Here is a 55,910-nt window from a genome sequence, read left to right as displayed (position 1 = left end):
TAAAGTTTGAAACGTCAGCTAACGCTCTGGTTACGCTCCGCCAAAGTGAATTTTCAAGCCGGCCTTATAGACTCTGCCCGGACCGGGGCTCGAGAACAGCACGTCGTTCTGCGTGGTGCCGTCGGTCGAGCTGCCGGGGATCGCATAGGGCCGGTAGTACTGGTTCAAGAGATTGTCGATCGACGCCGAGAACACGATATCCTTTGTCGCATTCCAGGTCAGGTACAGATTGACCAGTTCATACGACGTCGACGGCAGGTAGCCGGCCGGAAGATCGTTGTTGGCACCGAACGACGCCCACTGCGCCGCCAGGATCAGCGTGCGGTCGAGCAAGCGGACGCCGGCCGTCGTCGTCACCTTGCGTGGCGTGATGGTGGAGAGCCCGACATTGGTCTGGGTGTTCTTGCCGCGGATCAGGTGGCCGGCAACGCCGAGATACCAGGTTCCGGCGTCATACAGCGCCTCGGCCTCAAAGCCCTCGATCCTGGCGCTGGCGATATTCTGGTATTGGAAGAATTGTGAGAACAGGCCGGGGACCGGAACCAGGATAGCGGTTCTCGGCGTCGATCCGACAAGGTCGATATAATCAGAGACGTCGTTGCGGAATACGTTGAACTTGCCCCGGAAGCTGTCATCGGCCGCGAAGATACCGTTGTACTTCAGGTTGACGCCGGCTTCCTTGTTCTTGCCGACTTCGGGGCGGAGGCCCGGATTGGGCAGGAAGCAGAACAGTCCGGCGGTGCCGCCCGGACAGGGGAACAGGGTGGGACCGCCGCCGGTCGCGTGCTCGCCGGCGATCAGCGTCTCCGTGATCGAGGGCGCGCGGTAACCTTCGGAATAGCTGACATAGGGCGTGAAGCCGGCCGCCGGCGTCACACCAAGGGTGATCTTGGGCGAGAATCGATCGCCGCCCGTCGATACCGTGGACGACTGAAGCTCGTAGCGGTCATAGCGGATCGCGCTGACCGCTTCGAACCAGGTCGAATAATTCTGCTTCAACTGGATGAAGGCACCGGAGACCTTGCGGTGGCCGCCCGGTGTGGTGATCTCGGAATTGCCCCGGCTGTCGGACGTGCTGACATCGTCCTTGAACGCGTCGAAGCCGTAGGTCACCGCGTTGCGCCAGTCGGCGACATTGAAACGCGTGGTGTTGTTGACGTCGATGCCGACGGTGTCGAGCAGATAGCCGCGCCTGTCGCCGACGCAGCCCGAGATGTTGTTGCCGGGATTGGCGAGCGTGCAGACGCCGCCGCCGGTGGTGATGCGGTTGTTGTAGGTCTTGACCTGGTCGTTCTCGACCCGGTTGCCATAGACCGTCGCATTCCAGTCGAACCAATTGTCGTCCGGCTTGGAGTATTTCCAGCTCAGGGTGCCGAGGTAGTTCTTGGCATCGGATGCATAGACCGACGAGCCTGCAATTGCCGCCAGCGGGGCTGCCGTGGTGGTCGGCCCACGGTTCGGCTGACCGATCGAGTATTTGTAGTCCTGGAACATGGTGCCGAACTTGACTTCATGGCCATCGGCAGGCCGCACCGTGAGCTTCAACAGCCCGGCGGCGATTTCATTGCCGGTATTGCCGATCTCGGTGCCGCTGCCGTCCTTGTAATTTCCCTGCGTGCGGTAAACCGCGCCGCCGAAAATATCGACATTGGGATCGGCGCGGACGCCGCCGAAGATCGAGCCGAGGCCGCGGCTGTTGTTGGTGCCGCCGGAGCCGGTCAGGTCGACGCCCCAGCGTTCGCCCGGGCGCACGACGTCATTGATATCCTTGGTGCGGAACGAGACCACGCCAGCGATCGCGCCGGAGCCGTAGATGTTCGCGGTCGGACCGCGCACAACATCGACGCCGCCGACCAGCTCGGGATCGAGGAAGAACGATCCGTTGGCATTGTGGCCGGTGCGCTGGTAATTCTGCCGGGCGCCATCGACGACCACAGCGACGCGGCCGAAATCCTGCAAGCCGCGGATGTTGATCGAGGTCGACGGATCGTCGCCGCGATCCTGGAACGATACGCCAGGCACGTTATAGAAGATGTCGGCGAGCCGCTTCGGCTGCAGTCCCTGAATCTGCTCGAGCGTCACGACGCTGACTGGCGCCAGCGCGTCGATCGCGCGCTCTTCGGTCTTCGATGCGGCAACGGTGATGGTGTCGAGCGACTGCACGGGTGCGCGGCCGATCTGCGCGTACGCGTTCAACACCGGCGCGGCTGCCTGCTGCTCCGCTTGCGGTTTGGCGGGCTTGCGCTTGGCCTGTTTCTTCCGTTCCGACGAACGACCGGTCTCCTGCGTGTCCGCGGTCTGCGCAACCGCGGCATCGCCCATCAGCAACGCAAATGACACTACCGACGCGCCCAAAAGAAGGGCGCGCGGATACCTAGCCCCGTCAGCCATAACAACCCCAACCTGTTAGCTATTTCCTGGGTTTGGCTGGCGGGCGCTACGCGACGTGCGAGCTGCTTGCTGGCTACCACTTTTCGAACGCAGGCCCCCCGGCCCGCATTCTGTCACAATTGGTTAAGCGGTGGCGTCGGGGCGGTCAATGACTGGGGGGCGCACTTTATATCTATTGTAAATTGCCGCGGTTGGATTGCGCTTCGGCCCAACTATACAAGGTTGGAACATAAGAACTTCTTTTGGGGCACAACAGAATTAGATGGCCGCACCTTCCGGAGACAAACTCGAAGACGCCGCGCAAAGCGCGGGGAATCCACCTGTTGCGGGACGATCGGTCGCCATGATCGGCAACCGGCTCGACAGCCGCGAGCTGTTTGCAACCGAACGCGAAATCGTCATTGCGCACGGCGAAGAGAATTACCGCTTGCGGCTGACGTCGCAAAACAAGCTGATCCTGACCAAGTGATGCATGCAAGTGATCCCTGCAAGTGATACCTAGATGACAATTTCCCGCACGCTCGCTTTGCTCGCCACGACCTGCGCCTTCGCCATCGGCGGCGCCGCGCTGGCGGCGGGCATTACGGTGCACGACGCGCGCAACCGCGACGTCACGATTTCGGATCCGGCGCGGATCGTTTCGATCGGCGGCGCCATCACCGAGATCCTCTACGCGCTGGGCTTCGAGGACCGGCTGGCCGGCGTCGACGCGACCAGCCTCTATCCGACGTCGGCGCTGCGCGACAAACCCAATGTCGGCTATATGCGCCAGCTCTCGGCCGAGGGCGTGCTCGGGCTCAACCCTTCGCTCGTGCTTGCCGTGCAGGGCTCGGGGCCGAAGGAAACCATTGATGTGCTGGAGGCGGCGAAGGTGCCGCTGGTGCTGGTGCCCGAAACCTTCTCCGAACAGGGTCTGCTCGACAAGATCAGGCTGGTCGGCCGCGCCATGGGCGCCGATGCGCGGGCGGAATGTCTGACCGCGGCAGTATCCGCCGATCTGGCACAACTGCGCGACCTGCGCGCCAAGGTGACAAAACCGGTGCGCGTGATGTTCGTGATGTCGATGCTCAACGGCCGCGCCATGGCGGCCGGCCAGAAGACCGCGGCGAATGAAATCATCGCGCTGGCCGGCGGCGTCAACGCGATCGACAGCTATGAGGGCTACAAGATCATCAATGACGAGGCGATCGTCGCGGCGAGGCCCGACGTGGTGCTCTCGATCGTGCGCAGCAAGGGCTCGCTGGAAGCTGACGCCGTCTTTGTCCATCCGGCCTTCGTGATGACGCCTGTGGTGGCGAACAAGGCCTTCATTGCAATGGAAGGCCTCTATCTGCTCGGCTTCGGTCCGCGCACCGCGGCCGCCGCGCGCGACCTCTCGGTCAAGCTCTATCCGTCGCTGGCGCCGCAGGCGGAAAAATTCACGCCGGCCGTGCTGACGGCGAACTGCCGGCAATGACCGCCGTGGCCGAGGCGGAGAGCGCGAAGCGCCGCAGCGGCATCACGCTGCGGCCCGCCGCCACGCTGACGCTGGTTGGATTGCTGCTGGCGCTCGCCTGTGCGGCCCTGATCGCGCTCACGATGGGCGCAGCGGGAATTCCGCTGTCGCGGCTTCCGGCAGCGCTCGGCCTGTGGAGCGATGCATCGCCGCATCCGCTGGCGGCGCGCGATCAGCTCGTGCTGTGGTCGATCCGGATTCCGCGGATCGCGGCGGCGGCGATGGTCGGCGGCCTGCTCGCCGCGTCCGGCACCATCATGCAGGGGCTGTTCCGGAATCCGCTGGCCGATCCCGCCCTCGTCGGCGTCTCCAGCGGCGGCGCATTTGCGGCGGCCAGCGCCATCGTGTTCACCAACAGCCATCTTGGCGAAAACCTGCATTTCATGCAGAACCAGTTGCTGCCGCTGGCGGCCTTCTTCGGCTCGCTGGCGACCACCACCGTGCTCTACGGCATCGCCAGCCGTTCGGGCCGGACCTCGATTGCGATCTTCCTGCTGGCGGGGCTGGCGATCGCCGCCATCGCCAATGCCGGCATCGGGCTCCTGGTGTTCATCGCCGACGACCGCCAGCTGCGCGACATCACCTTCTGGCTGCTGGGATCGCTGAGCGGCGCGACCTGGCCCAAGATCGCCACGCTGGCGCCGGTGCTGCTGTTCGCGCTGATCGCCTGCCTGTGGATCGGCCGCGGGCTCGACGTGCTCGTGCTCGGCGAGGCCGAGGCGTTTCACAGCGGCGTCGATGTCGAGCGGCTGAAGCGGATTTCGATCGTGTTGGTATCGGCGATGACCGGCGTTGCGGTGTCGATCTGCGGCGTCGTCGGATTTATCGGCATCGTGGTGCCGCATCTGCTGCGGCTGGTGATCGGACCCGCCCATCGGCTGCTGCTGCCCGCCTCTGTATTATCAGGCGCGATCCTGCTGGTCGGGGCCGATACGCTGGCGCGCACCATCGTTGCGCCTGCCGAATTGCCGATCGGCATCCTGACCGCGGCGGTCGGCGCGCCGTTCTTCCTCGTCATGCTGCTGCGCCAGCGCGGGCTGGTCGGCCTATGAACCCGATCCTCGAAGCGCGCTCGGTCTCGCTGCGGATCGGCGACGCGACCCTGGTCGACGCCATCGACCTGCGTGTGTCCGCCGGCGAGATGGTCGCGATCGTCGGGCCCAACGGCGCGGGTAAATCGACGCTGCTGCGGATGTTGTCCGGCGACCTCCGGCCGACCCGCGGCCATGTCGAGCTCAAGCAGCGCGGCATCGACGCCTACAGACCGCGCCAATTGGCCCAGCATCGCGCCATGCTGTCGCAGCACGTCAACGTCACTTTCCCGTTCACGGTCGAGGAGATCGTCGCGATGGGCGCGGGCGACAACAGCCGCGCCGCCGCGCAAAGGCTGGTCGATGCGGCGCTGCATGAGGTCGGGCTGGAACGCTTCAGCCACCGGCAATTGCCGACCTTGTCCGGCGGCGAACAGCAGCGCGCGCATTTTGCCCGCGTGCTGGTGCAGCTCGCCTGCGGCGAGGCGCAGCACGGACCGGGACTGCTGCTGCTGGATGAGCCGACATCGAGCCTCGACATGCGCCACCAGATCGATCTTGTGGAAACCGCCAAGCTGCGCGCGCGGGGCGGCACTGCCGTGATCGCGGTGCTGCACGATCTCAATCTCGCGATGCGTTTCGCCGACCGGATCGTGCTCTTGCACCGCGGCAGGCTGGCGATCGACGGCGGCCGCACCGACGCCATCACGGCCGAAACCATCCGCCGCATCTTCGAAGTGGACGTCACCGTCGAGTATACCGACCATGGCGTGCCGTTCCTGCTCCCGCAGACCATGCGGCCGGTCGCGACCCGGTAGCCGCCCAAGGATCCGCCCAAGTATCCTCGTTCGCGCGGGCGGCGTAAGGCCGCAACTTTATCCAACGGCATCACCGGTGTTTCATAAAACTGTCAGGTGGCTGTTACACGCTCCCCGGAGAACACGGCATCGCTTCTCACAGGAGATATTACCATGCGCATGTCACTGCTCTGTTCCGTCGCCTCGGTCTTTCTGGTTACAGGTGCCGCGTTTGCGCAAGGCGAAGGCGAGTTTCCGGCTACGCTGAAGGGCCACGCCGTGCTATCAGCGCAATCCTTTGTCGAGGCCCCCGCCGACGCGCCTGATGACCTCAAGAATGCCGGCAAATACACCACCGGCCGCCGGATCGATGCGCTGGGCAGCGTGATGGGAAAATCCTATGAGCGTCCGACCGGCGTCTCGCTGCCGTTCAAGGGCCAGCCGCTGCAGGGCCATTCCGGCATCAAGGTGATGGCTGACGGCTCGTTCTGGGTGCTCACCGACAACGGCATGGGCTCGCGCTACAACTCGCCGGATTCGATGCTGTACCTGAACCGGCACAAGATCGACTGGGCGACCGGCACGATCGAGCGCCAGGAAACCGTCTTCCTGCATGACCCCGACAAGAAGGTGCCGTTCCGCATCGTCCAAGAAGCCACCGCCAAGCGCTACCTCACCGGCGCCGACTTCGACACCGAAGGTTTCCAGATCATCGGCGACACTTTCTGGATCGGCGATGAATTCGGTCCCTACATCCTGAAGGCCGACAAGACCGGAAAAGTGCTCGCCGTGTTCGACACCAGTGCCGACGGCAAGCCGGTGCGTTCGCCGGACCATTGGTCGGTGCAGTCGCCGGGCGCGCCGGGCGCCAGCTACACCACCGTCAACCTGCGCCGCTCCAAGGGTTATGAAGGCTTTGGCGGATCGAAGGACGGCAAGTTCCTCTACGGCCTGCTGGAAGGCCCGCTGTGGGACGCCGAGAAAAAGGACGTTGAAAAGGTCGACGGCAAGGAAGCCGCGCGGATTCTCGAATTCGACGTCGCGGCGGAAAAATTCACCGGGCGCTACTGGCACTATGTGTTCGAGGCCAACGGCCACGCGATCGGCGACTTCAACATGATCGACGCCTCCTCCGGCCTGATCATCGAGCGCGACAATGGCGAAGGCACCGCGGACAAGGCCTGCCCGCAAGGCACCCGCGGCGAGAGTTGCTTCCCGGATCTGGCGAAGTTCAAGCGCGTCTACAAAGTCGAACTTAACGACGCCAATGCCGGCAAGCCGGTGCGCAAGATCGCCTATATCGACCTGATGAAGATCAAGGATCCCGACAAGAAGGCAAAGAAGCCGCTCAATGACGGCGTGCTGACGTTCCCGTTCTTCACCATCGAGAACGTCGACCGCGTCGACGATACCCACATCATCGTCGGCAACGACAACAATCTGCCGTTCTCCTCGAGCCGCGATCCGAACAAGGCCGACGACAACGAGTTCGTGCTGCTGGAAGTGGGTGAGTTTTTGAAGGCGAAGTGAGGGCCTCCATTCTATCGGCCGTCATTGCCTGCGACAAACGCGAAGCGTTTGCGCAAGGGAGCGTAGCGACGAAGCAATCCATCTATCCCCGCGTGGAGAGATGGATTGCTTCGCTGCGCTCGCAATGACGTGGATAGGCCGATCCAAGACCTACTCCTTCCGCGTCCGATAATCACCAAACGTCGTGTCGCGCTGGTCGAGCTGTGACTTTACGCTCGATCCGTCGCGGCGGAATGTCGACATGTAGTTGCGCGAAGCTTCCGTCGTGAACGCCAGCGCCTGGATTTCGGTGCCGGCGCGCATCGCGGCGCGGGCGCCCATGATCTCCATCGCGCGGTGCACCGAGCGCTTGTTGAGCTGCTGCAATTCAATCGGCACTTTGGCGGCGCGCTCGGCGAAATCCAGCGTGCGCGTATCTAACTCTTCGAGCGGAAACGACCGCGTCGCAAAGCCCCATTCGGCGGCCTCGCGGCCGGACATCGCGTCCCCGGTCAGCATCAGCTCCATGGCGCGGCGCATGCCGACCAGCCAGGGGTGATATTGCATGTCGGGCGGCGACATCAGCCGCACGGGCGGATAGCCGATTTGCGCATCGTCCGCGACATAGACGATATCGCAGGCGGTCGCGAGCTCCGTGCCGCCGGCAAGGCAATAGCCGTGCACCTGCGCCACCACGGGTTTTGCAAGATCCCAGATCCCGAACCAGCCCTCGACGACGTGCCGCGACCATTGGCCAGGGCCGGCAGCCGAGTGATAGGGCTGATCGACGCGGTTATCCGCCGACAAATCGTACCCTGCGGAAAAGCAGGGACCAGCGCCGCGAATAATCGAGGTCGAAATGTCAGGATCGCGGTCGGCCTGTTCCAGCACCTCGAACACTTCCGCCCGCAGGCGGTTGTTGAGCGCGTTGCGCTTTTCGGGACGATTGAGCGTGATGCGCCGGACCCGCGGCCGGGGATCGTCGACGAGAATGTGTTGGTATGGCATCGGTGGCTTCTCCCTGTTCGCGGGACCTGTTGGGCGGTCCTTAGCTTGATGCCGATATCAGAGAGGAAGTCGCAAGCTGCGGCAAGGCCGCGGGATGCAGACCAGCACCCCACGGCCTTTGCTCACCTTCCGTCATGCCCGGCCTTGTGCCGGGCATCCGCGTCTTGCTTGCCTCCATGACGAAGACGTGGATGGCCGGGACATAGGCGAGCGGAAGCGACGCCGTGCTTCAGACGGCTACGCCCGGCCATGACGAGCTAGCCCGCCGGGTTCATGACCACGCCCTTGTCCTTGGGCCAGCGCACGCGCCAGGCAAAGCCGATGTCGCGGACTTCGCCGGCCTTGGCCTCGAAGGCCCATTCCAGCACACCGCGCTTGTCGCGCAGGTTGGTCGTGGTCGGCGGCGTCGAGGATGACAGCATTTCGACCTGGATGTCTTCGTTCTCGCTGACCGGCAGCTGATCCTCGACCGCGACTTTGATCGGGAAGTCGTGGCCGTTGCGGATGGTGGTCTTGAACGAGCGCTCGTCGGTCTTCGACGTGGTCACGATCAGGCCGGCCGAACCCTCGTTGCGTTTGATTGTCGTGCGCTCGATCTTGATCTTGTCGTCGGCGCCGAAGCCGAGGCGGACGGTTTCGTCCTTGCCGGCGGCGGCCATCTGGCCGCGGCCGACGAACACGCCGTCGCGATAGATCGCGACACGGCCGGGCAGCAATGGCGCGTCTTCGGTCTGCTTGAAGCTGGCTTCCAGGAACGCGGTCGGATCCAGCACCGGCACCGCGCGGACCGCAAGATCGGGCGCGATGATCGCAGAGGAGACGCGCAGGCTCTTTGCGCCCTCGCTGGCGCCGAGGCTGACACGGCCCGGAATTTTGAACACCACCTGGAAGCCGCTGACTTCGGCGGCGGCCTGCTGCTCGTCGGCACGCTCGGACATTGCCTCTGGCGCCCGTTGCGCGGGCGCCGCGCGTACCAATGGCTTGGCGGCATCCATGCCGCCGCTGACGGATGCGGCAGCCCGCGGCGGCGGCGGATATTGCACGATCAGCGAATTCAGGTCCGGCGCCTTGCCGCCGCGCGCGGTGCGCACGGTGGAAACGGCAAGCGCGACATTCGACCAGTCCTCGCCGGTGTTCTGGGTGATTTCGGCGCGGCGCACCAGTTCGAGCGCGGGCTTGCGGTCTCTGGCGCCGGTGTCGAGACGGGCATCGTACAGCGGCGTCCAGCGCGCGTTGCGCACCGCGTAGGTCACCCGCAGCGTGGCCTTGGTCGCAGCCGCGGCGGCGAGCTCGATCCGGACCTCGAGCTTGCTCGGCGGCTTCTGCGCCCGGTCGGCTTCCAGCCGCGCGATTTCGCGGTCGAGCTCGCGCTGCTTGCGTTCGGCGTCGCGGATCGCGCTGTCGGCGGTAGCGACTTCCTCGGCCACGGCGGCAAAGGCCGCGCGCCATTCGGCAATGGGACGCGCCTCGCCCTTGTCACCGATCCCGGCCGGCGAGGCATCGGCAAACCGCTCGGCGAATTTGCGTCGCGCCGCGGCTGAATTGATCGCGCCCTGCAGATCGGCGCGCTGGTCTTTCAACGCCTCGATGCGCTTGTCGAGTTCGGGCAGATTGACCGGCGGCGCCGCGCGCGGCGGCTTGGCATCGATGGCGCCAATGGTGAGTTTTGCCCCCGCCTCGCCCTCGACCCGCAGCGAGGACGGATCCAGCGTCAGCGGAAAATCCTTCAGCACGGCCGAGTGGTCGCCGGCCGGAAGATCGACGGTGATGACCCGGGTGATGCTGGCGCCGTCGGGATAGACGGTGACGGCATCGACGGCCGAACTGGCTGATACATCGGCCGCCCGCACCGGTGCTGCGGCCAACGCCGCAACCACGACGAGGCTGGTCGTCACAAGGCACTTGGCTGAACACTTGGCTGAAAATCGCATTGGTTTCCCTCTCCTAAGGCCGCCTGCTGACCGGCGACGCAAAAAAACTCCCACCACCCCTGGTGATGAGACGTTGCGAGCGAGGAACTGGTTCGATTGGGGTTTCGGTGAGGCAGCGCCGCGGCGGGATCGCGGCTGATGGGGCTGACGATCGCCGCGAGCGGCCGGTTCAGGGCCCGCCGCGATCGTCCACTGCTGAAATCGGTGGCGGTGTCAGGCCGCCCGCACCGAGTTCAGGAATTTGCCGACTTCGAGCTTCAGGCGGTTGCTGTCGCCCGACAGCGATTGCGCCGCCGAGTGCACCTGCTCCGAGGCCGCCCCGGTCTCGCTGGCGCCCTGCCGGACGTCGGTGATGTGGGCGCTGACCTGGCTCGTTCCCAGTGCCGCCTGCTGCACGTTGCGCGAAATTTCCTGCGTCGCCGCACCCTGCTCTTCCACGGCGGAAGCGATCGTCGACGAAATCTCCGACAGCCGCTCGATCGTGCCGCTGATGTCCTTGATGGCGCTTACCGAATCCTCGGTCGCAGACTGGATGCCCGCGATCTGCCGGCCAATGTCGCCGGTTGCCTTCGCCGTCTGTTCGGCCAACGCCTTGACCTCGGACGCCACCACGGCAAACCCGCGCCCCGCGTCGCCCGCCCGCGCCGCCTCGATCGTCGCGTTCAGCGCCAGCAAATTGGTCTGTCCCGCGATGGTGTTGATCAGTTCGACGACATCGCCGATACGCGCGGCGGCCTTGGACAATTCGCCGACGCGATCATTGGTCTGGTGCGCCTGGCCGACGGCCTCATTGGCGATCCGCGCCGATTCCTGCACCTGGCGGCTGATCTCGTTGACCGAGGAGGTCAGTTCCTCGGTGGCGGAGGCCACCGACTGCACATTGGCGGAGGCTTCTTCGGAAGCGGCCTCGACCATGGTGGTCAATTCCTGCGAACGGATGGCAGTCGACGTTAACACGCCGGCGGAAGCTTCCAGCTCGGTCGATGCCGACGACACCGTCTCGACGATCTCGCCGACCGCGCCTTCGAACGCGTCCGCCATCTTGATCATGTCGGCCTTGCGCTCCTGGGCGGCGATCTGGTCCTGCCTGATCTTGGCATCCGCCTCGTCGCGTGCCTTCTGCTCGGCGTTGACCTTGAAGGTTTCCACGGCCTGGGCGATTTCCCCGATCTCGTCGGCGCGGCCAAGACCCGGCAGCACGATGGCGAAATTACCCTTGGCAAGCTCAATCATGGCCGCCCTCATCGCCGACAGCGGTTTTGAAACCGACCTGCCGATGAAGAAGCCCGCCGCCAGAACCGACACGGCGATCATCAGGATGGCAATCTCGATCATCCGCTGAATGCTGTCGCGTTCGGCGACGTTCAGGCGGTCGGCCTCGGCCTTGATGCCGTTGACCGATTTCGATACCTCATCGATGACCGGCTCGACCGCCGCAAAGGCCTCCGACATCGCCTTGAGTTCACCGGCAAGCATCAGGGCCTGCACCATCCAGGCCTCGAAATCGCGCTGATAGTCGGCAAGCTTCTGCTTCAGCTCGGCCTTCGCCGCTTGCGGAATATTCGTAGCCTCCAGCCCTGCGAGGAATTCCACGTTCCGCTTCTTCATGTCGTCGCCGTATTTACGGTCACGCCGCAGCATGAAATCCTTCTCGAGCCGGCGCATCCTCAACATGGTGATCAGCAGCGCGGACTCATTCAGCGGCTCAATCCGCGATTCGATATCGTGGACCGAGGCGCGCAGCCGGCCTTCAAGCCCGGATTTTTCGTCGAGGCCAAGCTGGCGCTTCTGCTCGACGACCGCGGTGAAATGCGTCTGGTATTTTTTCAGCGAGGCGCTCATCGCCTCGATCTGGCGGGCCAGTTCGGGCTTGCCGACGGCGACGATCTTGCCGTGCAACGCATCGATATCGGCAGCAACGGCTTTGGCAATCTCGATCTGGCTGTCCGCCTTCTTCGCGTCATTGCGCAGCAGGAAATCCTTTTCGGCGCGGCGGCCTTCCAGCAATTCGACTTCGATCTTGCTGTTCAACTCCGCGATGGTGCGCGCCTTGTCGGCGGCATCGCGGTATACCGCCATGGCCTTTTCGCCATACATATGGATGCCGCCGATCAGAACGACACCGAACACACCCACGACGCCGATCGCGGTAATCTTGTGAGTTAACCGCAGAGAGATAATCCGCATCCTGATCCCCTGATGGGCATGGTTACAAAAACGTAAACCCGCCCATCAGGGATAGCGCTCAGTTGTGCAACTTTCGGTAAATTTCCGGATACGTAAAATTACGCGCAATTTGGAAGCTATGCACGCTACAGTGCAAAAGCGTTGAACTTCCGAGGTCGCCCGGAAGAGCGAAACGAGCACCTCCGGGAATACCAACGCCTCTCGAAAGACCAGCGTCTCTTAAAAAACCAACGCCTTGGCCTGCTTGACCTGCGGCAACGCCTGCACCTTGGCGAGCACGTCGGCCGGAATTTCACCGTCGATTTCCACCAGCGCGATGGCGTCGCCGCCCTGCTTGACGCGGCCGAGATGGAAGGTCGCGATGTTGATCTTGGCGTCGCCGAGCAAACCGGCAAAGCTGCCGATGAAGCCGGGCTTGTCCTCATTGGTGACATAGATCATCGACTTGCCGAACTCGGCATCGACGCGGATGCCCTTGATATCGACCAGCCGCGGCTTGCCGTCGTGATAGACGGTGCCCGACACCGAGCGCTCCTGGCGTTCGGTGATGACGGTGACGGTGATCAGGCTTTCGTAATCGCTCTGCGCCGCGCGCACGATTTCGTCGACCACCATGCCGCGTTCCTTGGCGACAACCGGCGCCGAGACCACGTTGACGTCGCCCAGCATCGGCCGCAGCAGACCGGATAGCACCGCCGAGGTGATCGCCTTGATCTTCATTTCGGCGACATGGCCCTCATAGGTGATCTGCACCTTGAGGATGCCGCTCTCGGTGAGCTGGCCCGCGAACGAGCCGAGCTTCTCGGCCAGTTCAATGAACGGCTTCAGCTTCGGCGCCTCTTCGGCGGTGATCGAAGGGAAATTGACCGCGTTGGAGATCGCGCCGGTCAAAAGATAATCCGACATCTGTTCGGCGACCTGCAGTGCGACGTTCTCCTGCGCTTCGGTGGTGGAGGCGCCGAGATGCGGCGTGCAGATCACGTTGGGATGGCCGAACAGCACGTTCGAGGTAGCGGGTTCCTCGATGAAAACGTCGAAGGCGGCGCCCGCGACATGCTTGGAATTCAGGGCATCGACCAGTGCCTGCTCGTCGACCAGGCCGCCGCGGGCGCAGTTGATGATGCGCACGCCCTTCTTCATCCTGGCGAGGGCTCCCGCGTCGATGATGTTTTTTGTCTTCTCGGTCAGCGGCGTATGCAGCGTGATGAAATCGGCGCGCTTCAAGAGATCGTCGAGCTCGACCTTCTCGACGCCGATGTCCTTGGCGCGCTCCGGCGACAGGAACGGATCGAAGGCGATCACCTTCATGCGCAGGCCGAGCGCGCGGTCGGCGACGATCGCACCGATATTGCCGCAGCCGACCACGCCGAGCGTCTTGGCCGTGATCTCGACGCCCATGAAGCGGTTCTTCTCCCACTTGCCGGCCTGCGTCGAGGCGTCGGCCTGCGGAATCTCGCGTGCCAGCGCCAGCATCAGGGTAATCGCGTGTTCGGCGGTCGTGATCGAATTGCCGAACGGCGTGTTCATCACGATGATGCCCTTGGCGGTCGCGGCGGGAATCTCGACATTGTCGACGCCGATGCCGGCACGGCCGATCACTTTCAGCTTCTTGGCTTTCTCGATGATCTTGGCAGTCGCCTTGGTCGCGGAGCGGATCGCAAGCCCGTCATAATTACCGATGATCTCGGCGAGCTTGTCCTTGTCCTTGCCGAGATTGGGCTGGAAGTCGACATCGATGCCGCGGTCCTTGAAGATCTGCACGGCTGCCGGAGAGAGAGCGTCGGAGATGAGAACTTTGGGTTTGGACATTGGTGTGATCCTTGCCTTCCCTATAGGGAGGGTCGGCCTGCGGGGCCGGAATGGGTGAATGTCTCGGAGCGATTTCTTCTCCCTCTCCCCGTTCTTACGGGGAGAGGGCTGGGGTGAGGGGCAGCTACGGGCAAGGTGCCAGCGGAGAGAGCCCCTCACCCGGATCGCTCAGGCGCGCAATTGCGCTGCCGAGCGATCCGACCTCTGCCCGTAAGAACGGGGGAGAGGTTAAAAAGAAAACTCAAGCCGCCTTCGGCAACGCGGCCTTGGTCTCGGCGAACGCCCAGTCGATCCACTGCGTCAGCAGCGCGACGTCGGAGGCTTCCACGGTGGCGCCGCACCAGATCCGCAGGCCCGCCGGCGCATCGCGGTAATAGGCGAAGTCGTAGCCGGCGCCTTCCTTCTCCACCAGCGCGACCAGCTTCTTGGAGAAGTCGGCCTGCGCGTCCGCCGTCAGCGACGTGATCGCGGGATCGACGAACTTCAGGCACACCGAAGTGTTGGAGCGGATCGCCGGATCCTTGGCCAGGAAGTCGATCCACGGCGTGCTGGCTTTCCAGTCGGCCAGCGCCTTGGTGTTGGCATCGGCGCGCGCGATGAGGGCCTTGAGGCCGCCGATCGATTTCGCCCAATTCAGCGCATCGAGATAATCCTCGACGCACAGCATCGACGGCGTGTTGATGGTCTCGCCTTCGAAGATGCCTTCGTTGAGCTTGCCGCCCTTGGTCAGGCGGAAGATTTTTGGCAGCGGCCACGCCGGCTTGTAGGTCTCCAGCCGCTCCACCGCGCGCGGCGAGAGGATCAGCATGCCGTGCGCGGCCTCGCCGCCCAGCGCCTTCTGCCAGGAGAACGTCACCACATCGAGCTTTGCGAAATCGAGCGGCTGCGCGAAAGCGGCGGACGTTGCGTCGCAGATGGTGAGGCCTTCGCGGTCGGCCTTGATCCAGTCGGCATTGGGCACGCGCACGCCGGACGTGGTACCGTTCCAGGTGAAGACGATGTCTGAGGCGGGATCGGCCTTGGAAAGATCGGGGATATCACCATAGCCGGCGTGCAGCTTGGTGACGTCCTTGAGCTTCAGTTCCTTGACGATATCGCTGACCCAGCCTTCGCCGAAGGATTCCCAGGCGATGGTGGTGACCGGGCGCGCGCCGAGCAGCGACCACAGCGCCATTTCGACCGCGCCGGTATCTGACGCCGGCACGATGCCGATCTTGTAACCGGCCGGCACTTCAAGCACTTCGCGCGTCAATTCGATCGCGAGCTTGAGCTTGGCCTTGCCGACCTTCGCGCGATGCGAACGGCCGAGCGCGGCGTCCTTGAGATTTGCGGGGTTCCAGCCGGGGCGCTTGGCACAGGGGCCGGAGGAGAAATGCGGCACATTGGGCCGCGAAGCGGGCTTCGCTACGGTCATATTCTATCCTTCCAGATAGCAAGCCTCCCGTTGGGGGGAGGTGTCCCGCGGCGGTGATTAGGGGAATCGCGCCCGATCGTCAAGGAACTTCGGGCGCTTCCGATATGTCCCTGACATCACAGGTGATTGAAGCATCGACAGCTGTGGACGAGACCGGCTGCTGCTCCAGTAGTCCGGCCGCATCGTTGATCAGCCTGGCGGCCATTCGCCGGCTCGAAGTTTTCAAAACGCTTTTCTCGCCAGCCTGCACGACATATTCGTTGCCGATCCGCACGATCGAAAAATCCTTCATCGAAAATCCCCAGAGTTGCCCACGGCCCCATGGGAGACGCTGACATAGCGGAGACGTTCCTCTCCGTAAAATCACGGAGGCCGAGGTAGTTTATCGCCTGTTAATGGGATTGCAGAGTCACGACTACTCTAGGCAATTGCCTGCGCCGCGACTCAACTTTGCACAGGAATAAAGCTCAGAATCTCAAGGTCATGCCGACATGACTGCGCGCGAACCCAAGCCGTTCATAAAACCGTTGCGCATCGACGCGCGTATGATGCGTCAGCAGTTCGACCAGCTTGCAGCCGTTGGCGCGCGCTTCTGCAACCGCCCATTGCACCAGTTGCTCGCCAATGCCCCGGCTGCGGCAATGGCTGGCGACGCGGACATCCTCGAGCAAACCGCGCGAGGCGCCCTGCGAACTCAATCCAGGGAGGATGCACAGCTGCAGGCAGCCGACGACAGCGCCCTCGCCGTCCTCGGCGACCACCAGATGGATATTCCGGTCGCCCGCGACGCGTTCGAACGCGTCGAAATAGGCCTGCGGCAGCGGATCTTCGAGCCGCTCGCGCGGGCCACCGAGCGGATCGTCCGCCAGCATGGCGACGATGGGACCGACGTCGTCACGGCGCGCGCGACGGATGGTGACTTGCGAAACGGTGACCATGGGGTTTTTCCGGTGAATTCAGCGCGCCGGCGGCAGGCCGAGCGATTTTTCGGTCTCGCCGATCCAGCGGCGCACGGCGGCATAGCCGTCGAGATGGAAGCCGCCTTCATGCGCCAGCCTTGTATAGGCCAGCAGGGAGACGTCGGCGAGCGAGGCGGCGTCACCGACCAGGAACGGCGTGATGGCGAGCTGATGCTCCATCCGCGCCAGCGCCGCATAGCCGCGCTTGACCCTGTCGGGGTCGAGATCGGAGGCAGATTTGCCGAGATAGAACATCTGGAAACGGCAGACCGCGATGTAGGGCTCGTGGCTGTATTGTTCCCAGAACAGCCATTCGTCCATCTTCGCGGCGGCGAACGCATCCGCCGGAATGAGGTCGCTGCCGCGGGCGAGATAGCGGATGATGGCGTTGGACTGCGCCAGCGTACGGCCGTCATCGAATTCGACCGCCGGCACCTGGCCGGCATAGTTGAGCTTGAGGAACTCGGTCGTGCGGGTTTGGCCCTTGAGGGTGTCGATCGCAACCCAGCTATAGGGCAGCGCGAGTTTGTCGCACACCCACTTCACCTTCAGGCAGTTGCCGGAATTGGTATCGCCGTAGATTTTCATGCGCGGCCGCCCTCGTTATGGCGACAGTGCAACAGCCCTCGGCAAATCTGTCAACGGTATCAGGATCGACGACGGACGAGGCCAAGTCTGAGGCCAGATCAGAGCTTGCAGTCCATCAGAACTTGTAGCCGAGGCCCGCGCGCACCGTGTTGACGGTGGTATCGACACTGGAGGTGAAGCGGAGATATTCCCACTCGGCGCGCAGGAAAAGACCCGCATACAGCATCATGTCGATGCCGAGACCGCCGGCAAATCCCGTGATGAACTTGGAATTGGCGTTGTCGGTCAGGGCCATGCGAGGGGCGAAAGTGGACGGCACACCCGGCGCATCGTATCTGACAACGAGTTCAACGCTGCGGTTGATATCGGCCTGCCCCAATCCGACGCCGACGAACGCGTAGGGCAGGAAGCTTCCGACCGCATAGCCGCCGCGGACGCGAAGCGAACCGAAATCGGTCACGCGCATCGAACCGCTGGCCAGGCCGATGACGTTGGTCGTCACATTGCCGGACGTGACGGTTCGCGTCTGCGAGCCGGTGCTCGAGGACCCAAAAACACCATGGCTGTAGTTGAGCTCGATGCCGATCAGCACATCGCTCCATTGAAAATTGTAGCCGGCAAAAGCCCCGTAGGCGGAATTGCTCGGCGCATGCGCCTTGCCGAGCAAGGGCCATTGCGAGACGTTGAACTGCGTGTCAGCTGAGGAATTGTTGACCAGCCGGGTCATCATGTCCGTGGTGGAATTGGTGAAGTCCATGTCCGCGGCGCCGCGCGCGACCTGGCCGCCGACATAGACGCCCGACCAGTTAACTTCGATTCTGCTCAGCCCGTCCGTGAAACTGCCGCGGAGATATTCCGGCATATCTGCCGCCCGCGCGCCAGCCGCCGCGCCACACATCACCGCCACCAGCAAAAAACGACGCATCGCAATACTCCATCGAGCAACTCTAACTTGCGTTGATCATGGCTCGTTAACCCTAACCAATCGTTATCGCGGGCTCCGATGCGACGTGATCTTGCGGGAAAAAGCCAAACGCATCGCGTGCTCGCGACGGGCGCCAGAGCGTTTTCGAGCGAAGTGGATACCGGTTCGCGTGAAGAAAACGCGTCAAAACAAGAGTCTAGAGCTTCGGTTCTGATTCAATCAGAAGCGAAACTCTAGGTGCGGCCGCGCCAAAAGCAAAACGGCGCGGGAAGATCCCGCGCCGTTTGCAATCCTTAACGGATGGAAGTCGCAATTAACCTTTGCGCATCAGCGGCGCCGGCGCATAGACCTGCGGGCTTTCCAGGTTCCAGCGCACGCCGAGTTTGAGGTCATGCGAGGTGATGTTCTTGAAGGTGGTCGGGTTGTTGATGGCGTTGACGCCGTCGAAGCGGCGGAGATCGCCGGTCAGACCGTCGCCCATGTCAAGATAGCGATAGGCCAGTTCGACCGTGAAGTTCGGCGTGACCTTGTAGGCGAGACCGGCGTGCGCCGCCCAGGCAAAATTCCACTTCGCAACATTGTCACCGAAGGCTACGCCTGCGTTGGGCGTATTGGTGTCGGTGAAGTTGGCGATGGAGACCCGCGCACCGCCGACACCGGCACCGATGAACGGTGTCACGCACCACCAGGTACCGAGATCGACATAGGCGTTGGCGAGAACGACCCATTCCGACTTGGTCGCGTTATACGTGTCGACACCGTACGCAGGGCCCAGGTAGGTGAGGTGATCGGTTCCGAAGAACTGCGAATTGCCGCGATACTCACCAGTGACGTCGGCGCGGAACCAGTTGTTGACCTTGTAACCGACGCCGAGCCCGAAGATGCCGGCGGTGCCGAAGCTGTTGTTCTGGCGCGATGCGATGGCATCCGAATCCAGGACGTTGTTGAGACGCTCGACCCGCTGATTGCTGAACCCGATATCGCCGCGCAGATACCAGCCACCGAAGTCTTCGACCACCGGGGGCGGCGCATACTGGGGCGGGGGCGCGATGGCCATGTCCGCGGCGAAGGCCACCGACGACAACAGGGATGCCGCTCCGGCGGCAAGAAGAGACTTAACGCTACGCATTGGCTTCGTCCTTTTGTCCGGTGAGGCGACTGCGGAGGCCTCACATCAAAAACTCACGGGCGGACGATGCCAGCAAATGCTTAAGCGGCGCTTAACCCTAATTTTTAAGGTTGATAATCTCCGAACAATTTTTGCGCGGGCGTTTATGCAGCATGCAACCTGATGCATTTTCGGCACAGAAAATGGCGAAACCGCCATACATCCTAACGATGTGTTGCTGATAACGACACGGATGCTGACCTACCCGCTTGCTTGCCCGCGTCGTTCGCAAACGCTTCGTTAACGCGCGAGCTTCGGCATCTTCGGCAGGAACACGGCGAGCAACCCGAGCGCCGGCAGGAAGGCGCAGAGATGATAGACAAAGGCGATGCCGGTGTGATCGGCAAGCTTGCCGAGCACCGCCGCCCCGAGCCCGCCGATGCCGAAGGCGACGCCGAAGAACACGCCGGAGATCATTCCGAAGCGATGCGGCATCAGCTCCTGCGCGAACACGATGATCGACGACGTCGCCGAGGACAGGATCAACCCGATGATGACAGTCAGCACCGCACTGCCAAACAGGCCGGCATAGGGCAGCGCCAATGTGAACGGCAGCGCGCCGAGGATCGAGAACCAGAGGACGTATTTGCGGCCATAGCGGTCGCCGAGCGGCCCGCCGAAGAACGCGCCTGCGGCATTGGCGGCGAGAAAGATGAAGAGATAGAGCTGGGCTGCCTGGGTCGAGACGCCAAACTTGTCGATCAGATAGAAGATGTAATAGCTCGACAGGCTCGACACGTAGAGCTGTTTTGAAAACAGCAGCGCCACCAGAACCACGAGTGCGATCTTGACGCGGCGCGCGTCCGGCGCATCCGGATGCCGCTCGATTACGGCGGACTTCTTCGTCGTGATCTGCGGCCGGTACCAGACGCCAATCCGCCACAGGATCACGATCGCCAGAAACGCGATCGAGGAAAACCAGGCGATGCTGGGCTGGCCGAACGGCACCACGATCAACGCCGCCAGCACCGGCCCCATCGAGGTGCCGAAACTGCCGCCGAGTTGAAACACCGATTGCGCAAAGCCATAGCGCCCGCCCGAGGCAAGCCGCGCGATCCGCGCCGATTCCGGATGGAATACGGCCGATCCCAATCCGACCAGCGACGCTGCTATGAGGATGACCGCGTATTGATGCGCGACGCTGAGCAGCAGCAGGCCGAAGAACGTGAACCCCATGCCGACCGCGAGCGAGAACGGCTGCGCCTTCTTGTCGGTGTAGTGCCCGACCAGCGGCTGCAGCAGCGACGCGGTGAACTGGAACGCCAGCGTGATCAGACCGATCTGCGCATAGTCCAGCGCGTAATTGTCCTTCAGGATCGGATAGACCGACGCGATCAGGGACTGCATGGTGTCGTTGAGAAAGTGCGAGAAGCTGATCCCGGCCAGCACGACATAGGCCGGCCCCGCGGCGGCCGCCTTCGCGGCGAGCGCCGGCGACACGTCGGGCACCACCACGGGCGCAATGAGGGCTTCCTCGGAGACGGTGACCGGCTTGTTCAAGGGCGAGATTCCCGAAATACCGACTGGTGAATAATGCCCGTTCCTACTCCGCGCGCGGTGCTGCGACCAGCATCAATAGCTAATGGCTGCGATGCGCTGGGGTGCGCTGGCAGGCACTTCTTCCCTTCTCCCCTTGTGGGAGAAGGTGGCGCGAAGCGCCGGATGAGGGGTCTGTTTCCACAGGAGCAGTTTGCGCTTGAGGAGACAGACCCCTCATCCGGCACGCTTCGCGTGCCACCTTCTCCCACAAGGGGAGAAGGAAGAGTCGCCTCGTGCGATAGATTTCAAGCCGCGGCGGCGTGGCCGAGGGCGGTGACGATGTGATCGACCACTTCCTCGACCAGGATGCGATCGTCGCCCTCGCCCATCACGCGGATCACGGGCTCGGTGCCGGACGAGCGGACCAGCAGGCGGCCGCAGCCGTTGAGGCGTTTTTCGCCGTCGACGATCGCGGATTTGACCTCGGCATCGTCAAGCGGCTTGCCGCTGCGATAGCGTACGTTCTTCAGGATCTGCGGCAGCGGATCGAACTTGTGGCAGACTTCCGACACCGGGCGGCGCAGCTTTTGCACCACGGCCAGCACCTGCAGCGCCGCGACGAAACCATCGCCGGTGGTCGCATAGTCGGACAGGATGATGTGGCCCGACGGCTCGCCGCCGAGATTGTAGCCCTGCTTGAGCATCTGCTCGAGCACATAGCGGTCGCCAACCGGCGTGCGCACCATCTCCAGCCCAATGCCTTCGAGGAAACGCTCCAGCCCGAGATTGGACATCACGGTGGCGACGATGCCGGGCTTGGCGAGGCGGCCATCTTCCTTCCAGCTCTGCGCGATCACGGCGAGCAGCTGGTCGCCGTCGACCACATGGCCGCGCTCGTCGACCAGGATCACGCGATCGGCGTCGCCGTCGAGCGCGATGCCGATATCGGCGCGCATTTCCCGCACTTTCCGACTCAATGCCTCCGGCGAGGTCGAGCCGCATTCCTTGTTGATGTTGAAACCGTCAGGCTCGACGCCCATGGCAACGACGTCGGCGCCGAGCTCCCACAGCGCTTCCGGCACCACCTTATAGGCCGCGCCGTTGGCGCAGTCGATCACGACGCGCAGGCCGTCGAGCGAGAGTTCGCGCGGCAGCGTGCGCTTGGCGAATTCGATGTAGCGGTCATGGACGCCGTCGATGCGGCGAGCGCGCCCGAGGCTGGCGCTCTGCGCCAGACGCCGGTCGATCGGCTCGTCGAGCAATTGCTCGATCTGCTTCTCGACGTCGTCGGACAATTTGAAACCCTGCGGGCCGAACAGCTTGATGCCGTTGTCCTCGAACAGATTATGCGAGGCAGATATCATCACGCCGAGATCGGCGCGCATCGACTTGGTCAGCATCGCGACCGCCGGCGTCGGCATCGGGCCGAGCAGCAGCACGTCCATGCCGACAGAAGTAAAGCCCGCGACCATGGCGTATTCGATCATGTAGCCGGACAGCCGCGTGTCCTTGCCGATGACGACGCGATGGCGGTGATCGCCGCGCTGAAACACCAGGCCGGCCGCCTGCCCCACCTTGAGCGCGAGCTCCGGCGTGATCAGACCATTGGCACGGCCCCGAATTCCGTCGGTACCGAAATATTTGCGGCTCATATAACCCCCAGCCATTCCGCGCCTCTCTTAAAGCCATCCGGCAAGAAGCAGCGAACGCGCACCATAGCGTGCACCGGCCTTATAGTCTCCAAAGCGCTAAAATGGCTTCAAAAAATATGATGAATCATTACCGGCGCCGGAAGTCGCGATCGGCGCGCAACCCATTGAAAACATGATATTTTTCAATCCATACGCTGCCTGGGTACCCCTTAATCGCGTCGCTTGATGCGATGGTCGCCCTTCGACTGCGGCGGTTGGGTCACATTCACGGCGTCCGAACCCGGAAAGGTCTCCTCCAGCCCCTCCTCCAGGGCCTCGTCCAGCCGGCGCTTCTCGGCGCTCTCGCGGGGCGTGCGAACAGGCTTGGGATGACGATCGGATCCGGTCATGGAATGTCCTCACCGCAGGGTTCCGCAGGCCTGATTTGGCTGACGTATCAACCATGCTAGATGACGACACAGAAAAGAAATTCAAGAAGGGGCCGGGAACGTTCATGAAGCACATTACCTGCATCGAAGATCTGCGCCAGCTGCACAAGCGCCGGGTGCCGAAGGCGTTTTTCGACTATGCGGATCGCGGCTCCTATTCCGAGGACACGCTGCGCGCCAACCGCGCCGATCTCGAAGCGATCAAGTTCCGCCAGCGTATCCTGGTCGATGTGTCGAGGCGCGATACGTCGACGACGATCCTGGGCGAGCCGGCCGCGCTGCCGCTAAGCCTCGCCCCGGTCGGATTGCTCGGCATGCAGCACGGCGACGGCGAAATCGCCGCCTGCCGCGCCGCACAGGCCGCCGGCATTCCGTTCACGCTGAGCACGATGTCGATCTGTTCGATCGAGGACGTCGCCGCCAATGTCAACAAGCCGTTCTGGTTCCAGCTTTACGTGATGAAGGACCGCGGCTTCATCAAATCCCTGATCGAGCGCGCGATCGCGGCGAAATGCAGCGCGCTGGTGCTGACCGTCGACCTGCAGGTGATGGGACAGCGCCACCAGGACATCAAGAACGGCATGACGATTCCGCCGGAATGGTCGTTGTCGAAACTGATCGACTTCGCGACCAAGCCGGCCTGGGTCGCCGGCGTGATGCGCGGCAAGCGCCGCACCTTCGGCAACATCGCCGGCCACGTCAAAGGCACCGACGATATCACCCAGCTCTCGCAATGGACCAACGCGCAGTTCGACACCACGCTGAGCTGGAAGGATGTCGATTGGATCCGTTCGATCTGGCCGGGCAAGCTGATCCTCAAGGGCATTCTCGACGTCGAGGACGCCGAGGAGGCCGTCAAGACCGGCGCGCATGCGATGGTGGTCTCCAACCATGGCGGCCGCCAACTCGACGGCGCGCCATCGTCGATCGAGGTGCTGCCGGAGATCGTCGATGAGGTCGGCGACAAGATGGAGATCATGTTCGACGGCGGCATCAGGTCGGGCCAGGACGTGATGCGCGCGCTCGCGCTCGGGGCCAAATCCTGCATGATCGGCCGCGCCTTCGTCCACGGCCTCGGCGCCGGCGGACAACAGGGTGTCGCCAAGGCGCTCGATCTGATCCGCAACGAAATGCTGGTGACGATGGGCCTGTGCGGCGTCAACACCATCGCCGAAATCGACGATCACGTGCTGGCGATTTAGCCCCGCTGTCGTCCCGGACAAGCGAAGCGCGATCCGGGACCCATAACCACAGGCGGACCTGTAAGGCACAGCTGGAGCTACTGCTCGGTGTAACAACAGACAACGATGGTTATGGGTCCCGGCGTTCGCCGGGACGACTCGTTGAGAGTTCGCCCACCCCTCACATCGACTTCGCTCGTCTCGATCCCACAAGGGGAGAGGGAAGAAAGTCACATCGGCGGGGTCAGCCCGTCGCGGCCGACGCTGACGCGGTTGGTTTCGAACGAGCCGTCCGGCAGCTTCTTCATGAACGCGATCACCTTGGCGCCAGCCTTGAGATCGGACTTGTCGGCGGGGACATAGGTCACCACCGGCGTCTCCGGCGAGACCACAACCTTCTTCTCGCCGCCCTTGTACTTGATCAACAGCGTGTGACCGTCATTGCCGGCTACGGACTGATCCACCGTCGCATTGGTCATGGTGCTGTTGGGGCGCAAATCATACGGCCGCGAGCCCTCGCCGGTGCCGCGCATCGCCTCGGGAAACACGTGCACCTCGACCGCATTCTGGCTGCCGTCCGGTCCTGGCACCGTGGTGGCACCGATGAAGGAGCCGACCTTGACGTCGGACAGCGAGATCTTGGTAATCTCGACCACCCTGATATCGCCGGTCATGTGCAGCTTGACATCTTCGCCGCTGCGCGACTTGACCGCAAGTATGTCGCCCTCGACAGCTTCGATGGTGCCGCGAACCCGCGTCGGCGTGGGCGGCTGCTGGGCGATGGCATAGATGGTGGACGCGGCCACCATCGCGGCGGCGAACAGCGGGCGGATGAGCAGATAACGATGCTGGGGCATGGGAGATCTCCGGTGGAGCTCCACATAGCCATTGCCCCCGATATTCCAACTCAAACTTTGTTGAGATCGGCCTCGACGATCGCACGAAGTTCTGATGTCACCTCGGGGCGCTTTCCGAACCACAATTCGAATCCGCGCACCGCCTGGTGCAGCAGCATGCCGAGCCCGTCGGCGGTCTGCAGCCCGCGCCGGCGCGCGGCGACAAGCAATGGCGTATCCAGCGGCACGTAAACGAGATCGGTAACCACGGCGTTCGACGGCAGCCGGGCGATATCGAGTTCGAGCGCCGGCTGGCCGTGCATGCCGAGCGACGTCGTGTTCACCAGCAGCCCGGCGCGCGGCAGCAACTCACTCAATGCATCCCACGCCACCGGCAACACGCTCGCGCCGAATTGATCCGCCAGCGCCTGCGAGCGCTCCCCGGTCCGATTCGCCAGATGCACGCGCTTGACGCCGCGTTCGATCAGCCCGAACAGCACGGCGCGCGCCGCACCACCGGCGCCCAGCACCAGCGCCTCCTCGGCACGCTCCCATCCGGGCGCGCAGGCGTCGAGATTATTGATAAATCCCTCGACATCGGTGTTGGTCGAACACAGCTCGCCGTTCTCGAACCACAAGGTGTTGGCGGCGCCGACCGCGCGGGCGCGGTCATCCGGCTTCGACAGCGCCAGCGCGCGCTCCTTGTGCGGAATGGTGACGTTGGCGCCGACAAAGCCGCGCAGCGAAAGCCGAAAGACAAAGTCCTGAAACTCGTCGGGCGGCACGGCCTCGATGACGTAGCCGCCTTCGATGCCCAGCGTCCGCAGCCAGTAATGATGGATCAACGGCGAGCGCGAATGCGCGGCCGGCCATCCGATCAGGCATGCGGCGGGAGGTCTGATTGCACGGGTCATCGCAGTCAATTCGGCCATGCCGGCGGCCGAGTCAATGCCGGGGCGGGGTGCCGGGATGTCGCTTGCGGACAGTGCAGCAACTGGTGCGACTAACCTCTCCCAGCTCTTATGCGGGGAGAGGTCGGATTGCGAGGCAATCCGGGTGAGGGGCATGGCACCATACCCGTCGCGAATTCTGAGCCTGCGGATAGAAGAGCCCCTCACCCCGACCCTCTCCCCGCAAGTGCGGGGCGAGGGAGCAGAGCATCAAACCATCACGCTGCGACCCGGTTCGCGGCGATGATCTGGTCGGCGGCGCGGCCGGTCACTTCGGCCATGCGGTCGAACTGCCGCGTAAAGCCGCCTGCGCCGGCGGTGGCTGATCGCAGCTCCACGATCAGGTCGCCGATCTCCGCTTCCGGCATGGTGGCGCGGACGCAATCCCAGCCGGCCCAGCCCTCGCGGGTGTCGAAGCCGAGGATCTGGCCGCGCCGCGCCGACAGGATGGCGTTGATTTTCGCCGTCGCCTCGGTCGGGCAAACGATCTCCACCATGTGGATCGGCTCCAGCAGCACCGGCTGGCACTGCGGCAGCGCCTCGCCCATGCCGATCCGCGCCGCGGTGCGGAAGGCAAGATCGGAGGAATCGACGCTGTGATAGGAGCCGTCGGTCAGGGTGACGTGGAGGTCGATCACGGGAAAGCCGAGCGGCCCGCGCGCGAGGCTGTCGACCACGCCTTCTTCCACCGCGCCGATATAGTTGCGCGGCACCGCACCGCCGACGACCTTTTCGTGGAATTCAAAACCCGAGCCGCGCGGCATCGGCTTGATTTCCAGCACGACGTCGCCGAACTGGCCATGGCCGCCGGACTGCTTCTTGTGGCGCCCGCGTTGCGTGATCGATTTGCGGATCGTCTCCTGATAGCCGATCGCCGGCGCCTGAGATTTGACGTTGACGCCGAAGCGATCCTTGAGCCGCTCAAGCGCGACGCGCAGATGCATCTCACCCTGCCCCCACAGCACGATGTCGTGGGTCTGCGTGTTGTGGATCATCGTCAGCGACGGATCCTCCTCGTTCAGCCGTAGCAGCGCCTGGCCGAGCTTGACGTCGTCCTTGCGATCGTTCGCCGCCAGCGACATCGCCAGCACCGGCGGCGTCGGCTCGACCCGCACGAGCGAGGGCGGCGCGGTCTTGCCGCTGGAGAGCGTGTCGCCGGTCTTGATGGCGTCGAGCTTGCCCAGCGCCACGGTTTCGCCGGCTTCCGCCGCCGGCCGTTTGCTGTCGTGCCCGCCACTGACCGCGAGGATGCCGGAGACCCTGCCCGCCTCGCCGGACGAGGATTGCAGCGTCGCACCGTCATCGAGGTGCCCGGCGAGCAGCCGCACCAGCGACAGCTTGCCGCCATGCGGCTGATGCAGGGTCTTGAACACATAGCCCAGCGCATCCTTGGGCGAAGACGCGCTGAGGCGCTTGGCGGTCTCGGCCACGCCGGGCGCTTCATGCCGCAACGCCTTCATCAGCCGCAGCACGCCGTTTTCGCGTGTCGCGGCACCCAGCAATACCGGGCAGATCAGGCCTTCGCGCAGTTCGCGCGCGAGATCGTCGAACACCGCGTCACGCGGCGGCTGGATGTCTTCCAGCAGTTGCTCCATCAGCACGTCGTCGTGATCGGCAAGCTTTTCCAGCATCGAGAAGCGCGCTTCCTTCTCGCGGTCGAGATTGCCGCCGTCCAGCGCGATCACTTCCGAGGGCTTGTGTTCGCGGTAGACAAAGGCGCGTTCCAGCGCGAGATCGACAAACCCTTCGATCAATTCACCGTTCCAGATCGGAATCTGGCGCAGGACCAATGGCACGCGCGAGGCCGGCTGCAGCGTCGCCAGCGTTTCGCGGATGCGCTTGTTGGCCTTGTCGATCTTGTTCAGAAACAAAAAGCGCGGAATGCCCATTTCCTCGAGCTCGCGCAGGATGATCTGCAGTTGCGGCAGCTTCTTCTCATCGGCTTCGCAGACCACGATCGCGGCATCGACCGCCGGCAGCGCGGCGCGCATGTCTTGCGCGAACTCGATCGAGCCGGGACAATCGATAAAGGTATAGCTGTCGCCCATGAAACTGGTAGTGGCTGCACTTAAGGCCACGCCCATCTTGTGGTGCCGCGCCTCGGGGCTGGAATCGCCGACCGAAGTTCCGGCATCGACGCTGCCGGCGCGGTGGATGGCGCCTGTACGCGCCAATATGGCTTCAAGAAGTGTAGTTTTACCGCTCTGGAAAGGGCCCACCAGCGCAATGCACCGTGGACCTCGGGGACTTCTGACGTCTTGTCCCATTGCCGCCTCCTTGTTTGGAGCTCGGCCCATGATTGGGTCGGCGGATCAGATGCTCCGCCCGCGCGTGCGATTTGGCAAGTCAGAAAAAGTTGCTGCGGTGCATCGTGACCGGCGCGGCGGCGGCCGGCTCAACCGCCCCCGCGGCAGCGGGCGAGCGAGAAAAGTTAACGCTCCTGGCGCGAGTTCCAGGCTTTCCAACCCAACGATGCCGTGCCGGCTTGGGTAGCGTAAGCTCAACGGCGGGGGCGCGATCGAAATTCGCGGAACGGTGGCTCGTCACCTTATTTTGTTCGTCGCGACGCTTCGCGCAGTTCGGTCGGCGTTGTGCCGAAACGGCGGCGAAAGCGGCGATTGAAGTAAGGCACCTCGTTGAACCCGCAGGTCCATGCAATTTCACTCACCTTCAATATATCGTGGGCTGCATCCATCAGCATCACCCTGGCCTCGTGCAGCCGCATCTCAAGCACGCGCTCGGCGAAGCCAGATCCGCTTTCGGCCAGCAGATCGTTCACGTAACGACGCGACAGGCCCAAACGCTGCGCAACGCTCTGCGACGAGAATTCCGGATCGTGAAAGCCCGATTTGATGGCCGCAAGAACGTCGTGCAATCGTGCCGCGCGCCCGCCAACGGCCTTTATGCCCAACTCGTCAACGTCCATCGCCTGCGATGCCCTGAAAACTCGCTTCGCTTCAAGCAGATCCCGATCAAGACAAAATAGCTGCATCGGCACGATCCAGACAGTGCCAGTTAAACCAATTGTGCCAGCCAGTTTCGCAACCCGTGGCGCGATTGCAACGCTCGCCAGCAATCGCGAGGCGATGCCACGCGGTGCAAATCGAGGGCCAGCCGGGACAAGCCAATTTGGCGTGCCTTGGTAAGGATGAAACAGGACTTGATGAAATACGACCTGATGAATCCGGATCGGACGATTCAGGGATCAAGACTCATCCGCAGAATTGTTCGGGGGCGACCATGTATCATCTATCGCGGACGACGTTTGCAGCCGCAGCCATTTCATTGGGCAGTCTCTCTGCTGCATTCGCGGCAGATCTCGGACCGCGCCCGGCCTATAAGGCAATGCCGGTCGCCACCGTTTATGACTGGACCGGCCTTTACGTCGGTGCCCACGCCGGTTGGGCCGGCGCCGACCGCTCGTTCGAGCGAACGTTTATCGGCAACGGGGTGGTCACAGTGGTTATCAATCCCGGCTTTTCGCAGCATCCAAGCGGCTTTGCCGGTGGCGGCCAAGGCGGGAATAAACTACAGGTTTGGCGGCCCCGCTGCAGGTGTTCGGCCATCGCTGCCTCACAAGGCTCCGGCAATAACCGCGTATGATTGGACAGGGCTGTACGTTGGCGGGCACACCGGCTGGGCAAGCGCCGAGCGGAACTTCCATGCCACTTCTTTCGCAGGGATCGAAAATATCGTCATGCCGCCGTTCGCGCAAAAATCCAACGGCTTCGTGGGTGGCGGGCAGGTCGGCTTCAATCGACAGGCGGGCAATTGGGTCGTCGGGTTAGAGGCAGACGTTTCAGGCGCAAACCTTGGTGCAACAACCTCCGTCGAATCAAACCAGTCCGGCTCCTTCACCTACAATGTCGAGGTCGACTGGACCGCCACGCTCGTGGGGCGCGTGGGTTACGCCTGGGAGCGCTGGATGGCTTACGGCAAGGGCGGCGGGGCGCTGATGCGCGAGACTTACGGGCTGACAGCTCCGGTGCGCGGCATACGTAACGACGCCCATGCGACCCGGGCCGGCTGGACCGTGGGCGCCGGCATCGAGAACGCCTTCCTCGGCAACTGGTCTTGGAAAGCGGAGTACAATTTCATGAGGTTTGACAGCACCACGACGATCAGCAACACGAGCACCCTGTCAAATTCCGCCGGGATCCCCGTCGAAACGAACCTGGATATTCATGCCGTCAAGCTCGGCGTCAATTACAGGCTCGGCAATTACGGCGTCGTCGCCAAATACTGACTGAAGAAAAAGGGCCCGCAGCGCACGGGCCCTTTTTACGTCGGCTGACCGAATTATCGTCCCGGCCGAAGTTCCAGGCTTTCCAATCCGGCAGCGATGCTGACGCCGACCTGGCCCTGCAGGCTGAGCGGCTGCAGCGCGATCGAGTTCGCCGAGCCGCCAACCAGCACGTTGCCGCCGACGCCGACGCCCAGCGTGGCACTGCCCTGCGCGCCGACATAATTGCCGGAGAGGCCGCCCGGCCCGAACTGCGCCGACGGCGCAAACACGCCCCACGCCAGCGCGGATTCCTGGGTGATGCCGAGATCGAGGCCGACTTTACGGATGGTGGCGACGTAACGGTCTTCCGGCATCCCGTCGGCACGCAGCACGCAGCCGAGATTGGTGACGGATCCGACGATGAAGCCGATGCTGGCGCCGCCGCGGCATTCGAGAATGCCGACCTGCACCCGCGCCACCTGCTGCGCATTGGCGCCGGGAATCGAGGTGGCCCACACGGCGATGGCGGCAGCGGCAAGGAGAAGGGAGCGACGCATGAAGAAATCTCCAACTGAAACGATGTAATGCAGGCAGAGGATCGAGAAAAGCACGGACCAAGGGCGCGCGAGCCATTCTATGGCATAACAACAATTGACGTGCCCTAAATAAAAAAGGCCCGCTCTCGCGGGCCTCTTTCACAAGAACTATCTTCAACCGCGGCGATGATGCCGGCGGTGGTGACGGCGCGGAGGGCCATAGCCGCGGAACGGCTCCAGCTGGATGTCGGCAATCCCGGCGGCGACGTTCAACCCGGTCTGCCCCTGCACGCTGAGCGGCTGCAGCGCGTAGGAATTGGCCGGACCGCCGACCAGGAAGTTGCCACCCCCGCCGATACCGACCGACGCGTTGGCGCCGACGCCGCCGTAACTGCCGGCGAGATCGCCGCGGCTGACGCGGCTATTCGGCGCGTTCACCGCCCAGGCCAATTGGGTCTGTGCGGTGATGCCGAGATCGAGGCCGTAGCGGCGCACGGTGGCAATGTAAGGCTCCGGCCGACGGCCTTCACTCTTGAACACGCATTCGAGGCTGGTCACGGAGCCGACGACATAGCCGACATTCTGGCCGCCCTGGCATTGCAGGACGCCGGCGCGAACCGCCGGTGCTGCATCCGCGCTCGCGATCGGCGCAACGAGCGCCGCGATCGCGATGCCGAAGGTCGTAAAACGTTTTCCGAAGAGCATGAGTCGTCCCCACTTGATGAACTGAATGTGCGGGGGGACAGGAAGGAAGCGCCGTGTCCAAAACATGGCGCTTTGCAAAAAGAAGACTTCAAAACATCATGCGGTCTACGCGTGATGTGATTTGACACGCCTTTTTTCTGACGCGTTTTCTTTGCGCGTTTCTTTACAGAAATTTTTGGAAACAAACCGGAACCTGTCCCGCATCATGTGCGGAACAGGCTTGCTTCAAAACGCGTTATCTCAGATTGCCGCAAAAGCGCTGGATGCGTTTGCAGGCGTCTTCGAGATCGGAAGTCTTGGTGGCGTAGGAAATCCGGAACGCCGGGCCAAGCCCGAACGCGGAACCCTGCACAACGGCAACGCCTTCGCTCTCAAGCAGTTCCGTGACGAAGTCCTCGTCATTCGCGATCACCTTGCCCGACGGCGCGGTCTTGCCGATGGTGCCGGCGCAGGACGGATAGACGTAGAACGCGCCCTCGGGCCGCGGGCATTCGATGCCCTTGGCCTGGTTCAGCATCGACACCGCAAGGTCACGGCGTTCCTTGAACACCTTGTTGTTCGCGGGGATGAAGTCCTGCGGACCGTTGAGCGCCTCGACTGACGCCCACTGCGAGATCGACGACGGGTTCGAGGTCGACTGCGACTGGATCGTCGCCATCGCCTTGATCAGTTCGGCCGGGCCGCCGGCATAGCCGATGCGCCAGCCGGTCATGCAATAGGCCTTCGACACGCCGTTCACCGTCAGCGTGCGGTCGTACAGTTTCGGCTCGATCTGCGCCGGCGTGGTGAACACGAAGTCGTCATAGACCAAATGCTCGTACATGTCGTCGGTCATCACCCAGACGCTTGGGTGCTTCACCAGCACGTCGGTGATCGCCTGCAACTCGCTGCGCGAGTAGGCCGCGCCGGTCGGGTTCGACGGCGAGCACAGGATGATCCATTTGGTCTTCGGCGTGATCGCCTTTTCCAGCGCGTCGGGCTGCAGCTTGAAGCCCTGCTCCGCCGTGCACACCACGGACACCGGCACGCCGCCGGCCAGCGCCACCATTTCCGGATAGCTCACCCAATAGGGCGCCGGGATGATGACCTCGTCGCCCGGATTGATGGTCGCCATCAGCGCGTTGTAGAGCACCTGCTTGCCGCCGGTGCCGATGATGATCTGGTTCGGCTTGTAGGTCAGGCCGTTCTCGCGCTGGAACTTGGCGATGATCGCCTCCTTCAGCTCGGGAATGCCGTCGACCGCGGTGTACTTGGTCTTGCCGGCCTCGATGGCGTGGATCGCCGCCAGCTTGATGTTGGCGGGCGTGTCGAAATCGGGCTCGCCGGCGCCAAGGCCGATGACGTTGCGGCCGGCCGCTTTCAGCGCGCGTGCTTTATCCGTGACCGCGATCGTCGCGGACGGCTTCACACGGTCGAGCGCAGCGGACAGAAAAGGCATCATCATCTCCTGGGAATGGCATGTGTGGGCACACGTGTGCCCGTTTCGGGAATGATCCGTGATTCCAAATGTTGGGATCGGCGCACCCTAGAGCGCTCAGCGCCGCATCGCAAGAAGCTTGGCCCGAAAGGCTCAAATTTTACGGGGCCGCAGGCGCGACCGGCGCAATATTTGGGAAAATTCTGCGCCGAAATGACTCATATATGGCCAAGGAAACCCGCGACGGAAACCGGCGCGGCCGCGATGGTGTTGACGGGGATCATCCCCGGCCCGCACGCCGCGCCGGGATCTGGCTCTCCGACGCGATCAGGTGCCGCGATGGATTGCTCCGAGGTCAATTCAGAATAGACGTCGATCCATCTCGCAGAGATTTCAAAATCCGGGCCTGCACGTATCGACGACATCGCGAAAGCTTGAAGCGTTTTGATCACAAATCCCGACCACGTGATCCCTGCGTCGAGGCATGACGTTCTGCGCGCGTGCAGTGCGGTAGAGGTTTTCGACTTTTTCCATAATGCGGGTCTTGCGACGCAACCCTAACGGCATCATTGTTTACCCGCGTTGCGGCGATCCGCGCGCGAAAGACGTGCAACTGATCGATTGAAATTCATACGATGTACAAGCTCTATTCGATGCAGCGCTCCGGCAACAGCTACAAGGTCCGCCTTGCGCTGTCGCTGCTCAAGGCGCCGTATTGCGCGATCGAAGTCGACATCCTGCGCGGCGAAAGCCGGACGCCTGATTTTCTGGCGATGAATCCGAGCGGACAGGTGCCGCTGCTGGAAGTCGCCGAGGGACGCTACCTCGCCGAGTCCAACGCCATCCTCTGGTACGTCGCCGGCGGCACCTCGCTGGCGCCGGAGTCGCGGGTCGAACGCGCCGAGGCGCTGCAGTGGATGTTCTTCGAACAGCATGCGCTCGAACCCAATCTCGGCGCGGCCTATTTCTGGCTGTCGCTGGTCAAGGGCGGCCGCGACCTGCAGACCCACGCATTGGAGGACTGGATGGAGCGTGGCTACGCCGCGCTTCAGGTGATGGAAAACCATCTCAAGACCCGGGCCTATTTCGCCTCCGACCAGCTCACGGTCGCCGACATCGCGCTGTACGGCTACACCCATGTCGCCGACCGCTGCGACTATGACCTCGCGACCTTCCCCGCGATCCGCGCCTGGCTGCGGCGGGTCGAACAGACCCCCGGTTTCGTGACCATGGACTGGCGGCCGGATGCCGAGGTCGATGATCCCGCCAGCATCGCCGCCGGAGCTTAAGGCCCGGGTCGCGATTCACGTTCGCTTGAATAGGCGTCCAAAGGTTAAGGACAGCGGGAATAACGTTAACCTTTGCCGTGATTTCGCCATTTTTGGCACTCGCATGCCCCAATATTGCCGGCCACGATTGTGAAATTCCCGGATGCCGCGGGTGATTCGCCCGCGTCCTGAAGGATTTAGACCCATGACACGGTCGCCCGGCACGGCCGGCTTCGAAACCCGCCCAGCGCCAGTCGCTTCCGCCCGACTGACCAACGCCATTGCCGCCTCTCTGGCGATCGGTACGCTGTCGCTGTGCCTTGTCGTCGCGCTGACAGTGCTCTCGATCAAGGTGACCATGGCCATGCCGATTCCGGCGTGACTCCGGCATTTCCTGATTGGACCTTTTCCGAGCGCAACGCGCGATGATTGGCATCGCGGGCGGACGAAGATGAAGACACCTGTCGGACTTGTAACCGTGGCGCTGACGGCAGCGATCCTGCTGACCGCGACCTTGGTGATCGCCACCGGCACCCGCGGCGAAGAGACGGAGTTTCCGTCATCCGCCGGCGGACTCGAAGTGCGCACCTTCGCAAGGGGTCTGGCCAATCCGTGGTCGCTGGCGTTCTTGCCCGACGGCAGGATGCTGGTGACCGAACGGCCCGGCCGAATCCGAATCGTGTCCGCGGAAGGCCAGCTGTCGCCGCCGCTCAAGGGCGTGCCCGACGTGTGGGCGTCCAGCCAGGGCGGCCTGCTCGACGTCGCGATCGATAAATCCTATGCGCAAAACAAGACGATCTATTTCTGCTTTGCGGAGCGGACCAGCGGCGGCGGCCGCACCGCGATCGCGCGCGCCAAACTCAATGACAGCGGCGGCCGCCTCGACGAAACCAAAATCATCTTCCGCCAGGAAGGGCCGCTGTCGTCAGGAATTCATTATGGCTGCCGCATCGTGCAGGCCGACGACGGCAATTTGTTCGTGACGCTGGGTGACCATGGTTCACATCGCGAGCAGGCCCAGGAGCTCGGCAATCATCTCGGCAAGGTGATCCGGATCGCACCGGATGGATCGGCCGCCGCCGGCAACCCGTTCATCGGCCGCGCCGGCGCCAAGCCGGAAATCTGGAGTTACGGCCACCGCAACGGACAGGGCCTGGCGATCAACCCGGCGTCGGGCGACGTCTGGGAAGTCGAGCACGGCCCGCGCGGCGGCGACGAGCTCAACATCATCAGGGCGGCCAGGAATTACGGCTGGCCGGTGATCGGCTTCGGCCTCGAATACAGCGGCGGCAAGATCCATGAAAGCACCGCCAAGGACGGCATGGAGCAGCCGGTCAAATACTGGGTGCCGTCGATCTCCCCGTCCGGCATGCTGTTCTATACCGGCAAGCTGTTTCCAAAATGGTCCGGCAGCCTGTTCGTCGGCGCGCTGTCCGGCAGCATGCTGGTGCGGCTGTCGCTGAACGGCAACGGCGTCGCGGGCGAAGAGCGCCTGCTGCAAAATCTGCACGAGCGGATTCGCGACGTCAGGCAAGGCCCGGACGGCGCCCTGTGGCTGCTGACCGACAGCTCCAACGGACGGATCCTGCGGGTGACGCCTTCTGCAAAGTGAATGAAATGAACGCGTGAACGGAAAGCTGCGACCAAGCTTCAGGGCTCCCCGTTTTCGGAAACGCAACGCATGAACCGGCGCCAGTTTGTTTTCGCCCTGTCAGGAGCCCTGACACTGCTCGCCGCCACGCGGCCAGGCCGCGCCGAATGCGGCGGCCTCAGCGTCAGGGAATTCGTCGAAACCACCTATTACAAGCAGGCGCGCCTGCACGCCGCCAGAACGCCGCTCGGCAACGACGACTTCTACGCGCTGTTCTCGCCCGGCATGCGCCGGTTGATGCAGGCGCCGCGGCAATATCCGAAGAACCAGACGATCGGCCCGCTGCTCAACGCCTTCTTCGGCTGGGGCGTGCTGCCGGGCGCCGAGATCAAGGTCGGCAAGGTCGAGCACCATTCCGGCGACGAGATGGGGCCGGCCACCATCCGCGTCGAGATCGAGCATCGCGGCCAGCCGCACCGGATCCTGGTTCACGTCATCGGCCCGGACGACGATTGGCGCATTGCCAACATCATCTATGATTCCGGCAAGAGCCTGCTCGATCATTTATCGAAGCATCACCGGCGGCTAGGATTGCTTTTTTTGTTTTGACGCGTTTTCTTGACGCGAACCGGTGCCCACTTCGCTTTGAAAACGCTTTGCTACCATTTGTGAAAAATCAAAAACGCCCCGCCGGCAATCAAGAGAAAACCCAAAGCGTGATTCCAGGCCAGCGGCTCCTTCAGGTACAGCGTCGAGAAGCCTGCGAACACCACCAGCGTGATTACTTCCTGCATGGTCTTGAGCTGGGCCGCCGAATAGACCGCGCTGCCCCAGCGGTTGGCCGGCACCGCCAGCCAGTATTCGAAGAACGCGATCCCCCAACTCGCCAGAATGATCAGCACCAGCGGGCTTTGCTTGAATTTGAGATGGCCGTACCAGGCAAAGGTCATGAAGACGTTGGAGGCGAACAGCATCAATATCGGCAGGATCTGCGGGGAGACGGTCGGCATGATGTCCTCTTGTGAATTTGGTGCGCTAGCGACCCGGGCAGAACCCGTTCCATCGGTTTTGATTAGCATTTGAATTCAAAATCGCGAAAGCTCTGCGTGCGCGCTCAAGTCCGTCTTAACGACAGAAAAAGATAGTTCGCCGCAAAACGAAACATCCGTCACACTGCGTGCCTTATTCTCGACGCAACGGGAACGGCCTCAAACGGCCGCTCGATCAACGCCTTGGTCAACGCCTTGGTCAACGCCTTGGGAGGCAGCGAGAACCGGCATGCAGTTCGACTGGCGCGCCATCTCCGGTCCGGCTCTGACGACAGCGACGGCGCTCGCCGCCTTCCTGGTCGACCGTTATGTCATTGCGGTCCCGAACCCCGCACCGCTGTTCGTCTGCATCGTGGCATTGGCCAGTTCCGTCAGCGGGCTCGCCTCCGGCCTGACCAGCGCCGCGATTGCCGTGGTGTCCTCGGCGCTGTTCTTCCTCAACCATCGCGCCGTGCCGGGCTATGACGCCTCCGACCTGATGCGCATGCTGCTGCTGGCGGCGACCGCGGTCGGAACCGCCGTGATCACCGGGATGCTGCGGCAAAAATGGATCGACGCCTTCGCCTGGGAGCAGAAGCACCATGCCACCGCGATGCGGCTGTCGGCAGCCCTCGACCAGGTCGATATCGGCATCGTGCTGCTCGATTCCGACACCCGCGCCGAATTCATCAACCGCGCCTTTCGCGACTATTTTTCGCTGTCCGACGAGCAGGCCGACGCCAAGCCGCCGTTCATCGCGCTGATGTATCACGGCCGCGACACCGGCGCCTACGAGCTGCCGGAAGACGAATTGAGCCTCTTCATCGCGCAGCGCACCGAGATGATGCGGGCCGGCGATTCCACGCCGATCAACATCAAGATGGCTGACGGACAGGTGCTGCGCTTTTCCTGCACGGCGCTGCCCGATGGCGGGCGCATGCTGAGCTATACGCCGGTCACCGATCTCGTCCGCCATACCGACGACATCGGCAATGCCGATTATTACCGCTCGCTGCGCGGCGGCGGCGAACGCAGCCTGGCGCGGCACCTGCGCGCCGCCGAATAGCAGCCGCGACGCGGCAACGCCCCTCCCCGATTGATCCGTTGCGGTGGCGCCTGTAGGCTGGCGCCATCAGCCAGCGCGTCGACGACGCCGCTCCCTTCCCGAAGCTCCCTTGCCGAATACGGAATCAAACATGCCCGGCGACGTAACGATTCGTTTTGTCACACGACAGGATTACGCAAAATGGCTGCCTTTGTGGGACGGCTACAACGCGTTCTACGAGCGGACGGGACCGACCGCGCTCGATCCCGCCATCACCGCGATGACCTGGGCGCGCTTCTTCGATGCCTACGAGCCGGTGCACGCTTTGGTCGCCGAACGCGACGGCGAACTGCTCGGGCTGGCGCATTACCTGCTTCACCGCTCAACCACCGCGATCGAGCCGACGTTCTACATGCAGGATCTGTTCACCAGCGAAGCCGCGCGCGGCAAGGGAGTCGGCCGCGCGCTGATCAACGACGTCTACGAACAGGCCAGGCTCGCCGGATCGCCCCGTGTGTACTGGTTCACCTACAACACAAATCACACCGCGATGCAGCTTTACGACAAGGTGGCGGAGAAGACCGGGATTGTCGTCTATCGCAAGGTGTTCTGACTGGCCTGTGGATAAATCCAGATGTCACCGGGGCGTAACAAAGCCCGGTTAGGTTGCGCCTGCGTTTGATCAGGCCCCCCGTCTCAGATCACGCGCCCCCAAGCGGCCCCCGTCAGTCGCCGCGTCTGACCGGGGCCGCATCTTTTTCGCAGCACTTTCAGACCCTTTACGCCGAGCTACGCCGGCACCGCTGCTCAGGCATGCCGTGCGCGGTCAATCCGCATCTTGCGGGCTCTGGGGTGCGCGGGCCACAATGCGGCCTCCTCGCCCACCCACAGGATCTCCCATGCAAATTCGCAATCTCGGCGGCTCCGGCCTGCGCGTTTCCGCCGTCGGCCTCGGCTGCAACAATTTCGGCCAGCGCACCGACCTCGAAACCTCGCGCAAGGTGATCCACAAGGCGATCGACCTCGGCATCACCCTGTTCGACACCGCCGACATCTATGCCGGGATGGGCGGCTCCGAGACCGTGCTCGGCACCGTGCTCGGCGACCGCCGCAAGGACATCGTGCTGGCGACGAAATATTCCAAGCCGATGAGCACGGACGGCACCAAGCAGGGCGCTTCGCGCCGCTACATCATGTCCGCGGTCGAGGCCAGCCTGACGCGGCTGAAGACCGACTACATCGATCTCTACCAGCAGCACGATTACGATCCCTTGACGCCGATCGAGGAGACGCTGCGCGCGCTCGACGATCTCGTGCGCCAGGGCAAGGTCCGCTACATCGGCAATTCGAATTTTCCGGCCTGGCGCATCGCCGAGGCCGAACTCATCGCACGGCAGATGAACGTCAATCGCTTCGTCTCCTGCCAGGACGAATACAGCCTCGTGGTGCGCGGCATCGAACAGGATCTGCTGCCCGCAGCCAAGGAATACAAGCTCGGCCTGCTGCCGTTTTTCCCGCTGGCAAGCGGCCTGCTCACCGGCAAATACAAACGCGGCGCCGCCGCGCCCGACGACACGCGCTTTGCAAAAGCCCCGGCGCTGAAGGAGCGTTACGTCACGCCGCGCAATGAAGACATCGTCGAGAAGCTGCAGGCCTTCGCCGACAAGAGCGGCCACACCATGCTCGAGCTCGCCTTCTCCTGGCTCGCCTCGCACCCGCAAGTCTCCAGCGTCATCGCCGGCGCCACCCGCGTCGAACAGGTCGAGCAGAACGTGAAAGCGATCAGCTGGCAGTTGAGCGCTCAGGAGCTCGCGGAGATCGATGCGATTACGAAGGGGTAGGCTGCAGTGAACTTACGAAGATGAACAGATTTCAAAGCGACCTTCTAAAGGAGCTGATCGACCTGATATCGCCCGCAGGGGTTGGCGATGTGTCGATTTCAATCACGAAAGGGTCAAACGAGCCTGTCGTCGAAGCGAAATTGATTTCGCGGCAGCTTTCTTTTTGGATCTACGAAGACGGAGCATCTCTCCTTGGAGACGGTATCGACATTCGATTCGAAGCCGAAAGCCATCGCGAACCGTCTGCGTTCGCCAAGGTTTTTCTGGAGAAGGTGAGCGAAGTCTTGAAGGAGTGCTCGAAGTAGGATCGTCATTCCGGGATGGTCCGCAGGACCAGACCCGGAATCTCGAGATTCCGGGTTCGCATCTTCGATGCGCCCCGGAATGACGTTACCCAATCACGCCATCAACCCCTTCATCGGCTTCACTGACGCGCTGTCCGGAAACACCGTCTCCGCCAGCACGCGCTCGGCCAGCCCGAACTGGTCCTGCAGCACACCCTTCATGACCGCGCGCAGGTCCGTGGTCGGGGCGAGGTCGCGGGCCTGATAGAGATTGGCTACCTTCAGCCCCGGCCAATCCGCGATCACCCGGCCGCCCTTCACCGCGCCGCCGGCGAGCAGCGCCACGGTGCCGGTGCCATGGTCGGTGCCTGCGGTGCCGTTGATGCGCGCGGTGCGGCCAAATTCAGTGACGACGACCACGACCGTGTCGCGCCAGCGTGCGCCGAGCCCGCTTTCGAACTCGGCGAGCGCGCCGTCGAGGCCCGACAACAGCTGCGCCAGGCGGCCGACCGGGCCGCCTTCATTGGCGTGGGTGTCCCAGCCGTCGAAGGCGAGCGCGCCGATCCGCGGACCGCCATCGGCCGCCATCAGCTTGGCCGCGCCGCGCGCCACCAGCCGCATCGCGGCAACACCATTGGTGCCCGGCTTTGGTTTCATGTCGTCGCCTTGCGCCGCCTTGTCGAGCGCAAGGCCCTGTGTCAACGCCGCCGCCAGCGCCGGATCGCGGTGGCGATAGAGTTCGATCAGGCGCATTGCGGTGTCCTCGGCGGCCTGCGGCAACGCCACCGGGGTCCAGCCGACGGTCGGCGCCGCGCCGCGCAGCACCAGCGGCGTGGTCGGGCCGACGCCGAGCGCGCTCGTCACGCGTTCGCCTTTCGGCAAGTTTTCCAGCGCGCGGTTGAGCCAGCCGGATTGCACCCGGCCCGGTCCGGCAAAGCCGCTTTCGAGCACATCCTGGCCGTCGAAATGCGAGCGCTCGCGATAGGAGGTCGCGACCGCATGGATCACCGCGGCCTGCTTCTGGCGGTACATCCGCGCGAATTCAGGCATCGCCGGATGCAGCGCGAAGAACGAATCCAGCATCAGCGCGGCGTTGGGTCCGCCGGGCGTCAGCGCGATCGAGCCGTGCAGGCCGGCATAATCAGGGTCGCCGATCGGGGCTACTGTCGCAAGGCCGTCCAGTGCGCCGCGCAGGATGACGACGACCAGACGCGGATCGCGCCCATCGGCGGCACGCGCGAATTTCGGCAAATAAGCCCAGGCCGCAAAGGAAGCGCCGCCGAGCAACACCGCACGGCGCGAAGGAGATGTCGGGCTTTCGCAGCAATCCGTTTTCGCTAATGTCGTTTCCATTGGCGTCATCTCCTCTGGAATTCCGGCGACATCAATAGCAGCGCCAGCGCCTGCTGCCGCGATTCCGCGCGCTCGACCGTGCGCCTTGTTTCGATCGACGCTGCGTCCGCAGCGACGAGTTCAAGCAGGTCGCGCGGATCGATGGTGTCGGCGAGGCGCGAGGCGATCTGCGCCGATATATCGAGCCGCAGCTTCATGCCTTCAGGGGCCGCCCATGCTGCGTTGCTATCGGGAAACCCATTCGGGCCGGCGGGCGCCCATAATGGCTGACCCAGCACGTTGAGGCCGTTGAGATAGCGGCCGGCATCGCCGGGGATTTGCGCCAGCAACCGGCCGGACGCGACCAGGAATTCATACGGCGAGCGCACTTTGGTCAGCGGCGCCTTCCAGGCTTCGTCGGAATCAACCAGCGCCGTCGCCAGCGCCTTGAGATCGCCGTCGGTCTTGCCGAATACATCGGCCAGCCGCGCCACCAGCGCCGGCGGCGGATCGTCGGCGACGAAATGACGGACGAATTTGGTGGCGATGAATTTTGCGGTCGAGGGATGCCGCGCGAGATCCGCCAACACCGCCTCGCCCTGCGCCACGCCGCTGGACTCGTAGCTCTTACCCATCACGGCATGCGCGCCGGGTTGGTGCGCATTGGAGTTGAAGACGAAGGTGCCGGGGGCGCCGAGCTGGCCCTGCCGTCCGGCATAGGTCCACCCCGTGATGATGCGCGCCAGCGACGTCACATCGTCCTGGGAATAGCCGCCGCCGACGCCGAGCGTATGCAGCTCCAGGATTTCGCGCGCGAGATTTTCGTTCAGGCCGCGGTTGCGGTTTTTCCCGGCGCGCGAATCCGGCCCCAGCGATTGCTGGTTGTCGAGAAAGAACAGCATCGCCGGATGCTGCTCGACCGCCTTCAGCATGTCCGCGAAGCGCCCGAGCACGAAGGGCCGGATCGCTTCGCGCTCGAACGAGCCCGCCCACATCCGCGCCACCCCGCCCTTGTTGGCGGAGATACAAAAATGATTGGACCAGAACACGACCAGCCGCTCGGCGAACCCGCAATCGGCGATGACGGCCCGCTGCAGCCGCGCCAGCGCTTCGGCGCGAAACGTCTTCTGGATGATGTTGAGCGGTTGCGGCGGCGGTCTCGGCGCGGCAGGCTGCATCGTCTCGGGAGGCGTCATCGACGCATTGACGTTTTCCTGCGGCTTTGCCGGCGGCTCCTTCGGCGCCATGTCCATGGCGATGCTGTTCAGCGACAGGTTTCGCCGTTGCCCTTTCGCCTCGACAGGCGGTTGCGGTCCCTCGGTCGCGGCGGCCGGCGCGGATTTGGCAGCCGCGTCGCGGCCCTGCTGGATCTCGAACTGATAGTCGAACACCGCCTTGCCGAGCGCCGCGGTCGACTGCAAACCCGGCACCTCAAGCAGCACGCCGTTGGGCCGGCTCATTTCCGCCTTCACGAAACCTCTGGGATCGGAGGCCGCGTTGACGAAATCGCCCGATGCGCCGCCGCGCGCGCCGAATCCGAAGCGATTAAGCGCCACCAATGCGGCTTGCGAATCGCGGGCCATCGGATTTCCCTCAGCACGTCCCCGGTATATGATTTGCCGGCAAGCATAACGCCTTTCGGGATGAACCCCGAATTAAAACCCGGTTAGAAAACGCCTCGTTTCATGACAAATCGATCCGACAATCCTCCCTCGCGGCGCCTCGCCTGCGCCGGCTGCGGCACCGAGTTTTCCTGCAGCCTGTCCGGGCCGTGCTGGTGCAGCGAGGAAGCTTTCCGGATGCCGATGCCGCTGGACGGTAGCGATTGCCTGTGTCCGGCTTGCCTGCGCAGCGCGGCGGCGCGTGCCTCCAGCGCGGCCGCAACGTGACCGAGAGGTGGGACGTCCGGGCCGTTCTGCTCGACATGGATGGAACGCTGCTCGACACCGAGCGGGTTTACTTCGACAGCCTGATCTCAGCGCTCGGCGCGTTCGGTTATACCGACGATGTCGAGACGCTGTGCCATGCGATGGTCGGCCTGCCCGGTCCGGATTGCGAGGCCATGCTCCATGCGCGCTATGGTGAGGACTTTCCGCTGCCCGCGATCAACGACGCCTTCATCGCACGGCGCGACGAAATTCTTGGCGCCGGCCTGCCGCTGAAGCGCGGCGCCATCGAACTGCTCGATGCGCTGCAGGGCAGCGAATGTCCGATGGCAATCGTGACCTCGTCGTCGCGTCGCACGGCGGACGCGCATTTGACGCTGGCCGGAATCCGCGACCGTTTCGAGCATGTCCTGACCCGCGACGACGTCACGCGCGGCAAGCCGAGCCCTGATCTGTATCTGCTGGCGGCGTCAACGCTTGGCGTGCGCCCGGAATTCTGCGTCGCCGTCGAGGATTCCAACCACGGCGTGGCCGCAGCTTATGCCGCGGGCACGATCACCATCATGGTGCCGGACATGGTGCCGCCGACCGACGAGTCGCGCGCGCGATGCGCAGCGGTGGTGGACGATCTCGGCAAGGTGGTGGAGATGTTGCGAACACGAGGCGTGTTGCGTTCGAAATTCTTGCGTCGTCCCGGCGAGGGCCGGGACCCATAGCCACCAACGCTTGTTTTGCGAAAGGCGTCGGCCACTCTGCATTATCGAGAGATCACGCGGTATGGATCCCCCGATGCGCAATTGCGCATCTGCCTTCGCCGGGAGACTCGGTGAGGGTGCGGGGCCCCTACCGCGCTCGCGGCTTCCCCCGCCCCCGGAGCGCCGCCTTGGTCAGCGCATGCGCGGCTTGACCTGCGGTCTCCATGTAGCTGGCATCACGATGCAGCAGGACGACGGCGAACGATCCGTCCAGCAACAGCAATATCTGCCGGGCGAGCTGTGATGCTTCGGCGATTCCGGCGGCCTCGAACGTGGCGCGCAGCCAGTGCTCGAATTTCTTCTTGTGGGCGGCGCCGATCTTCATCGCGGGATGGCCGGGCATGTTGGCCAGCTCCGCCGAGGTGCGCAGGAAGCCGCACCCCTTCCATTTGGGATGCCGGGCCGAGCGGGCGAGATTGTGGAAAATCCGCTCGACCTTGGCCGGCAATCCACCGTCGGCCTCCGCGAACCATTGCTTGAACAGGGTCAGATTGGGCTGATCGCGGCCGGCCAGATAGGCGGCCACGAGGTCATCCTTGCTCTTGAAATGATAGTACAGCGTCCGCTTGGTGACGCCGGCCTTCGCCGCCACCGCATCGACGCTCACGCCGCGAATACCGTCAGCATAGAACAGCGCATTTGCCGCCGCGACGATCCGCTCGCGGGTGGGAGTTTCCGATTTCGCCATGTCTTAAATGTATACTGACCAGTGAATATACACAATCTGATGCCGCGCCTAAGGTGCCACCGACACCGATATTTGCGGAGACATCATGTCCGACGCCGTGCTGCTCGATATCAAAAACGGGATTGCGCTGATCACGCTCAACCGGCCCGCCCAGCTCAACGCGCTGAATTACGATCTGATCGATCGCCTGATGGCCGCGCTCGACACGATCGAGACCGACGCCGGCATTGGCGCCGTGATCCTCACAGGTGCCGGCGAGCGGGCGTTCTCGGCAGGCGCCGACATCAAGGAGTTTTCGGGCAGCGTTCGGCAGGGCCCGAACGCGGCAATACGCGACTTCGTCCGGCGCGGACAGGCGATGACCGCGCGCCTCGAAGCATTCCGAAAACCCGTGATCGCCGCGGTCAATGGCCTGGCATTCGGCGGCGGATGCGAGATCACCGAGGCGGTGCATCTGGCCATCGCCAGCGACCGGGCGCAACTTGCAAAACCGGAAATCAATCTCGGCATGCCACCGACCTTCGGCGGAACCCAGCGCCTGCCGCGGCTGGCCGGGCGCAAGCGCGCGCTGGAGCTGCTGTTGACCGGCGATGCCTTTTCGCCCGCGCGGGCACTGGAGATCGGGCTTGTCAATTCAGTCGTGCCGCATGATGAATTGCTGCCGGCGGCGCGCCAACTGGCTGAGCGGATCATGCGTCACTCGCCTCTTGCGGTCGGCAGCATCATCGCATCAGTTACCCGCGGCTTGAACATGACCACCGGCGAAGGGCTGCAAGTCGAGAGCGAGCAGTTCGCCGCCATGGTGCCGACAAGCGACCTCCGCGAAGGCCTGGCCGCCTGGATCGGGCGGCGGCCGCCGAGCTATCGCGGGCGGTGACCAATTGATTCGACGGCGTACCTACACCGCAAATCCCGGCGATTTGCGCGCCATGCCGTCGAAAGCGTCGAGCAGCCGCTCGCGCCAGGCATAGACCGGATCGTCTTCCCCCAGCAGCTTGAACGGGCTGACCACGCGCGCCCACTGGAACCCGCCGAACACGATGTAGTCCGCATAGTTCGGTTGCCCGCCGCCGAGATAGGATTGCGTCTTCAAGGTCAGCCGCAACGGGTCGAGCGATTTGCGAAAGCCTTCGACCGCCTTGTCGCGGCCCGCCACCACCTCTTCCAGCGGCTTGCCGAAGCGCACTTCCCGTGACTTGCGGAAATAGGCGGCGTCCACCGGCTTCAGGTTCAAGGGGATGTCAGCGACGATCATCGGAGACATGCCGCCGATCACGGTGACATCGCCCCACCAGTTCAGCATGCGCGCCATCGCGCGGCCGCCCTCGCCGCCGAACAGCGACGGCCGGTCCGGATATTTGTCTTCGAGATAGTTCGCAATCGTCCAGGAATCGACGACGGACGTTTCGCCGTCGAGCAGCACCGGCACCCTTTCGGATCCGTGCGGCGCGATCGCGTCCTTTTCCGTAAAACACCACGGGATGGTTTCCGCGCAAAGCCCCTTATGCGCCAGCGCCATCCGCGTCCGCCAGCAGTACGGACTGAACGGGCGGGCGGGATCGGTGCCGACGAGTTCGAAGAGTTTGAGAGTCATGCTTGCGCGCCGGTTTGAAACACAGCTGCCAGACTAACCGTCATTGCGAGGAGCGCAAGCGACGAAGCAATCCATCTATCCCCGAGTGGAGATATGGATTGCTTCGCTGCGCTCGCAATGACGTGGATGGAGTGGCGCGCAAGCCTACCGCACCACTGCAGCGGTCTGCCCGAACAACACCCGGCGCTCTTCCTCGGTGCGGTTGACCGGCTGGCCGAAATTCGGATTGACCTCTTTGGCCAGCGCGTAGGCGCGCTCGGTCGCGGGCCGCGCGCGGATGGTTTCTAGCCAGCGCTTCAGATGCGGGAAGTCGTCGATGTTTTGTTCCTGGTTCTTGTAGGGCACGATCCAGGGATAGCTCGCCATGTCGGCGATCGAGTAATCACCGGCGATGAATTCGCGGTCGGCGAGGCGCTTGTTGAGCACGCCATAGAGCCGGTTGGTCTCGTTCACATAGCGGTCGATCGCGTATTTGATTTTTTCCTGGGCGTAGTTGCGGAAATGATGGTTCTGGCCGGCCATCGGCCCGAGCCCGCCCATCTGCCAGAACGTCCACTGGATCGCATCATAGCGGCCATAGAGATCTGATGGCAGGAACTTTCCGGTCTTCTCGGCGAGATAGAGCAGCATCGCGCCGGACTCGAACACCGAGATCGGTTTGCCGCCGCCCTTCGGCTCATGATCGATCATCGCCGGAATCCGGTTGTTCGGCGCGATCGCCAGAAACTCCGGCTTGAACTGTTCGCCCTTGCCGATCTGCACCGGGAAGATCTTGTACTTCAGCCCGGTCTCTTCGAGGAACATCGTGATCTTGTGGCCGTTCGGCGTGGTCCAGTAATGAAGGTCGATCATTGGCACGGTCCCGCGTTAAGGAGATTGCACGCATCGCAAAAAGGATGCGGATGCATGAATGTGGTCGGGTCACGCCGTGAAGTCAATGGAATTGGTCCCGCGCGAGCGAATGTGATGACTTCCCGCACGCGCGCGAAACGATCAATTCGCCCGGCCGTGCTCCCGCAGGAAATTCTTGCCGCCTTCGGTAATCGCGACGCGCACGCCGAGGCCGGCCAAGTGCTGGCGTGCGACATAGCCGCGATCGACCGCATCTTCCCAGATCGTCAGCCGCGGGCATGAGGTGCGCCAGGTCTCGATCACGTCGGCATAAAGCCGCGGCTCGCGCCCTACCCATTCGACGAGATCGAGCACCAGTGCGTCGGTCGTCTCCGTCATCGGGCCCTCCGTCGTTCGAAATGCCGTCGCTATCAAAATGCCATCGCGCTGGAGCGCGTGACCAGGAGCCAGCCGCCATAGAGGATGTAATAGCTGGCCACCGTGGTGATCAATCGTCCCGCCCAGGTGCGGAACTGCGCGTCGCTCATCGCTTCCAGAATGCGCCGGGCCAGCGTGGTGCCGAGCATCGAGGCTGCAATGGCAACCGCCGCCAGCACCGGATCGAGCGACGCGGCCTGGTCGATGATGCCGCCGAAATAGACCAGCTTGACGAGATGGCTCGCGACCTGGCAGGTCGCCTTGGTCGCGACGATCTCGCGGCGGTCGAACTTGCCGCCGAGGAAGAACGTATCCATCAGCGGACCCGATACGCCGGTCATCAGCATCAGGCCCATGCAGACGAAGCCGTAGAAACTGCCCTGCCAGATGCTGTCGGGGTTCGGCTTCAAATTCGCCGGCATCAGCCGCGCCATGAACGGCGTGACCCCGAGCAAGAGCAGCGCGATCGGCTTGTCCGGCACGTAGCGCGAGAGCGACCAGAGCCCGAGCGCAAGCGCGCAGCCGATCAGATACACGAACACCGGCCGCCAACGGATATGCGCGCGCCACAGGAAGGCGCGCCAGCCATTGGACGCCATTTGCGTGATCGCATGCAGCACCATCGCCGTCGGCAGCGGCATCAGGGCCAGCAGCACGCCGATCAGGATCATGCCACCGGCCATGCCGAACAGGCCCGACAGGAAAGCTGTCGCGACCATCAGCAAACCCAGAGCTGCGATCAAAAGCGGCGTCATCTTGAATCTCCGAAGGTACTTCTGCCGCGCTTGGACGCGACGTGCAAACTGAGTTATCTTGCCCTGGCATCAGTTTTCCTGAGGGTTCGAATGCGGCGGCTGCTCTTCCTCAACGGCATCAAGGCGTTCGAGGCTGCGGCGCGGAGCGGCAGCTTTGCGGCGGCAGGTAGCGAGCTCAACGTATCGGCGGCGGCGGTCAGCCGGATGGTGCATCTTCTGGAAGACCGGCTCGGGGTGGCGCTGTTCGAGCGCAAGGCCAACCGCCTGGTGACGACGGCGGCCGGGCGCGCCTATCAGAGCGGGCTGACGCCGATCTTCGACGCGCTGGCGAGCCTGACCGCGCAGGTCACGGCGCCTTCCACCGTCCGCGTGCTGACGATCGGCGTCGGGCCGACCTTTGCAATGCGCTGGCTGATCCCGCGGCTGGCGGATTTTCACAAGCAGGAACCCAACATCGACGTGCGCATCACCACCGGCGGCGCGGCCGCCCCGTTCGGCGAGGACTGGAGCTGCGGCATCCAGCTCGGCGACGGCGAATGGCCGGGGCTGATCGCCGAGCCGCTGTTCGCGGCCGACCTGTTGCCGGTCTGCGCGCCCCGCCTTGCCAGCTCGCTCAAGCGGCCCGGCGATCTGAAGGGGCCGACGCTGCTGCGCGTTGCGCATTCGGCCGATGATTGGCCGTCATGGCTGAAGGCGGCCGGCGTCGCCCGCGTCAGCGCGCGCGGCCCGCAATTTCAATTCTATGGCCAGGCGCTGCAGGCCGCGGTCGACGGCCTCGGCATCGCGATGGGCATCCGCCCCTATATCGACGACGACCTCGCCGCCGGCCGGCTGGTGGCGCCGTTTGCGCTGAGCGTGCCCAAGGGCATGCGTTGGTATCTGGTCTATCGCGAATACAGCACCGGCCAGCGCGACTTTGTCGCGTTCCGGCGCTGGATCATCCGCGCAGCGGCCGAGCCAGCCGCCCGCCGCAAGGGCCCACGCCATGCCAATTGAACGCATCGATACGCTTGTGATCGGCGGCGGCCAGGCCGGGCTCGTGATGAGCTACCGGCTGAAACAGCGCGGCATTATGCACCTCGTGCTGGAGCGGGCGCGGATCGCCGAGCGCTGGCGCAGCGAACGCTGGGACGGGCTGAAATTCCAGTTTCCGAACTGGTCGGTGCAACTGCCGGATTTTGCCTTTCCGCACAGCGATCCCGATGCGTTCGCCACATCAGGCGAGATCGTCACATTCATCGACGCCTTTGCCGAATTCATCGCGCCGCCGATCCGCTGCGGCGTCGAGGTGACCCGTTTGAAACGCGGCAACGCCGGCTTTATCGCCGAATGCACGGATGGCACCATCGAGGCCAGCAACGTCGTGATCGCGACCGGGCCCTATCAGCAGCCGCTGGTGCCGGATCTGCTGCGCGATCATCCGGCGTTTCAGGTCCATGCCAGCGCTTACCGAAATCCCGGCCAGCTGCCACCGGGCGCCGTGCTGGTGGTTGGCGGAGGCGCGTCGGGCGCGCAGATCGCCGACGAACTGCATCGCGCCGGCCGCCGCGTCTTTCTTTCGATCGGCCAGCACACAAGGATGCCGCGGCGCTACCGCGGACAGGATTTGACCTGGTGGTTCGGCGCCCTTCGCCTGTTCGACATGACGGCGGAGCAGCGCGGGCCGATCCGGGTCAATCCGTCGATCACGGGCGCGTATGGCGGCTACACCATCGACTTCCGTAGATTCGCCGCCGACGGCATCACGCTGCTGGGAAGGGTCTTGGCGGCGCGCGATGGCGTACTCGAGATTGCCCCGGGCCTCGCCGAAAGCCTTGCGACCGGCGATGCCTATTACGCAGGCTTCCTCGACATGCTGGACGCGCATGTCGAACAGCACGGCCTCCATCTGCCCGCTGACCCCGCCGTCCGTAATGTGCTGGCCGATCCGCCAAGCGTCACCGAACCGGTCCGCCGCCTCGACCTCGGTAAGGAAGACATCCATGCGGTGGTCTGGGCCACCGGTTACAGCGTCGATTTCAGCTGGATCGACCTACCGGTCCGGGATCACAGCGGGGAACCGGTCCATCGGGGTGGCGTGTCAGAGGTGCCGGGGCTCTATTTCCTCGGCCTGCCGTATCTGTCGAAACTGTATTCTGCCTTCCTGTCGGGAGTCGGCGACGATGCCGCCGTGCTCGCCGATCACATTGCCGCCCGCCGCTGAAGTTCCGCCGTTCCATCCGGAAAATCACGGCGAGATGTGAACCGGTTCACACCGGTTTTTCGGAAAGCATGATCTGCTCTCGGTGGGACATTCCGGGAGACACGCCATGATTTACGGCGGCTTTGAAATTCAGTCGTTCGAAGCGGGGAGAGGGCAATGGCACGCCAGGATACAACGAGCCGATCTCGCGCCGGTCGTCATCGATGGCTTGTCGTTTCCGACGGTCGAAGTCGGCTTTGCATGGTCCGATCCGGAAGCGGCGATCGCGGATGCGAAAGCCCATATCGACCACAACCGGCAGCGCTACACGACGGCGGCGTCGGTCTGAAGCAGGCGGCTGTGATGTCGCAGGTCGAACCCGAACCGGCGAAGCCATCGTTCAAGGTGATGTCGAACTGCCCGCAATGCAGCGCCTCCCTCGCCGTGCTGCGCATCATCCCCGGCAAGGCCGGCGCCGAATACTGGACCATGCGCTGCACGAAGTGCGGCGGCATCCATCTCGACATCGTCAAGGCCGATTCGCCTGCCGCAACGGGTGCGGATTCCAGTGACGTCTTCGCCTGACGCTGACATCTGCTGACATTGGAACGGCCTGAATCGGCCGTCCAAACAACACCGGCTTTGCCCTTTTTTCGCGCGCCGATTGGCCCCATATTCGCCCCATGGCGAAGAAACCCGACTCCCCAAGAAAATCAGGCAAAACCCCGAAATCCAAAGCGCACCGGCCGGAAGTTCAGCCGATCGGGCCCGCTTTGGCGGAACTGCTCAATCCCGCGATCAACCGCGGCGATGCCGGCATGGGCTCGGGCACCGGCCTGCAGCCGCCGCCGGATAATTCTAAGGACCGCCGTTCCGGCGGCGAAGCCGCCGTGCATCGCGCGCGATCGTCGACGCCGAAGAATTTTCCGCCGAGTTCCGCCGATCCCTATCCGCAACCGCTGCGCCCGAATCCGCAGCCGCCGGGCGCCCGAAGCAATCCGGAAGGCCTCGACGAAGCCCCGCAAGCCAACTACGGCACCTCCGCGACCATCCCGACGCTCGATCCGGAACTGGCAAAACAATTCGGCTTCACCACCGAAGAGGAAGACGCCGCCGCGCTGGCGCGGCCGCCGCGCAACAAGATGGAGGCGCTCGGCGTCCAGGCCACCGCCGATGCGCTGGAAGATCTGATCCGCGAGGGCCGCCCCGAATTCAAGGGCGAAGGCGGCGGCGTGAAGGTCTGGACGCCGCACCGCCCGCCCCGCCCGGAGAAATCCGAAGGCGGCGTGCGCTTCGAGATCAAGTCCGAATACGAGCCGAAGGGCGACCAGCCGACCGCGATCAAGGAATTGGTCGAGGGCATCCAGCGCAACGACCGCACCCAGGTGCTGCTCGGCGTCACCGGTTCCGGCAAGACCTACACCATGGCCAAGGTGATCGAGGCGACGCAGCGCCCCGCCATCATCCTGGCGCCGAACAAGACGCTGGCGGCGCAGCTCTATGGCGAGTTCAAGAGCTTCTTCCCCGACAACGCCGTGGAATACTTCGTCTCCTACTACGACTACTACCAGCCCGAAGCCTATGTGCCGCGCACCGACACCTACATCGAAAAGGACTCCTCGATCAACGAGCAGATCGACCGCATGCGCCACTCGGCGACGCGCGCGCTGCTGGAGCGCGACGACGTCATCATCGTCGCGTCGGTATCGTGCATCTACGGTATCGGCTCGGTCGAGACCTATACCGCGATGACGTTTGCGCTGAAGAAGAACGAGCGCATCGACCAGCGCCAATTGATCGCCGACCTCGTCGCCTTGCAATACAAGCGCACCCAGGCCGATTTCACCCGCGGCACCTTTCGCGTGCGCGGCGACGTCATCGACATTTTCCCGGCGCACTATGAAGACCGCGCCTGGCGCGTGAACCTGTTCGGCGACACCGTCGAAAATATCGAAGAGTTCGATCCGCTCACCGGCCACAAGCAGGACGACCTCGAATTCATCAAGATCTACGCCAATTCGCACTATGTGACGCCGCGGCCGACACTGGTGCAGGCGATCAAGTCGATCAAGTCTGAACTGAAGCTGCGGCTCGACCAGCTCAACAACCAGGGCCGGCTGCTGGAAGCGCAGCGGCTGGAGCAGCGGACGACGTTCGATCTCGAAATGATGGAAGCCACCGGAAGCTGCGCCGGCATCGAGAACTACTCGCGCTACCTCACCGGCCGCCGCCCCGGCGAGCCGCCGCCGACGCTGTTCGAATACGTTCCCGACAACGCGCTTGTCTTCGCCGACGAAAGCCACGTCACTGTTCCCCAGATCGGCGCCATGTTCAAAGGCGATTTTCGGCGCAAGGCGACGCTGGCCGAATACGGTTTCCGGCTGCCCTCCTGCATGGACAACCGCCCGCTGCGCTTCGAGGAGTGGGACATGATGCGCCCGCAATCGGTCGCGGTGTCGGCGACGCCATCAGGCTGGGAGCTGAACGAAAGCGGCGGCGTGTTCGTCGAACAGGTGATCCGACCCACCGGCCTGATCGATCCGCCGGTCAACATCCGCCCGGCGCGCACGCAGGTAGACGATCTCGTCGGCGAAGTCCGCGCCACCGCGCAGGCCGGTTATCGCAGCCTGATCACGGTGCTGACAAAGCGCATGGCGGAAGACCTCACCGAATATCTGCACGAGCAGGGCATTCGCGTGCGCTACATGCACTCTGATATCGACACCATCGAACGCATCGAGATCATCCGCGACTTGCGCCTCGGCGCATTCGACGCGCTGGTCGGCATCAACCTGCTGCGCGAGGGCCTCGACATTCCCGAATGCGCGCTGGTCGCGATCCTCGACGCCGACAAGGAAGGCTTTTTGCGCAGCGAGACCTCGCTGATCCAGACCATCGGCCGCGCCGCGCGCAACGTCGACGGCAAGGTGATCCTCTACGCCGACCAGATGACCGGCTCGATGGAGCGCGCCATCGCCGAAACTGACCGCCGCCGCGAAAAGCAGGTCGAATACAACACCGCCAACGGCATCACGCCCGAAAGCATCAAGAAGTCCATCGGCGACATCATGAACAGCGTCTACGAGCGCGACCATGTGCTGGTGGAAATCGGTGACGGCGGCATGGCCGACGACGTCATCTCAATCGGCCACAATTTCGAGACCGTGCTGAACGATCTCGAAACAAGAATGCGCGAAGCTGCCGCCGACCTGAACTTCGAGGAAGCCGCCCGCCTCCGCGACGAAGTCAAACGCCTCCGCGCCACGGAGTTGGCTGTTGTCGACGATCCCACCATCAAGCAGCGCGGCGTCGCGGCAAAAGCCGGTGCGTACGCGGGCATGAAGAAATACGGCGACTCCGCGAATTTGCCGGCCAGCGCCTCGAAGAAGCGCGGCTTCGGAATGCGCGGCGGCAGCGGTGCCTCTTCCCCCTCTCCCCGCCCTTCGCGGGGTCGAGACGAGCGAAGCTCGCTCTTAGAGGGTCGGGGTGAGGGGCACCCCACGGGCGGTCCCTCCGCCTCCAAAGTCCACAAACCCCATCTCGACGAAATGCACGGCCCGGAATCCCTGCCCTACCGCCCCAGCGGCATCAAACCGCGCAAGCCCGACATCGGCGGCAGCACCAAAATCTTCCAGCCCACCGACTCGCGCCAGTCGGGGCCGGAGTTCGGGCCAGCGCCGCGTTCCAGTGGGGGCGCGCCGGGGCATCGGGGCGGGTGGAAGAAGAGGTAGCGATCAGCCATTAAAGTCGTCATTCCGGAAGCCGCGAAGCGGCTGTCCGGAATCCATACTCCCGATCGTGGTCATGGATTCCGGGTTCGATGCTCCGCATCGCCCCGGAATGACGGTGAGACAGTTCACCCTGCGCTCAACATCGCCACCGCCAGCAGCGACAGCATCACCGTGCTCGTGAGCAGTTGCAGCGAAGCCATCGGCTGGGTGCGCCAGCGCAGGACCTTCTCCGAGAAAGACAGGCTGGCATCGAAGAACAGCGGCTCGTAACTGGCCTTGAACAGTTTTGGGTATTTCGGGGCGAGCCAGGGCACGATCAGTGCGTGGAAGAACGAGGCTATCACGACGAAGATCACGGCGCCACGGGGAGGACTGACGATCTGGGCACTGCCGGCAAGTTTCAGCAGCATCGCCGCAGCCGCATAGGTCGGCATGGCCTGCAGCAAAGCGGTCAGCGTCATGCCTTCGAGTCGGTTGAGGCTGGGGGATTTCGGCGCAGTGATGGCGTTCATGGCGGCGGCTCCTGTGGTCCTGTTGGGGACGTTGAAGCCGCCAGACTAGGTTGTCGCGCAGAGGCGTGACGTGATGCGCGTCACGCATTCAGCCGTCATTCCGGGGCGTCGCGAAAGCGACGAACCCGGAATCTCGAGATTCCCCGATGCGCAATTGCGCATCTGGGGTTCGCTTCGCGCCCCGGAATGACAGTCACCCCGACCGTCGATTACTCGTGTTCTGCGTCATATTCCCGTGGTCGCCCTGCTCGCGGATGTTGTTCTTCTCGTCGTCGCGATGGCCCTTGGTGGTGTCGATCGGCACCTTCGGCGCGCTGCCGGGCCCCTTGGGGCTCTGGTTCTCCTCGGGAACGGGCTTGATGGTTTTCTCAAGCGGTTTGGTCATCAGATTCTCCATTGCATTGCAGGAGAAACGCGGGACAGGCCGTACTCGTTCCCGGCGTGAACGCGTCCCAGCCTTGCGCCGACCAAGCCAACATGAACTAATTGTTCCCGCCGACTGAAACCGTGATCCGCCCGATGCCGAAATCGTTTGCTGCCATCGTCGCGCTGGCCATTGCCGGCGCCTGCCTGCTCGCCAGCCCGGCTCGCGCCGACGATGCCGACCGCGCGCTGCTGTCGACGTTTTGCGACGCCGCCGATATCGAGGGATCGACCTGCAAGCGGGCGAAGAATTATCCGGATGCGGGAGACCGCGCGTGCGACGTCAAGCTGACCGGCGATCGCCATCGCGGCCGGTTCATCACCGCGAGCAATCCCTTGCTGGTGGTCAATTACGAGAGCGGATGCGAGCCGCACGCGACCGATAATGGCGGCGCCGTCGTGTTCGAGCAGATCGGCGGCAAGACCATCTTCAGGAGGTTTCAGCCGGGTTCGCAGGTCAATGACTGCATCACCCTGGCGAGGAGCGCGCAGCAGGATCGGCTGATGTGCATCACCGGCCATATCGGCCAGGGCAATCTGGAAACTGGCGTCGCCGAGTTCGTGTTCACCCAGGACTACAGCAGGAACGTCAGCATTTCGCCGGATTTTCTGATCACCGCGGTGGATTCCATTCGCGCCTATGGCGCCAACGTCGTCACCTGCAAGGAGCGTTCGAAATATTTCGAAGTCTCGGACATCAAGGCCGGGCCGCGGCCGCAGACGGTGACCGTGATGGTTCGCCATGCCGACGCGGCAACGATCAGGAAGGCCTGCCGCAAGGGCTTTCCCAAACCGAAGGAAGTCTTTGGCACGCTGTCGCGCGGCGAGGCCTATGTGCCTGAAGGCTACGAGAAGCGCGGCAAATTCATCATCGATCTCGTCACGCGCAAGGTGACGCCGCAGTGAGGCACACTGTCCGAGTTACGTCGTCCCGGCCTTGAGCCGGGACGACGATTACAGTAGCGAACAGCTGCGGCAAAACGGCACGACGGGCAAATCACTTCTGTTTTACGGAAATCATGTCAAGCATAAAATTTCTGTAAATCAAAAATATTCTTGTTGCCGTCCGACCCAAATCAGTGCGCATCTATCGCCATCCCGTCCT

Annotated in this window: 56 protein-coding genes; 25 read left to right on the top strand and 31 right to left on the bottom strand. The window is 63.5% G+C overall.

Annotation, left to right across the window (positions count from 1 at the left end; genetic code table 11):
* Positions 1-30: 30 nt before the first annotated feature.
* Positions 31-2,391, bottom strand: coding sequence for a TonB-dependent hemoglobin/transferrin/lactoferrin family receptor (locus tag JQ558_RS23010; protein ID WP_212295289.1), 2,361 nt, complete (start codon positions 2,389-2,391; stop codon positions 31-33).
* A 262-nt stretch (positions 2,392-2,653) separates the two neighbouring features.
* Here JQ558_RS23010 and JQ558_RS37345 point away from each other — a divergent pair, with 262 nt between their 5' ends.
* The 5 genes from JQ558_RS37345 to JQ558_RS22985 all read left to right on the top strand — a co-directional run bounded on the left by JQ558_RS37345 (position 2,654) and on the right by JQ558_RS22985 (position 7,244).
* Positions 2,654-2,860 (top strand): hemin uptake protein HemP, encoded by a 207-nt coding sequence (locus tag JQ558_RS37345; RefSeq protein WP_249142592.1) that lies wholly within the window; start codon positions 2,654-2,656, stop codon positions 2,858-2,860.
* A gap of 33 nt (positions 2,861-2,893) precedes the next feature.
* Positions 2,894-3,847, top strand: a complete 954-nt coding sequence (locus JQ558_RS23000; RefSeq protein WP_212295287.1) for a hemin ABC transporter substrate-binding protein — start codon at positions 2,894-2,896, stop codon at positions 3,845-3,847.
* On the top strand, positions 3,844-4,938 hold the full coding sequence (locus JQ558_RS22995; protein WP_212295285.1) for an iron ABC transporter permease: 1,095 nt from the start codon (positions 3,844-3,846) through the stop codon (positions 4,936-4,938). Before JQ558_RS23000 ends, JQ558_RS22995 begins: the two co-directional genes overlap by 4 nt.
* Positions 4,935-5,735, top strand: a complete 801-nt coding sequence (locus tag JQ558_RS22990) for a heme ABC transporter ATP-binding protein (protein WP_212295284.1) — start codon at positions 4,935-4,937, stop codon at positions 5,733-5,735. The genes JQ558_RS22995 and JQ558_RS22990 overlap by 4 nt, the downstream gene beginning before the upstream one ends.
* Positions 5,736-5,888: 153 nt before the next feature.
* Positions 5,889-7,244 (top strand): esterase-like activity of phytase family protein, encoded by a 1,356-nt coding sequence (locus JQ558_RS22985; protein WP_212295276.1) that lies wholly within the window; start codon positions 5,889-5,891, stop codon positions 7,242-7,244.
* Positions 7,245-7,394: 150 nt separating this feature from the next.
* Here JQ558_RS22985 and JQ558_RS22980 read toward each other — a convergent pair whose 3' ends face one another.
* The 13 genes from JQ558_RS22980 to JQ558_RS22920 all read right to left on the bottom strand — a co-directional run bounded on the left by JQ558_RS22980 (position 7,395) and on the right by JQ558_RS22920 (position 22,732).
* Positions 7,395-8,231, bottom strand: coding sequence for an enoyl-CoA hydratase-related protein (locus JQ558_RS22980; protein WP_212295274.1), 837 nt, complete (start codon positions 8,229-8,231; stop codon positions 7,395-7,397).
* Between the two features lie 257 nt (positions 8,232-8,488).
* Positions 8,489-10,162 (bottom strand): mucoidy inhibitor MuiA family protein, encoded by a 1,674-nt coding sequence (locus tag JQ558_RS22975; protein WP_212207240.1) that lies wholly within the window; start codon positions 10,160-10,162, stop codon positions 8,489-8,491.
* Positions 10,163-10,375: 213 nt separating this feature from the next.
* Entirely contained in the window at positions 10,376-12,349 is a 1,974-nt protein-coding gene (locus JQ558_RS22970) for a methyl-accepting chemotaxis protein (protein ID WP_212207239.1), read from the bottom strand.
* 219 nt (positions 12,350-12,568) lie between these two features.
* The gene (serA, locus tag JQ558_RS22965; RefSeq protein ID WP_212207238.1) at positions 12,569-14,158 is read right to left on the bottom strand and encodes a phosphoglycerate dehydrogenase; all 1,590 of its coding nucleotides are present in this window, start codon (positions 14,156-14,158) and stop codon (positions 12,569-12,571) included.
* Between the two features lie 241 nt (positions 14,159-14,399).
* Positions 14,400-15,572 (bottom strand): phosphoserine transaminase, encoded by a 1,173-nt coding sequence (locus JQ558_RS22960; protein ID WP_212295272.1) that lies wholly within the window; start codon positions 15,570-15,572, stop codon positions 14,400-14,402.
* Positions 15,573-15,651: 79 nt separating this feature from the next.
* A complete protein-coding gene (locus JQ558_RS22955; RefSeq protein WP_212207236.1) occupies positions 15,652-15,864 on the bottom strand; it encodes a hypothetical protein in 213 nt (70 codons plus the stop codon).
* Between the two features lie 175 nt (positions 15,865-16,039).
* Positions 16,040-16,510: a GNAT family N-acetyltransferase gene (locus JQ558_RS22950; RefSeq protein ID WP_212207235.1), complete on the bottom strand. Its 471-nt coding sequence runs from the start codon at positions 16,508-16,510 to the stop codon at positions 16,040-16,042.
* 18 nt (positions 16,511-16,528) lie between these two features.
* Positions 16,529-17,119, bottom strand: coding sequence for a glutathione S-transferase family protein (locus tag JQ558_RS22945; RefSeq protein WP_212295270.1), 591 nt, complete (start codon positions 17,117-17,119; stop codon positions 16,529-16,531).
* A gap of 115 nt (positions 17,120-17,234) precedes the next feature.
* The gene (locus JQ558_RS22940; protein WP_212295268.1) at positions 17,235-18,044 is read right to left on the bottom strand and encodes an outer membrane protein; all 810 of its coding nucleotides are present in this window, start codon (positions 18,042-18,044) and stop codon (positions 17,235-17,237) included.
* Between the two features lie 313 nt (positions 18,045-18,357).
* A complete protein-coding gene (locus JQ558_RS22935; RefSeq protein WP_212207232.1) occupies positions 18,358-19,173 on the bottom strand; it encodes an outer membrane protein in 816 nt (271 codons plus the stop codon).
* Between the two features lie 279 nt (positions 19,174-19,452).
* Positions 19,453-20,712, bottom strand: a complete 1,260-nt coding sequence (locus tag JQ558_RS22930; RefSeq protein WP_212295266.1) for an MFS transporter — start codon at positions 20,710-20,712, stop codon at positions 19,453-19,455.
* A gap of 284 nt (positions 20,713-20,996) precedes the next feature.
* The gene (gene glmM / locus JQ558_RS22925; protein ID WP_212269256.1) at positions 20,997-22,343 is read right to left on the bottom strand and encodes a phosphoglucosamine mutase; all 1,347 of its coding nucleotides are present in this window, start codon (positions 22,341-22,343) and stop codon (positions 20,997-20,999) included.
* A 209-nt stretch (positions 22,344-22,552) separates the two neighbouring features.
* Positions 22,553-22,732 (bottom strand): hypothetical protein, encoded by a 180-nt coding sequence (locus JQ558_RS22920; RefSeq protein ID WP_212207230.1) that lies wholly within the window; start codon positions 22,730-22,732, stop codon positions 22,553-22,555.
* A 104-nt stretch (positions 22,733-22,836) separates the two neighbouring features.
* On the opposite strand from JQ558_RS22920, the gene JQ558_RS22915 reads away from it, so the two are divergent.
* Entirely contained in the window at positions 22,837-23,973 is a 1,137-nt protein-coding gene (locus JQ558_RS22915; protein ID WP_212295264.1) for an alpha-hydroxy acid oxidase, read from the top strand.
* 209 nt (positions 23,974-24,182) lie between these two features.
* On the opposite strand, the gene JQ558_RS22910 is transcribed toward JQ558_RS22915, so the two are convergent.
* The 4 genes from JQ558_RS22910 to JQ558_RS22895 all read right to left on the bottom strand — a co-directional run bounded on the left by JQ558_RS22910 (position 24,183) and on the right by JQ558_RS22895 (position 28,730).
* Entirely contained in the window at positions 24,183-24,761 is a 579-nt protein-coding gene (locus JQ558_RS22910) for a hypothetical protein (RefSeq protein ID WP_212295364.1), read from the bottom strand.
* A 98-nt stretch (positions 24,762-24,859) separates the two neighbouring features.
* Positions 24,860-25,702, bottom strand: coding sequence for a shikimate dehydrogenase (locus JQ558_RS22905; RefSeq protein WP_212295363.1), 843 nt, complete (start codon positions 25,700-25,702; stop codon positions 24,860-24,862).
* A 254-nt stretch (positions 25,703-25,956) separates the two neighbouring features.
* Complete coding sequence (locus JQ558_RS22900) at positions 25,957-28,005, bottom strand: elongation factor G (RefSeq protein WP_212295263.1); 2,049 nt, start codon at positions 28,003-28,005, stop codon at positions 25,957-25,959.
* Between the two features lie 281 nt (positions 28,006-28,286).
* A complete protein-coding gene (locus tag JQ558_RS22895; protein ID WP_212295261.1) occupies positions 28,287-28,730 on the bottom strand; it encodes a helix-turn-helix domain-containing protein in 444 nt (147 codons plus the stop codon).
* Between the two features lie 104 nt (positions 28,731-28,834).
* Here JQ558_RS22895 and JQ558_RS38160 point away from each other — a divergent pair, with 104 nt between their 5' ends.
* Together JQ558_RS38160 and JQ558_RS22885 are read left to right on the top strand one after the other, a co-directional pair.
* The gene (locus JQ558_RS38160) at positions 28,835-29,341 is read left to right on the top strand and encodes a hypothetical protein (RefSeq protein ID WP_212295375.1); all 507 of its coding nucleotides are present in this window, start codon (positions 28,835-28,837) and stop codon (positions 29,339-29,341) included.
* A complete protein-coding gene (locus tag JQ558_RS22885; protein ID WP_212295259.1) occupies positions 29,244-29,984 on the top strand; it encodes an outer membrane protein in 741 nt (246 codons plus the stop codon). The genes JQ558_RS38160 and JQ558_RS22885 overlap by 98 nt, the downstream gene beginning before the upstream one ends.
* A gap of 53 nt (positions 29,985-30,037) precedes the next feature.
* On the opposite strand, the gene JQ558_RS22880 is transcribed toward JQ558_RS22885, so the two are convergent.
* From JQ558_RS22880 to JQ558_RS22870, 3 genes are all read right to left on the bottom strand, one after another.
* On the bottom strand, positions 30,038-30,520 hold the full coding sequence (locus tag JQ558_RS22880; RefSeq protein WP_212295257.1) for a DUF992 domain-containing protein: 483 nt from the start codon (positions 30,518-30,520) through the stop codon (positions 30,038-30,040).
* A 153-nt stretch (positions 30,521-30,673) separates the two neighbouring features.
* Positions 30,674-31,204: a DUF992 domain-containing protein gene (locus JQ558_RS22875; RefSeq protein ID WP_212273917.1), complete on the bottom strand. Its 531-nt coding sequence runs from the start codon at positions 31,202-31,204 to the stop codon at positions 30,674-30,676.
* A 235-nt stretch (positions 31,205-31,439) separates the two neighbouring features.
* Positions 31,440-32,642 carry a pyridoxal phosphate-dependent aminotransferase gene (locus tag JQ558_RS22870; RefSeq protein WP_212207223.1) on the bottom strand — a complete coding sequence of 401 codons (1,203 nt, stop codon included), beginning with the start codon at positions 32,640-32,642 and terminating at the stop codon, positions 31,440-31,442.
* Positions 32,643-33,256: 614 nt separating this feature from the next.
* On the opposite strand from JQ558_RS22870, the gene JQ558_RS22865 reads away from it, so the two are divergent.
* The 4 genes from JQ558_RS22865 to JQ558_RS22850 all read left to right on the top strand — a co-directional run bounded on the left by JQ558_RS22865 (position 33,257) and on the right by JQ558_RS22850 (position 36,089).
* A complete protein-coding gene (locus JQ558_RS22865) occupies positions 33,257-33,910 on the top strand; it encodes a glutathione S-transferase family protein (protein WP_212273918.1) in 654 nt (217 codons plus the stop codon).
* A 184-nt stretch (positions 33,911-34,094) separates the two neighbouring features.
* Entirely contained in the window at positions 34,095-34,271 is a 177-nt protein-coding gene (locus JQ558_RS22860) for a hypothetical protein (protein ID WP_212207220.1), read from the top strand.
* Between the two features lie 69 nt (positions 34,272-34,340).
* A complete protein-coding gene (locus JQ558_RS22855) occupies positions 34,341-35,501 on the top strand; it encodes a PQQ-dependent sugar dehydrogenase (protein WP_212207219.1) in 1,161 nt (386 codons plus the stop codon).
* Between the two features lie 69 nt (positions 35,502-35,570).
* A complete protein-coding gene (locus JQ558_RS22850) occupies positions 35,571-36,089 on the top strand; it encodes a hypothetical protein (RefSeq protein ID WP_212295255.1) in 519 nt (172 codons plus the stop codon).
* A gap of 50 nt (positions 36,090-36,139) precedes the next feature.
* Here JQ558_RS22850 and JQ558_RS22845 read toward each other — a convergent pair whose 3' ends face one another.
* A complete protein-coding gene (locus JQ558_RS22845; RefSeq protein WP_212207217.1) occupies positions 36,140-36,490 on the bottom strand; it encodes a DMT family protein in 351 nt (116 codons plus the stop codon).
* Between the two features lie 268 nt (positions 36,491-36,758).
* Here JQ558_RS22845 and JQ558_RS22840 point away from each other — a divergent pair, with 268 nt between their 5' ends.
* From JQ558_RS22840 to JQ558_RS22825, 4 genes are all read left to right on the top strand, one after another.
* On the top strand, positions 36,759-37,574 hold the full coding sequence (locus tag JQ558_RS22840) for a PAS-domain containing protein (RefSeq protein WP_212207216.1): 816 nt from the start codon (positions 36,759-36,761) through the stop codon (positions 37,572-37,574).
* Between the two features lie 130 nt (positions 37,575-37,704).
* Positions 37,705-38,166, top strand: coding sequence for a GNAT family N-acetyltransferase (locus JQ558_RS22835; RefSeq protein ID WP_212207215.1), 462 nt, complete (start codon positions 37,705-37,707; stop codon positions 38,164-38,166).
* 286 nt (positions 38,167-38,452) lie between these two features.
* Complete coding sequence (locus tag JQ558_RS22830) at positions 38,453-39,394, top strand: aldo/keto reductase (RefSeq protein WP_212273922.1); 942 nt, start codon at positions 38,453-38,455, stop codon at positions 39,392-39,394.
* A gap of 20 nt (positions 39,395-39,414) precedes the next feature.
* Positions 39,415-39,699: a hypothetical protein gene (locus JQ558_RS22825; protein WP_212295247.1), complete on the top strand. Its 285-nt coding sequence runs from the start codon at positions 39,415-39,417 to the stop codon at positions 39,697-39,699.
* 93 nt (positions 39,700-39,792) lie between these two features.
* Here the strand turns inward: JQ558_RS22825 and JQ558_RS22820 are convergent, their stop codons facing one another.
* Both JQ558_RS22820 and JQ558_RS22815 read right to left on the bottom strand, forming a co-directional pair.
* Positions 39,793-41,031 (bottom strand): DUF1501 domain-containing protein, encoded by a 1,239-nt coding sequence (locus JQ558_RS22820; protein ID WP_212295245.1) that lies wholly within the window; start codon positions 41,029-41,031, stop codon positions 39,793-39,795.
* A 5-nt stretch (positions 41,032-41,036) separates the two neighbouring features.
* Entirely contained in the window at positions 41,037-42,593 is a 1,557-nt protein-coding gene (locus JQ558_RS22815) for a DUF1800 family protein (protein WP_212295243.1), read from the bottom strand.
* A 102-nt stretch (positions 42,594-42,695) separates the two neighbouring features.
* Here JQ558_RS22815 and JQ558_RS37340 point away from each other — a divergent pair, with 102 nt between their 5' ends.
* Together JQ558_RS37340 and JQ558_RS22810 are read left to right on the top strand one after the other, a co-directional pair.
* On the top strand, positions 42,696-42,899 hold the full coding sequence (locus tag JQ558_RS37340; protein WP_249142591.1) for a cysteine-rich CWC family protein: 204 nt from the start codon (positions 42,696-42,698) through the stop codon (positions 42,897-42,899).
* Positions 42,896-43,612, top strand: a complete 717-nt coding sequence (locus JQ558_RS22810) for an HAD family phosphatase (protein WP_212295362.1) — start codon at positions 42,896-42,898, stop codon at positions 43,610-43,612. The genes JQ558_RS37340 and JQ558_RS22810 overlap by 4 nt, the downstream gene beginning before the upstream one ends.
* 127 nt (positions 43,613-43,739) lie before the next feature.
* Here the strand turns inward: JQ558_RS22810 and JQ558_RS22805 are convergent, their stop codons facing one another.
* On the bottom strand, positions 43,740-44,339 hold the full coding sequence (locus JQ558_RS22805) for a TetR/AcrR family transcriptional regulator (RefSeq protein WP_212295241.1): 600 nt from the start codon (positions 44,337-44,339) through the stop codon (positions 43,740-43,742).
* 85 nt (positions 44,340-44,424) lie between these two features.
* Here JQ558_RS22805 and JQ558_RS22800 point away from each other — a divergent pair, with 85 nt between their 5' ends.
* A complete protein-coding gene (locus tag JQ558_RS22800) occupies positions 44,425-45,216 on the top strand; it encodes a crotonase/enoyl-CoA hydratase family protein (protein ID WP_212295239.1) in 792 nt (263 codons plus the stop codon).
* 21 nt (positions 45,217-45,237) lie between these two features.
* Here the strand turns inward: JQ558_RS22800 and JQ558_RS22795 are convergent, their stop codons facing one another.
* The 4 genes from JQ558_RS22795 to JQ558_RS22780 all read right to left on the bottom strand — a co-directional run bounded on the left by JQ558_RS22795 (position 45,238) and on the right by JQ558_RS22780 (position 47,957).
* Positions 45,238-45,933, bottom strand: a complete 696-nt coding sequence (locus JQ558_RS22795) for a glutathione S-transferase family protein (RefSeq protein ID WP_212295237.1) — start codon at positions 45,931-45,933, stop codon at positions 45,238-45,240.
* A 144-nt stretch (positions 45,934-46,077) separates the two neighbouring features.
* Positions 46,078-46,785 (bottom strand): glutathione binding-like protein, encoded by a 708-nt coding sequence (locus JQ558_RS22790; protein ID WP_212273928.1) that lies wholly within the window; start codon positions 46,783-46,785, stop codon positions 46,078-46,080.
* A 141-nt stretch (positions 46,786-46,926) separates the two neighbouring features.
* Positions 46,927-47,163, bottom strand: coding sequence for a hypothetical protein (locus JQ558_RS22785; protein WP_212295214.1), 237 nt, complete (start codon positions 47,161-47,163; stop codon positions 46,927-46,929).
* Between the two features lie 32 nt (positions 47,164-47,195).
* Entirely contained in the window at positions 47,196-47,957 is a 762-nt protein-coding gene (locus tag JQ558_RS22780) for a sulfite exporter TauE/SafE family protein (RefSeq protein WP_212295212.1), read from the bottom strand.
* Between the two features lie 90 nt (positions 47,958-48,047).
* Between JQ558_RS22780 and JQ558_RS22775 the strand changes: the two genes are divergently transcribed.
* The 5 genes from JQ558_RS22775 to uvrB all read left to right on the top strand — a co-directional run bounded on the left by JQ558_RS22775 (position 48,048) and on the right by uvrB (position 53,870).
* On the top strand, positions 48,048-48,953 hold the full coding sequence (locus tag JQ558_RS22775) for a LysR substrate-binding domain-containing protein (RefSeq protein WP_212207205.1): 906 nt from the start codon (positions 48,048-48,050) through the stop codon (positions 48,951-48,953).
* Positions 48,943-50,160 (top strand): NAD(P)-binding domain-containing protein, encoded by a 1,218-nt coding sequence (locus tag JQ558_RS22770; RefSeq protein WP_212295210.1) that lies wholly within the window; start codon positions 48,943-48,945, stop codon positions 50,158-50,160. Before JQ558_RS22775 ends, JQ558_RS22770 begins: the two co-directional genes overlap by 11 nt.
* Positions 50,161-50,266: 106 nt before the next feature.
* Entirely contained in the window at positions 50,267-50,488 is a 222-nt protein-coding gene (locus JQ558_RS22765) for a hypothetical protein (RefSeq protein WP_212295208.1), read from the top strand.
* A 14-nt stretch (positions 50,489-50,502) separates the two neighbouring features.
* The gene (locus JQ558_RS22760; protein ID WP_212295207.1) at positions 50,503-50,724 is read left to right on the top strand and encodes a hypothetical protein; all 222 of its coding nucleotides are present in this window, start codon (positions 50,503-50,505) and stop codon (positions 50,722-50,724) included.
* A 98-nt stretch (positions 50,725-50,822) separates the two neighbouring features.
* Complete coding sequence (gene uvrB / locus JQ558_RS22755) at positions 50,823-53,870, top strand: excinuclease ABC subunit UvrB (protein WP_212295205.1); 3,048 nt, start codon at positions 50,823-50,825, stop codon at positions 53,868-53,870.
* Between the two features lie 125 nt (positions 53,871-53,995).
* Here uvrB and JQ558_RS22750 read toward each other — a convergent pair whose 3' ends face one another.
* On the bottom strand, positions 53,996-54,382 hold the full coding sequence (locus JQ558_RS22750; protein WP_212295203.1) for a hypothetical protein: 387 nt from the start codon (positions 54,380-54,382) through the stop codon (positions 53,996-53,998).
* A gap of 193 nt (positions 54,383-54,575) precedes the next feature.
* Positions 54,576-54,767 (bottom strand): hypothetical protein, encoded by a 192-nt coding sequence (locus JQ558_RS22745; RefSeq protein WP_212295201.1) that lies wholly within the window; start codon positions 54,765-54,767, stop codon positions 54,576-54,578.
* Positions 54,768-54,901: 134 nt separating this feature from the next.
* On the opposite strand from JQ558_RS22745, the gene JQ558_RS22740 reads away from it, so the two are divergent.
* Positions 54,902-55,711 (top strand): hypothetical protein, encoded by an 810-nt coding sequence (locus JQ558_RS22740; RefSeq protein WP_212295199.1) that lies wholly within the window; start codon positions 54,902-54,904, stop codon positions 55,709-55,711.
* Positions 55,712-55,910: the final 199 nt, after the last annotated feature.

This window comes from Bradyrhizobium sp. AUGA SZCCT0160 (assembly GCF_018130105.1).
Lineage (GTDB): Bacteria > Pseudomonadota > Alphaproteobacteria > Rhizobiales > Xanthobacteraceae > Bradyrhizobium.
Note: the sequence above shows the minus strand (reverse complement) of the source record. Positions and strands in the feature narration are given on the sequence as shown.

Excerpts from the sequence above, each read along its gene's own strand:
- JQ558_RS37345 (WP_249142592.1), top strand. The coding sequence starts at position 2,654 with ATGGCCGCACCTTCCGGAGACAAACTCGAAGACGCCGCGCAAAGCGCG.
- JQ558_RS22855 (WP_212207219.1), top strand. The coding sequence starts at position 34,341 with ATGAAGACACCTGTCGGACTTGTAACCGTGGCGCTGACGGCAGCGATC.
- JQ558_RS22845 (WP_212207217.1), bottom strand. The coding sequence starts at position 36,490 with ATGCCGACCGTCTCCCCGCAGATCCTGCCGATATTGATGCTGTTCGCC.
- JQ558_RS22850 (WP_212295255.1), top strand. The coding sequence starts at position 35,571 with ATGAACCGGCGCCAGTTTGTTTTCGCCCTGTCAGGAGCCCTGACACTG.
- JQ558_RS22795 (WP_212295237.1), bottom strand. The coding sequence starts at position 45,933 with ATGACTCTCAAACTCTTCGAACTCGTCGGCACCGATCCCGCCCGCCCG.
- JQ558_RS22970 (WP_212207239.1), bottom strand. The coding sequence starts at position 12,349 with ATGCGGATTATCTCTCTGCGGTTAACTCACAAGATTACCGCGATCGGC.
- JQ558_RS22805 (WP_212295241.1), bottom strand. The coding sequence starts at position 44,339 with ATGGCGAAATCGGAAACTCCCACCCGCGAGCGGATCGTCGCGGCGGCA.
- JQ558_RS22900 (WP_212295263.1), bottom strand. The coding sequence starts at position 28,005 with ATGGGACAAGACGTCAGAAGTCCCCGAGGTCCACGGTGCATTGCGCTG.
- JQ558_RS22825 (WP_212295247.1), top strand. The coding sequence starts at position 39,415 with ATGAACAGATTTCAAAGCGACCTTCTAAAGGAGCTGATCGACCTGATA.
- uvrB (WP_212295205.1), top strand. The coding sequence starts at position 50,823 with ATGGCGAAGAAACCCGACTCCCCAAGAAAATCAGGCAAAACCCCGAAA.
- JQ558_RS22830 (WP_212273922.1), top strand. The coding sequence starts at position 38,453 with ATGCAAATTCGCAATCTCGGCGGCTCCGGCCTGCGCGTTTCCGCCGTC.
- JQ558_RS22950 (WP_212207235.1), bottom strand. The coding sequence starts at position 16,510 with ATGGTCACCGTTTCGCAAGTCACCATCCGTCGCGCGCGCCGTGACGAC.
- JQ558_RS22815 (WP_212295243.1), bottom strand. The coding sequence starts at position 42,593 with ATGGCCCGCGATTCGCAAGCCGCATTGGTGGCGCTTAATCGCTTCGGA.
- JQ558_RS23000 (WP_212295287.1), top strand. The coding sequence starts at position 2,894 with ATGACAATTTCCCGCACGCTCGCTTTGCTCGCCACGACCTGCGCCTTC.
- JQ558_RS22770 (WP_212295210.1), top strand. The coding sequence starts at position 48,943 with ATGCCAATTGAACGCATCGATACGCTTGTGATCGGCGGCGGCCAGGCC.
- JQ558_RS22740 (WP_212295199.1), top strand. The coding sequence starts at position 54,902 with ATGCCGAAATCGTTTGCTGCCATCGTCGCGCTGGCCATTGCCGGCGCC.
- JQ558_RS37340 (WP_249142591.1), top strand. The coding sequence starts at position 42,696 with ATGACAAATCGATCCGACAATCCTCCCTCGCGGCGCCTCGCCTGCGCC.
- JQ558_RS22960 (WP_212295272.1), bottom strand. The coding sequence starts at position 15,572 with ATGACCGTAGCGAAGCCCGCTTCGCGGCCCAATGTGCCGCATTTCTCC.
- JQ558_RS22800 (WP_212295239.1), top strand. The coding sequence starts at position 44,425 with ATGTCCGACGCCGTGCTGCTCGATATCAAAAACGGGATTGCGCTGATC.
- glmM (WP_212269256.1), bottom strand. The coding sequence starts at position 22,343 with ATGAGCCGCAAATATTTCGGTACCGACGGAATTCGGGGCCGTGCCAAT.
- JQ558_RS22980 (WP_212295274.1), bottom strand. The coding sequence starts at position 8,231 with ATGCCATACCAACACATTCTCGTCGACGATCCCCGGCCGCGGGTCCGG.
- JQ558_RS22780 (WP_212295212.1), bottom strand. The coding sequence starts at position 47,957 with ATGACGCCGCTTTTGATCGCAGCTCTGGGTTTGCTGATGGTCGCGACA.
- JQ558_RS22920 (WP_212207230.1), bottom strand. The coding sequence starts at position 22,732 with ATGACCGGATCCGATCGTCATCCCAAGCCTGTTCGCACGCCCCGCGAG.
- serA (WP_212207238.1), bottom strand. The coding sequence starts at position 14,158 with ATGTCCAAACCCAAAGTTCTCATCTCCGACGCTCTCTCTCCGGCAGCC.
- JQ558_RS22835 (WP_212207215.1), top strand. The coding sequence starts at position 37,705 with ATGCCCGGCGACGTAACGATTCGTTTTGTCACACGACAGGATTACGCA.
- JQ558_RS22775 (WP_212207205.1), top strand. The coding sequence starts at position 48,048 with ATGCGGCGGCTGCTCTTCCTCAACGGCATCAAGGCGTTCGAGGCTGCG.
- JQ558_RS22840 (WP_212207216.1), top strand. The coding sequence starts at position 36,759 with ATGCAGTTCGACTGGCGCGCCATCTCCGGTCCGGCTCTGACGACAGCG.
- JQ558_RS22880 (WP_212295257.1), bottom strand. The coding sequence starts at position 30,520 with ATGCGTCGCTCCCTTCTCCTTGCCGCTGCCGCCATCGCCGTGTGGGCC.
- JQ558_RS22975 (WP_212207240.1), bottom strand. The coding sequence starts at position 10,162 with ATGCGATTTTCAGCCAAGTGTTCAGCCAAGTGCCTTGTGACGACCAGC.
- JQ558_RS22760 (WP_212295207.1), top strand. The coding sequence starts at position 50,503 with ATGTCGCAGGTCGAACCCGAACCGGCGAAGCCATCGTTCAAGGTGATG.
- JQ558_RS22790 (WP_212273928.1), bottom strand. The coding sequence starts at position 46,785 with ATGATCGACCTTCATTACTGGACCACGCCGAACGGCCACAAGATCACG.
- JQ558_RS22860 (WP_212207220.1), top strand. The coding sequence starts at position 34,095 with ATGACACGGTCGCCCGGCACGGCCGGCTTCGAAACCCGCCCAGCGCCA.
- JQ558_RS22865 (WP_212273918.1), top strand. The coding sequence starts at position 33,257 with ATGTACAAGCTCTATTCGATGCAGCGCTCCGGCAACAGCTACAAGGTC.
- JQ558_RS23010 (WP_212295289.1), bottom strand. The coding sequence starts at position 2,391 with ATGGCTGACGGGGCTAGGTATCCGCGCGCCCTTCTTTTGGGCGCGTCG.
- JQ558_RS22895 (WP_212295261.1), bottom strand. The coding sequence starts at position 28,730 with ATGCAGCTATTTTGTCTTGATCGGGATCTGCTTGAAGCGAAGCGAGTT.
- JQ558_RS22955 (WP_212207236.1), bottom strand. The coding sequence starts at position 15,864 with ATGAAGGATTTTTCGATCGTGCGGATCGGCAACGAATATGTCGTGCAG.
- JQ558_RS22875 (WP_212273917.1), bottom strand. The coding sequence starts at position 31,204 with ATGCTCTTCGGAAAACGTTTTACGACCTTCGGCATCGCGATCGCGGCG.
- JQ558_RS22990 (WP_212295284.1), top strand. The coding sequence starts at position 4,935 with ATGAACCCGATCCTCGAAGCGCGCTCGGTCTCGCTGCGGATCGGCGAC.
- JQ558_RS22945 (WP_212295270.1), bottom strand. The coding sequence starts at position 17,119 with ATGAAAATCTACGGCGATACCAATTCCGGCAACTGCCTGAAGGTGAAG.
- JQ558_RS22995 (WP_212295285.1), top strand. The coding sequence starts at position 3,844 with ATGACCGCCGTGGCCGAGGCGGAGAGCGCGAAGCGCCGCAGCGGCATC.
- JQ558_RS22870 (WP_212207223.1), bottom strand. The coding sequence starts at position 32,642 with ATGCCTTTTCTGTCCGCTGCGCTCGACCGTGTGAAGCCGTCCGCGACG.
- JQ558_RS22750 (WP_212295203.1), bottom strand. The coding sequence starts at position 54,382 with ATGAACGCCATCACTGCGCCGAAATCCCCCAGCCTCAACCGACTCGAA.
- JQ558_RS22940 (WP_212295268.1), bottom strand. The coding sequence starts at position 18,044 with ATGCGTCGTTTTTTGCTGGTGGCGGTGATGTGTGGCGCGGCGGCTGGC.
- JQ558_RS22935 (WP_212207232.1), bottom strand. The coding sequence starts at position 19,173 with ATGCGTAGCGTTAAGTCTCTTCTTGCCGCCGGAGCGGCATCCCTGTTG.
- JQ558_RS22820 (WP_212295245.1), bottom strand. The coding sequence starts at position 41,031 with ATGGAAACGACATTAGCGAAAACGGATTGCTGCGAAAGCCCGACATCT.
- JQ558_RS22905 (WP_212295363.1), bottom strand. The coding sequence starts at position 25,702 with ATGACCCGTGCAATCAGACCTCCCGCCGCATGCCTGATCGGATGGCCG.
- JQ558_RS22910 (WP_212295364.1), bottom strand. The coding sequence starts at position 24,761 with ATGGTGGCCGCGTCCACCATCTATGCCATCGCCCAGCAGCCGCCCACG.
- JQ558_RS22765 (WP_212295208.1), top strand. The coding sequence starts at position 50,267 with ATGATTTACGGCGGCTTTGAAATTCAGTCGTTCGAAGCGGGGAGAGGG.
- JQ558_RS22915 (WP_212295264.1), top strand. The coding sequence starts at position 22,837 with ATGAAGCACATTACCTGCATCGAAGATCTGCGCCAGCTGCACAAGCGC.
- JQ558_RS22745 (WP_212295201.1), bottom strand. The coding sequence starts at position 54,767 with ATGACCAAACCGCTTGAGAAAACCATCAAGCCCGTTCCCGAGGAGAAC.
- JQ558_RS22985 (WP_212295276.1), top strand. The coding sequence starts at position 5,889 with ATGCGCATGTCACTGCTCTGTTCCGTCGCCTCGGTCTTTCTGGTTACA.
- JQ558_RS22785 (WP_212295214.1), bottom strand. The coding sequence starts at position 47,163 with ATGACGGAGACGACCGACGCACTGGTGCTCGATCTCGTCGAATGGGTA.